The 57,671-nt window shown below is 36.5% G+C and carries 36 protein-coding genes and 1 tRNA gene (2 of these 37 running past the window's edge); 15 read left to right on the forward strand and 22 right to left on the reverse strand.

All coding sequences use genetic code 11. The features are described from left to right. The 3 genes from J0383_RS23410 to J0383_RS23420 form a co-directional block, all read right to left on the reverse strand. Positions 1-582, reverse strand: the 5' portion of a protein-coding gene (locus J0383_RS23410) for a PAS domain-containing protein (protein ID WP_207296365.1). It extends 21 nt beyond the left edge of the window; only the first 582 of its 603 coding nucleotides appear in the window; its start codon is at positions 580-582; the stop codon falls past the left edge of the window. A gap of 77 nt (positions 583-659) precedes the next feature. Beyond that, positions 660-1,514 (reverse strand): hypothetical protein, encoded by an 855-nt coding sequence (locus J0383_RS23415; protein WP_207296366.1) that lies wholly within the window; start codon positions 1,512-1,514, stop codon positions 660-662. Positions 1,515-1,543: 29 nt separating this feature from the next. Beyond that, positions 1,544-2,143, reverse strand: coding sequence for a peroxiredoxin family protein (locus tag J0383_RS23420; RefSeq protein ID WP_207296367.1), 600 nt, complete (start codon positions 2,141-2,143; stop codon positions 1,544-1,546). 551 nt (positions 2,144-2,694) lie between these two features. Between J0383_RS23420 and J0383_RS23425 the strand changes: the two genes are divergently transcribed. The 5 genes from J0383_RS23425 to J0383_RS23445 all read left to right on the forward strand — a co-directional run bounded on the left by J0383_RS23425 (position 2,695) and on the right by J0383_RS23445 (position 10,229). Continuing rightward, complete coding sequence (locus J0383_RS23425; RefSeq protein ID WP_207296368.1) at positions 2,695-3,762, forward strand: efflux RND transporter periplasmic adaptor subunit; 1,068 nt, start codon at positions 2,695-2,697, stop codon at positions 3,760-3,762. A gap of 85 nt (positions 3,763-3,847) precedes the next feature. Further along, positions 3,848-6,946, forward strand: coding sequence for an efflux RND transporter permease subunit (locus J0383_RS23430; protein WP_207296369.1), 3,099 nt, complete (start codon positions 3,848-3,850; stop codon positions 6,944-6,946). Positions 6,947-7,011: 65 nt separating this feature from the next. After that, a complete protein-coding gene (locus tag J0383_RS23435) occupies positions 7,012-8,322 on the forward strand; it encodes a TolC family protein (protein ID WP_207296370.1) in 1,311 nt (436 codons plus the stop codon). A 26-nt stretch (positions 8,323-8,348) separates the two neighbouring features. Beyond that, on the forward strand, positions 8,349-9,212 hold the full coding sequence (locus tag J0383_RS23440; protein WP_207296371.1) for a bestrophin family protein: 864 nt from the start codon (positions 8,349-8,351) through the stop codon (positions 9,210-9,212). Positions 9,213-9,284: 72 nt separating this feature from the next. Further along, positions 9,285-10,229, forward strand: a complete 945-nt coding sequence (locus J0383_RS23445; RefSeq protein WP_207296372.1) for an AraC family transcriptional regulator — start codon at positions 9,285-9,287, stop codon at positions 10,227-10,229. A gap of 50 nt (positions 10,230-10,279) precedes the next feature. On the opposite strand, the gene J0383_RS23450 is transcribed toward J0383_RS23445, so the two are convergent. Together J0383_RS23450 and J0383_RS23455 are read right to left on the reverse strand one after the other, a co-directional pair. Beyond that, the gene (locus J0383_RS23450) at positions 10,280-10,654 is read right to left on the reverse strand and encodes a DUF779 domain-containing protein (RefSeq protein WP_207296373.1); all 375 of its coding nucleotides are present in this window, start codon (positions 10,652-10,654) and stop codon (positions 10,280-10,282) included. A gap of 70 nt (positions 10,655-10,724) precedes the next feature. Continuing rightward, positions 10,725-12,230 (reverse strand): aldehyde dehydrogenase family protein, encoded by a 1,506-nt coding sequence (locus J0383_RS23455; RefSeq protein ID WP_207296374.1) that lies wholly within the window; start codon positions 12,228-12,230, stop codon positions 10,725-10,727. Positions 12,231-12,509: 279 nt separating this feature from the next. On the opposite strand from J0383_RS23455, the gene pheT reads away from it, so the two are divergent. Further along, entirely contained in the window at positions 12,510-14,930 is a 2,421-nt protein-coding gene (pheT, locus tag J0383_RS23460) for a phenylalanine--tRNA ligase subunit beta (RefSeq protein WP_207296375.1), read from the forward strand. A 160-nt stretch (positions 14,931-15,090) separates the two neighbouring features. Here pheT and J0383_RS23465 read toward each other — a convergent pair whose 3' ends face one another. The 4 genes from J0383_RS23465 to J0383_RS23480 all read right to left on the reverse strand — a co-directional run bounded on the left by J0383_RS23465 (position 15,091) and on the right by J0383_RS23480 (position 20,574). Beyond that, positions 15,091-15,465, reverse strand: coding sequence for a hypothetical protein (locus J0383_RS23465; protein ID WP_207296376.1), 375 nt, complete (start codon positions 15,463-15,465; stop codon positions 15,091-15,093). A 43-nt stretch (positions 15,466-15,508) separates the two neighbouring features. Further along, entirely contained in the window at positions 15,509-16,330 is an 822-nt protein-coding gene (locus J0383_RS23470; protein ID WP_207296377.1) for an N-acetylmuramidase domain-containing protein, read from the reverse strand. After that, positions 16,330-18,477, reverse strand: coding sequence for a hypothetical protein (locus J0383_RS23475; protein ID WP_207296378.1), 2,148 nt, complete (start codon positions 18,475-18,477; stop codon positions 16,330-16,332). The genes J0383_RS23470 and J0383_RS23475 overlap by 1 nt, the downstream gene beginning before the upstream one ends. 81 nt (positions 18,478-18,558) lie before the next feature. Further along, positions 18,559-20,574 (reverse strand): hypothetical protein, encoded by a 2,016-nt coding sequence (locus J0383_RS23480; RefSeq protein WP_207296379.1) that lies wholly within the window; start codon positions 20,572-20,574, stop codon positions 18,559-18,561. Between the two features lie 261 nt (positions 20,575-20,835). On the opposite strand from J0383_RS23480, the gene J0383_RS23485 reads away from it, so the two are divergent. From J0383_RS23485 to J0383_RS23500, 4 genes are all read left to right on the forward strand, one after another. Continuing rightward, the gene (locus J0383_RS23485; protein WP_207296380.1) at positions 20,836-21,270 is read left to right on the forward strand and encodes a hypothetical protein; all 435 of its coding nucleotides are present in this window, start codon (positions 20,836-20,838) and stop codon (positions 21,268-21,270) included. Positions 21,271-21,600: 330 nt separating this feature from the next. Continuing rightward, positions 21,601-21,927, forward strand: coding sequence for a hypothetical protein (locus tag J0383_RS23760; protein WP_239023191.1), 327 nt, complete (start codon positions 21,601-21,603; stop codon positions 21,925-21,927). A gap of 86 nt (positions 21,928-22,013) precedes the next feature. Then, positions 22,014-22,682 carry a sensor histidine kinase gene (locus tag J0383_RS23495; protein ID WP_239023192.1) on the forward strand — a complete coding sequence of 223 codons (669 nt, stop codon included), beginning with the start codon at positions 22,014-22,016 and terminating at the stop codon, positions 22,680-22,682. Next, positions 22,672-23,322, forward strand: coding sequence for a response regulator transcription factor (locus J0383_RS23500; RefSeq protein WP_207296383.1), 651 nt, complete (start codon positions 22,672-22,674; stop codon positions 23,320-23,322). Before J0383_RS23495 ends, J0383_RS23500 begins: the two co-directional genes overlap by 11 nt. Here J0383_RS23500 and J0383_RS23505 read toward each other — a convergent pair. Then, on the reverse strand, positions 23,319-23,831 hold the full coding sequence (locus tag J0383_RS23505; RefSeq protein WP_207296384.1) for an adenine phosphoribosyltransferase: 513 nt from the start codon (positions 23,829-23,831) through the stop codon (positions 23,319-23,321). The genes J0383_RS23500 and J0383_RS23505 overlap by 4 nt on opposite strands. Before the next feature lie 112 nt (positions 23,832-23,943). On the opposite strand from J0383_RS23505, the gene J0383_RS23510 reads away from it, so the two are divergent. Next, positions 23,944-24,017 (forward strand) — tRNA-Arg (locus tag J0383_RS23510). Positions 24,018-24,255: 238 nt separating this feature from the next. On the opposite strand, the gene J0383_RS23515 is transcribed toward J0383_RS23510, so the two are convergent. The 5 genes from J0383_RS23515 to J0383_RS23535 all read right to left on the reverse strand — a co-directional run bounded on the left by J0383_RS23515 (position 24,256) and on the right by J0383_RS23535 (position 32,273). Next, the gene (locus tag J0383_RS23515; RefSeq protein ID WP_207296385.1) at positions 24,256-25,845 is read right to left on the reverse strand and encodes a beta-L-arabinofuranosidase domain-containing protein; all 1,590 of its coding nucleotides are present in this window, start codon (positions 25,843-25,845) and stop codon (positions 24,256-24,258) included. Positions 25,846-26,071: 226 nt separating this feature from the next. Beyond that, positions 26,072-27,583, reverse strand: coding sequence for a family 43 glycosylhydrolase (locus J0383_RS23520; RefSeq protein WP_207296386.1), 1,512 nt, complete (start codon positions 27,581-27,583; stop codon positions 26,072-26,074). Between the two features lie 44 nt (positions 27,584-27,627). Further along, a complete protein-coding gene (locus J0383_RS23525; RefSeq protein ID WP_207296387.1) occupies positions 27,628-27,825 on the reverse strand; it encodes an L-rhamnose mutarotase in 198 nt (65 codons plus the stop codon). Between the two features lie 10 nt (positions 27,826-27,835). Further along, positions 27,836-30,232, reverse strand: coding sequence for a glycoside hydrolase family 31 protein (locus J0383_RS23530; protein WP_207296388.1), 2,397 nt, complete (start codon positions 30,230-30,232; stop codon positions 27,836-27,838). Between the two features lie 100 nt (positions 30,233-30,332). Further along, positions 30,333-32,273, reverse strand: a complete 1,941-nt coding sequence (locus J0383_RS23535) for a glycoside hydrolase family 97 protein (RefSeq protein ID WP_207296389.1) — start codon at positions 32,271-32,273, stop codon at positions 30,333-30,335. A gap of 593 nt (positions 32,274-32,866) precedes the next feature. Here J0383_RS23535 and J0383_RS23540 point away from each other — a divergent pair. The 4 genes from J0383_RS23540 to J0383_RS23555 all read left to right on the forward strand — a co-directional run bounded on the left by J0383_RS23540 (position 32,867) and on the right by J0383_RS23555 (position 44,293). Next, on the forward strand, positions 32,867-35,728 hold the full coding sequence (locus J0383_RS23540; protein ID WP_207296390.1) for a TIM-barrel domain-containing protein: 2,862 nt from the start codon (positions 32,867-32,869) through the stop codon (positions 35,726-35,728). Positions 35,729-36,008: 280 nt separating this feature from the next. Beyond that, entirely contained in the window at positions 36,009-38,096 is a 2,088-nt protein-coding gene (locus tag J0383_RS23545; protein WP_207296391.1) for a beta-galactosidase, read from the forward strand. A 98-nt stretch (positions 38,097-38,194) separates the two neighbouring features. Then, positions 38,195-40,144, forward strand: coding sequence for a sialate O-acetylesterase (locus J0383_RS23550; protein WP_207296392.1), 1,950 nt, complete (start codon positions 38,195-38,197; stop codon positions 40,142-40,144). 141 nt (positions 40,145-40,285) lie between these two features. After that, entirely contained in the window at positions 40,286-44,293 is a 4,008-nt protein-coding gene (locus J0383_RS23555) for a hybrid sensor histidine kinase/response regulator (RefSeq protein ID WP_207296393.1), read from the forward strand. A gap of 125 nt (positions 44,294-44,418) precedes the next feature. On the opposite strand, the gene J0383_RS23560 is transcribed toward J0383_RS23555, so the two are convergent. From J0383_RS23560 to J0383_RS23590, 7 genes are all read right to left on the reverse strand, one after another. Beyond that, positions 44,419-45,345, reverse strand: coding sequence for an alpha/beta hydrolase (locus tag J0383_RS23560; protein WP_207296394.1), 927 nt, complete (start codon positions 45,343-45,345; stop codon positions 44,419-44,421). A 15-nt stretch (positions 45,346-45,360) separates the two neighbouring features. Continuing rightward, the gene (locus J0383_RS23565) at positions 45,361-46,935 is read right to left on the reverse strand and encodes a glycoside hydrolase family 43 protein (RefSeq protein WP_207296395.1); all 1,575 of its coding nucleotides are present in this window, start codon (positions 46,933-46,935) and stop codon (positions 45,361-45,363) included. Between the two features lie 21 nt (positions 46,936-46,956). Further along, complete coding sequence (locus tag J0383_RS23570) at positions 46,957-49,161, reverse strand: glycoside hydrolase family 3 C-terminal domain-containing protein (protein WP_207296396.1); 2,205 nt, start codon at positions 49,159-49,161, stop codon at positions 46,957-46,959. Between the two features lie 82 nt (positions 49,162-49,243). Beyond that, a complete protein-coding gene (locus J0383_RS23575) occupies positions 49,244-51,259 on the reverse strand; it encodes a glycoside hydrolase family 97 protein (protein ID WP_239023193.1) in 2,016 nt (671 codons plus the stop codon). 503 nt (positions 51,260-51,762) lie between these two features. Continuing rightward, on the reverse strand, positions 51,763-52,695 hold the full coding sequence (locus J0383_RS23580) for an alpha/beta hydrolase (protein WP_239023194.1): 933 nt from the start codon (positions 52,693-52,695) through the stop codon (positions 51,763-51,765). Between the two features lie 100 nt (positions 52,696-52,795). After that, positions 52,796-55,228, reverse strand: coding sequence for a sugar-binding domain-containing protein (locus tag J0383_RS23585; RefSeq protein WP_207296397.1), 2,433 nt, complete (start codon positions 55,226-55,228; stop codon positions 52,796-52,798). A gap of 47 nt (positions 55,229-55,275) precedes the next feature. Further along, positions 55,276-57,671, reverse strand: the 3' portion of a protein-coding gene (locus J0383_RS23590) for a glycoside hydrolase family 2 TIM barrel-domain containing protein (RefSeq protein ID WP_207296398.1). The gene runs 742 nt beyond the window's last position; the window shows 2,396 of its 3,138 coding nt (coding positions 743-3,138); its start codon lies off the right edge, out of view; its stop codon occupies positions 55,276-55,278.

A 57,671-nucleotide genomic window follows, 5' to 3' on the forward strand; every position in this document is an offset into this window, starting at 1 on the left:
TTTGTCGAATAAACTACTGAACAAACCTTTACTTACTTTGTTTTTATCGTCTTTACCAGTTGTGATTAAATGATCGATATATTCCATGTAAGTTTTCTTGCGCTCTTCTAAAAATCCAACCAGATATTCTTCCGAAGCACTTATTCCACTTGCTTCTTCAATCTGCAAAAGCTTTTTATACAACGGTTCGATAAACTTTGTGATGATAGGTTCAGGAACTGATTTTCGAGTGCAAAAGAAACCTACAATATCACCATCAGTATCGGCAATGATTTTAAAATCGGTGACAATCCAATAATAACGGCCTGTTTTTGCCATATTTTTAATGATGACATGTATATTTTCACTTGATTTTATGCTGTCCCATAAGAATTTAAAAATTACTTTGGGCATATCTGGATGTCTGATAATATTATGAGGCTGACCTATTAATTCAAATTCATCATATCCTGAAACATCTATAAAGTCTTCATTAGCATACAAAATAGTCCCATTTTTATCTGTTTTGCTAAGTAAGACTTTGTTTTTATTCCAATCAACTTCTCGATCAGAAGGCGTTGGACGGGAAAATCTGGCATCCATATTTTTCTACATTAATGTTAGTATGAGGATTAACTGCGTGTAAATGATTTTTTTTTGGAAGTTGGTTTTCTACTTAATCAGGGTCTGCTGTTAGTAGATTTTATATGAATATCATTTACCAGATCGTCAATTTTTTTAGCACTTTCACGCATCATATCCAGATAGGTATGCAGTTTATCATTATCTGTATGTCCTCTTGTAACATCAATTAGTTTTAAAACCGAATTAACTGGAAGTTTTAAATCCAATGTCGTTTTGTGGATATAATCATTATACTCTTTTGTAGCCGACATGGAGCTGAATTTGGCCGATGCCAGTTTCATGTTTTCCAATTCGTATTCATCTGAGATTTTAGAAATATGATTCTGACTGTGTTCTTTAAAATAATATGCCCAATACCCGTTCATAAAAAATACGACTGCTGCCAGCACAGTATGAATAATCAAAGTTTCGAGATCAAAATTTACCTGAGAAAAATAAACCTGAAGTCCGTTAGCATCATTATAAATGAAGTTTTGAAGATATGCCAAACCTGCATGGTGCAATACAACCAAGAACGTCAGCGGAATTTGAAGTTTCCAATTTTGATAAATAATTAGGATGGTGCTGGCTATAAAAACCGTAAAATGCATCTCAAATAATCCGTGCATTTGATAAATATACTGAGCCATAAAAATCGCCAGTACTACAGACAAAACATATTGATAAAATTTAGAATTTTTAATAAAGAATTTAGCCGAATAATAGGCTAAAAGATTGAGCGTTCCTACTCCTACTCCAATTTCAAACGTATCGTATTTAAACGACAATCCGATTCCGAGGAGAAAATAAACAATTAAAACATAATTAATAATCGTGTCTGATTTTTGCGTCATAGTCGACATAAAATTGTGTAGGTAGTCTTGCTCATTTAAGCTGGCTTTTGTTTTCATGGGGTTTTTAATTTAAGTTAGTGATAGATTTATTTAGTGCATTTGGGCAGCGAACATCCATAAGCTCTAAGAGCTAAAGCATTAAAAGTGGGCGATTTTTGTTTGTTCAAAAGCAACTCTACGGCCTGCTGGGCATAGTTACTTTCTGGATTCGTACAATATCTTGTTTTATTGTAATTTCCTCGATAATATAAATTGTGCAAAGGATCAAGAATAACAGCCTGCGGAGTCGAGATAACACCGCATTTCTTTGCAATACCTTCATCAAAATAAACCGGAATTTCTGCTCCAAATTTTCCTTGGATTTCCTTAATCGTAAAAATTCTATTCTTATTCAGAACTACAATTTTAAAATTGACTTGGTCTCCGTATTTTTTTATAAGTTCACTAACATGAGGTACATTGAAACGTGAGCATGGACAATCAGGATTGAAGAAGTGAAAAAAAACTGGTTTTGCATCAAAAGGACAACACTGAGATAAATCAACAGTTCTTCCTAAAGCGATCTTGTGATAGTTTTCAGGAATTGGTGTTGGCAGACTATATTTAAACTCATTCTGCCAGAAAAGATATCCAATTGCGGTAAGTAATAATGAAAACCATAAGATAAGCAGTATTTTTTTCTTCATAAAGTTATTTTTAGTAATTAAAAAAGAAATTATAAACACTTGTTAATAAATTTATCAGCTAAATTCCTTAAAACTTCAAAAAAACACCACCAATTTCAATATTTTAACATCAAAATGAATAAAAACAATCGTTTTTCATGAAAAAAACTTCATTTTGTTTAACATATCAATGTTACAAATAAAATCGTTTAAATGCAAAAAAAATCAGACAAAAAAAACTTTATTTTTATTCTTCATAAAAAAGTTGAGAAAAATATCTTTTTAATTTTCAACTGTAAAAAGAAAATAACAGCATAATTATCAAGTACATAGATTTCATTAACATAAAAAGAGTTAAAGCAAAATAAAAATATCAAGTATATTAATTAAACCTTTGATCAAAAACAGTGTCTAAGTGCAAAATTTTTAATGCAATACCTATAAAAACCGATTTGAAATTATGATTACGCAAGTGTTAAATAAAAGCTAACACCTCGCGATTTCACTTCAAAAAGTTAAATTTGTCAGTTGCAAAAAACATACACCCAAAACACCTATTTCACCAAAACTTTATGAAACTAAAACACCTAATCTACGCCTTAATAATCATAGTCTTAGGAGGATTTATCACTTACAGGATAATTTCGAATAAGAGTAAAAATGAGGACTCTAAAAAATTTGGCGACAAAGACAAACCAATATCGGTAACGGGACTTGTCGTAAAAACCTCTACCTTCGATAATAATTTGTCGTTATCAGGTTCTATTGAAGCCAATGAACAAGTCGAAATCCACAGCGAAGTTTCGGGAATTGTAGAAGGAATTTATTTTAATGAAGGTACTTACGTTAATAAAGGACAGGTACTTTTTAAAGTAAATGATATCGAATTAAAAGCGCAGTTAAGACAAGCTGTAACCAAAGAAGGTTTAGCAGCAGAAAACGAAAGAAGAGCTAAACTTTTACTTCAAAAAGAAGCTATCAGCCAGGAGGAAGCAGATGTAGCAAGAGCAGATCACGCTTCGGCGCAGGCACAAAGCCAGTTAATCAGAGCACAAATTGCAAAAACATCTGTAAAAGCTCCTTTCTCAGGAAAAATTGGTTTACGTTCTATTTCACCTGGAACATACATCACTCCAACCGTTTTAGTCGCAAAACTGGTCAATACTGGAAAACTAAAAATCACTTTTTCTATTCCAGAAAAATATGCCTCACAAGTAAAAAACGGATCAACAATCGATTTTAACGTTTCTGGTTCAGATAAAACTTATACCGCAAAAATATACGCTATCGAGCCCGAAGTTGCCGTTGCCACTCGTACACTGCAGATTCGCGCTATTGCTGACAATACCGACGGAAAACTTTTCCCTGGAACATTTGCTGATATTAAATTACCATTGAACATTATTAAAGATGCCATTGTAGTTCCATCTCAAGCAATTGTACCCGTACAAAGCGGTAAAAAAGTCTATATCGCCAATAATGGTCAAGCCAAAGAAGTAATGGTTGATGCCACCACACGAACAGATGCTTCTATTTTGATTTTATCAGGGTTAAAAGCCGGAGATACTTTAATTACAAGCGGTGTAATGTCTTTAAAAAACGAAGCACCAATCAAAGTTAAAGTACAAGCGCAAAAATAATTTATGATTTCAGATTTTAGGTTCTGGATTTCAGCATACACGAAATCTAAAACCAAAATCAACAATCTAAAATCCAAAATCTCAAATGAGTTTATCAACTACCAGTATTAGAAGGCCTGTTTTAACCATAGTACTGAACTTATTAATTATATTGTTCGGTTTTATTGGTTACACATTTTTAGGGGTGCGCGAATTCCCGTCGATCGATCCGGCGCAGGTTTCCATTCGTACCAACTATACAGGAGCCAACGCCGATATTATCGAATCACAAATTACGGAACCTCTTGAAAAAGCAGTAAATGCCATTGACGGAATCCGAAACATCACTTCTTCCAGTAATCAAGGAAGCAGTAATATTACCATCGAGTTTAACCTTGACAAAGATTTAGAAGAAGCCGCGAACGACGTTCGTGATAAAGTATCACAAGCCATCAGAAGTTTACCGCAGGATATTGATGCTCCGCCGGTAGTTTCAAAAGCCGATGCCGATAGTGATGCTATCATTTCGATGACCGTTCAGAGTGATACACGAAATTCTTTAGAATTAAGTGATTATGCTGAAAATGTCATTTCACAACGATTAGAAACCATTCCGGGAGTCAGCGGTGTCCAAATCTGGGGACAAAAACGCTACGCTATGCGTTTATGGATTGATCCTGCAAAATTAACCGCTTATGGCTGTACAGTTGCCGACGTTCGTAATGCATTAAATGCGCAAAACGTAGAACTTCCGTCAGGAAAATTAACAGGAAACAATACCGAATTGACCGTAAAAACGGTTGGTAACCTTTCTAAACCAGAAGAATTCAACAATATTATTGTTCGTACCGACGGAGACAAAATTGTACGTTTAAGTGATGTTGGCGGTGCCGAATTAGGACCCGAAAATTTAGAAACCAAACTAAGCCAATCAGGACTTCCTCTAATTGGTTTAGCAATTGTACCCATGCCGGGAGCCAATTATTTAGATATTTCAAAAGAATTCTATAAAAAATACGAAGCGCTTAAAAAAGACCTTCCAAAAGATATCAAATTAAACATTGCACTTGACAATACTATTTTCGTAAAGAAATCAGTACTTGAAGTGGCCGAGACTTTAGGAATTTCGATCATTCTGGTAATCATTATTATTTATTTATTCTTTAGAGACTGGGCAATTGCGTTCAGACCTTTAATTGATATTCCCGTTTCGTTAATTGCCACTTTCTTCATTATGTGGCTTTTCGGATTCTCAATCAACGTATTAACCTTATTAGCTATCGTTTTGGCTACAGGTTTAGTAGTAGATGATGGTATTGTTGTAACCGAAAATATTTTCAAGAAAGTTGAAGAAGGAATGTCACCAATTGAAGCAGCAATCAAAGGTTCTAATGAAATTTTCTATGCTGTAATTTCCATTTCGGTAACATTAGCCGCGGTGTTTTTACCTGTAATTTTCTTAGAAGGTTTCGTTGGCCGACTCTTTAGGGAATTTGGAGTTGTAATTGGTGCAGCCGTATTAATTTCTGCCTTCGTATCGCTGACATTAACGCCAATGCTGAATGCTTATTTAATGAAAGGCGGCGAACAGAAAAAATCTAAATTCTATATTAAAACCGAGCCATTTTTTGAAAAAATGAACAGCAGTTATGCTGAAGCCTTAAACAAATTCATGGGCAGAAAATGGATTAGTTTTCCTATTTTAATAGCGTGTTTTGGATTGATTTATTTGTTCTTTACCATTCTTCCAAAAGAAACGGCTCCTTACGATGACAGAAGTTCTGTAACCATGCGTATGACGACTCCAGAAGGATCTTCATACGAATACACAGACCGTTTCATGCAGGAAATCTCTCAATTGATTGATGATTCTATTCCAGAGAAAAAAGTGAGTTTAGTAATTACTTCACCTGGATTTAGTTCAAATTCGGTTAACAGCGGATTAGTAAGGCTTACATTAAAAGACGTCGACGAAAGAGAAAAATCACAAAAAGATATTGCAGACGAATTAACAAAATGGACCAAAAAATATCCAAATGCTAAAACTTCTGTCACACAACAACCTACAATTGCAGTTAACAGACGTGGAGGTTTACCAATTCAGTACATTATTCAGGCGCCGAATTTTGAAAAATTAAAAGAAAAAATTCCTGTTTTCATGGATGAAGTGAGCAAAAGCGATGTTTTCTCGACTACAGATGTAAATTTGAAATTCAACAAACCTGAAATCAACGTAAGTATCGACCGTGAAAAAGCAGAAAGTTTAGGAATTTCAATTATCGATATTGCGCAGACTTTACAGCTTTCTTTAAGCGGACAACGTTTTGGATATTTCATCAAAAACGGTAAACAATATCAAGTAATTGGGCAATTTGACCAAAAAGACAGATCTAAACCATTGGATTTGACTTCGATGTTTGTAAAAAACAAAAACGGTCAATTAATCCAAATGGACAACGTGGTAAATATTGACGAACAGAGTAATCCGCCGCAATTGTATCATAATAACCGTTATATGTCGGCTACAGTTGCTGCTGGACTAGCGCCTGGAAAAAGTATCAGCGATGGAATTCAGGAAATGGATAGAATTAAATCCAAAGTTTTAAACGAAAGTTTTACAACTGATTTAGCTGGAGAATCACGAGATTTCGTAGAAAGCAGTTCCAATACTTCTTTCGCCTTTGGATTGGCTTTATTATTAATCTTCTTGATTCTTGCGGCGCAATTTGAAAGTTTCATCGATCCGTTTATCATCATTTTAACGGTTCCAATGGCAGTTGCCGGAGCATTATTTTCATTATGGTTATTCAATCAAACGTGGAATATTTTCAGCCAGATTGGTACTGTAATGCTTATTGGACTGGTAACTAAAAACGGTATTTTGATCGTTGAATTTGCGAATCAATTACGCGAGCAAGGAAAATCAAAAATGGATGCCATTCTCGAAGCTTCAGAAGCACGTTTACGTCCCATTTTAATGACCAGTTTAGGAATTGCATTAGGAGCACTTCCAATTGCAATGTCACTTGGAGCCGCTTCTACCAGTAGAATTGGTATGGGAGTTGTCATTGTGGGAGGAACTATTTTCTCTTTAGCATTAACTCTTTTTGTTATTCCAGCGATTTATTTCATGTGGTCTAAAGCCAGAAAACATTATCCTGAATTTGACCGTATAGACGAATACGAAAAAGAAAGTTTAAAATAAGAAGTCGAAAAAATCACGAATTTTACTTTTTGAAATTCGTGATTTTTCGGCAAAAGAAAATAAATATGAACATTAAGAATTTATACAGCACTTTAATAATCATAATCTTCTGCGTGGTTCAAACGAATGCACAGGAAGTTTTGACTATTGAAGAGGCTATGAAAATCGCATTGGAGAACAATTTTGAAATCAAAATTGCCAAGAATAACTCGGTTATAAATGAGACGAATGTTACTGTGGGAAATGCAGGAATGCTGCCTACAGCAACTGCTTCTGTAACTGACAATAACAGTATTACCAATTCATCACAAACACGTCAGGACGGAACCACCACTTCTTTAAACAATGCTAAAAACAACAGTTTAACCTATGGTGTAAGTTTAGGATGGACGGTTTTTGACGGAATGAGAATGTTTGCGAGATTAGACCAGCTGAAAGAACTTCAAAAATTAGGAGACGCACAGCTAAAACAAACCATTCTGGCAAAAATCGGACAGGTAAATACCGCTTATTATGATTTGGTACAGCAACAGCAGCAATTGGCCGCTTTAGATACAACTATTGTAATTTCTAAACAACGATTAGAATTAGCACAAAATCGTTTTACCATTGGTAAAGCTTCCAAGTTAGAAGTTTTGAATGCGCAAGTAGACTTAAACTCAGATCAGGTCGCTTTGTTGCGACAAAAAGAATCGTATGCTAATGCTAAAATTCTTTTGAACCAATATTTAGCGCGTGATCCAAAAATTGATTTTAAAGTTACGGATGAAGTTAAAGTTGATGACAAACTCGCGTTGGCTGATTTAACAGAATTAGCCCAAAAACAAAATCCGGCTTTAGAAGCACAAATTATCAATAAACGAATTGCCGAGTTACAACTAAAACAAGTAAAAGCAGATCGTTATCCAACTTTACGATTAACAACTGGATATAATTTCGCTGAAAGTCAATCGAGTTTAGGATTTACCAGCCAGACATCTTCACGAGGTCTAAATTACGGTTTTAATGCTTCTATGAATATTTTTGATGGTTTTAATCAGCATCGAAATGAAAAAGTGGCGAAACTTCAAATTGAGAATTCTAAAATTGCGATCGAACAGCAAAATACGGTTTTAAACACGCAATTAAATACAGCGTATCAAACCTATTTAACCAATTTGGAATTAATAGATTTAGAAGAAAATAACGAAGCAATTGCGAAGCAAAACCTTGAAATTACTTTGGACAAATTCAGAATTGGAACCATTACTACAATCGATTTTAGAACAGCACAATTGAATTATGTAAACGCTAAAGTTCGTTACAGCAATGCACAATATGAAGCAAAATTATCTGAAATTGCTTTAAAAGAATTAGCAGGAACAATTAATTTTTAAATAAATTTGTTTCAAACAAATTTTAGATGATTTCATATAACACCAAAGACTGGTTTACTTTTATATTCCATTTTCATAAATCAGATACAGTTCGAAAACTGCTTCCGATAATGCTTGCAATAGGCATTTATGCCGCAGTAGTAGGGTATCTTGAAATTCATCATTTCAAAGTCACAAAAAATGATTACATCCACAACATTCCCATCATGCACGGAATGTTGGGATTTGTAATTTCCTTATTACTCGTTTTCAGAACCAATACAGCTTATGACCGCTGGTGGGAAGGCCGCAAACTTTGGGGCGGTTTGGTAAACAACAGCCGTAATCTTGCCATAAAACTTTCGGCTATTTTAAAGGATGAAAACGACAGAAAGTTTTTCCGAAAATTTATTCCGATGTATGCTGATGTGCTTCACAAACATTTAAAAGATGAAGAAACCAGCAAACAACTTTTTGAAGATGTTGATTTAGAAATAGATCTGCACAAACACAAACCTAATCAGGTAAAAAGAATCATGTATCACAAGATCACTGATTTGTACGATGCAGGAAAAATTACCGGAGAACAACTTATTATTTTAAACGAAGAGTTTCAGGAATTCACCAATATCTGCGGAGCCTGCGAACGTATAAAAAACACGCCTATTCCCTACTCTTACAGTGCTTTCATTAAGAAATTCATTTTCTTCTATATCATGACACTGCCTTTTGGATATTCTGTTAGTTTAGGATATTTTGTAGCGCCTGTTGTGGTTTTTATTTTTTACGTTTTAGCCAGTTTAGAGTTGATTGCCGAAGAAATCGAAGATCCGTTTGGCGATGATGAAAATGATCTTCCAACCAAAAAGATTTCCGAAAATATCAAAAAACATATTGAAGAGCTAATTTAATTAAACGTTAAATTCAAATTTGCTAAACATATTTTTATTAAATTTAGAAACACTTCCTAAAATTTAATAACGATGCAGAATCAACGTGTTTTAATTAATCCCCCTCATTTATCAAATGAAAAATCATTAAAAACACTTGTTGAAAACAGAAGTGTATATACTTTGAATAACTGCGAATTAAATCTTTTTGAAACGTATGAATCTTCTAGTCTTGTTCCTTTAAAATTCAATGATTTTGTGGTAACAAGTATGCTTCGCGGCAAAAAAATAATGCACATGTTCGACGAGCCAGGTTTTGATTACTTACCTGGAGAAACAGTTGTTGTTCCCTCGAATGTTGAAATGAAAATTGATTTTCCAGAAGCTTCCAAAAAGAATCCCACACAATGCCTTGCTCTCGCAATTGATAACAGCAAAATCAATGAAACTTTAAATTTTCTAAACGAACGTTATCCAAAAGAAGGAAGTGACACCTACTGGCAGTTAAACTATCAGAATTATTTCTTTTACAATAATGTAGATCTTGCTGCAACAATCAATAAACTCATCAAAGAATGCATGGGCACTTCGATAACCAAAGATGCTCTTGCCGATTTGACTTTACAGGAATTGTTAATTAGAATTATTCAGACACAGACCGTGAAATCAATTGATGAAGGTGCTGTTATTCAATCCAATAATCCTATTTTTGAAGTCACAGAATTCATCAAATTAAATCTCAAGGAAAATATAAGTCTGAAAATATTAAGCGATAAAGCTTGTATGAGTACGGCTTCATTCTATCGTTTTTTCAAACGTGAATTAGGCATGAGCCCAATTGAATATGTTTTAAACGAAAAAATAAAACACGCCAAAAAACTCCTTAAAAACCCAGGAATCCAGATTAATGAGGTTTGTTATTTATCTGGTTTTGAAGATGCCAATTACTTCATACGATTATTCAAAAAACATGAAGGAATAACACCCAAGCAGTATCAGATGCTTTTTTTTGAGGTTCAAAGCAACAAAGGTCCATAGGAACAAAGTTTAAAACCTTTGCAACTTTATCTCTCTGAACCTTTGTACTTTCATTCAAACACTTTCACCGGTTCTAAATTCTTTTCTTCTTCCTCAGTAAAAATTCGATATTCGATTTGGAAAGTCTTTTTTAGAGGCGTTTCAAGAGAAAAACCACCTACGCCGAATGCATCAATTACTTTTAATGTAAAATGAGCGTGTTTCCAATATTCGAATAAATCTTTGTCCACCCAAAATTCAGTGTCTTCGATACTTCCAATACAAACATCACCCATTCTTTGGTAATAACCGCCTTTTTCAAAACATTGTGGCTGCGTTCCTTCGCAGCATCCTCCCGCCTGATAAAACATTAAATCGCCATGTTTTTCTTTAAGGATTTTTATTAATTCTATTGCTTCATCTGTTGCATCTAATCTCTTTACCATGACATTTTTGATTAAATTAAAAAAAAGGTAAGTCTGGAAACTTACCTTTTAAAACCAATATAATAACTACTTAAAAGAAACCTAATTTCTTTTTATCATAAGAAATCAGCATGTTTTTAGTCTGGCGATATTGACTCAGCATCATTTTATGATTTTCACGTCCAATACCAGATTGTTTGTAACCTCCAAACGGTGCACCTGCAGGATACGAATGATATTGATTTATCCAGACTCTACCTGATTGAATCGCTCTTGGAACTTGATAAATCTCATGTGCATCGCGCGTCCAAACTCCCGCCCCTAATCCGTACATTGTATCGTTTGCTATTTCGATGGCTTCTTCAGTTGTTTTAAAAGTTGTTACTGCTAAAACAGGCCCGAAGATTTCTTCTTGAAAAATTCGCATTTTGTTATGCCCTTTAAACAAAGTCGGTTTAATGTAGTAACCACCTTCCAGATCACCACCTAAATGATTCACATCGCCTCCAGTTAATAATTCAGCTCCTTCTTCTTTACCTAATTTGATATAAGACATAATTTTTTCTTTTTGAACCAAAGAAGTCTGAGCTCCAATCATAGTGTTTTTATCCAAAGGATTTCCGGCAACAATAGCTTCGGTTCTTTCAATAACTTTAGCAATAAATTTGTCGTAAATAGCTTCGTGAACCAGTAATCTAGATGGACACGTGCAGATTTCTCCTTGGTTTAATGCAAATAAAACCGCCCCCTCAATGGCTTTATCAAAGAAATCATCGTCATGATCTGCTACCGATGGAAAGAAAATATTAGGTGACTTTCCTCCTAGTTCTAATGTTACCGGAATAATATTTTCTGTTGCATACTGCATTACCAAACGTCCCGTTGTAGTTGAACCTGTAAAAGCGGCTTTTGCTACTTTTTTATTAGTTACCAGCGGACGGCCTAATTCGGCACCAAAACCATTTACAATATTTAAAACTCCATTAGGAAGAATATCTCCAATCAATTCCATTAAAACCATAATCGAAATCGGTGTGCTTTCAGCTGGTTTCAATACAATTGTATTTCCTGCTGCCAGTGCTGGAGCAATTTTCCAAACGGCCATCAGAATTGGAAAATTCCATGGAATAATCTGTGCCACTACCCCAATTGGTTCACTTAAGGCAATTGAAACTGTCTGCGAATCAAGTTCGGAAATCGAACTTTCTTCAGCACGAATTACACCAGCAAAATATCTAAAATGGTCAATGGCCAGCGGAATATCAGCCGCAAGTGTTTCGCGGATTGGTTTTCCGTTATCGATTGTTTCAACTGTAGCAATATATTCTAAATTGTCTTCGATCTTTTGAGCAATCTTATTCAATAAAATACTTCTTTCTGTCGCAGATGTTTTTCCCCATGTCTTAAAAGCTTCATGAGCAGCGTCAACTGCTTTCTCTAGATCTTCTTTTCCGGAATGTGCCGCTTTTGTAAACACTTTTCCATCAATTGGAGAAATAACATCAAAATATTCTCCTGTTATTGGTGCTGTAAACTTTCCATTAATATAATTGTCATATTGTGCCTTAAATTCAGGTCTTTTTGCGGTTGTGCTCATAATTAGTAAATTTTGATTTAACCCAAAATTAGATTCATAATTTGAAAGAGAATAGCACTTTTCATTCATCTAATAGCACAAAAATTACATATTCGTTTTTATAAGTTTATTTTAATGCTATTTTATCAAAATTTTAATATTAAAAATTCCAATCTTATATTTTAAATTCTTTTTTCTTCAAGTAAAATCAGTCTAAAAAAACCAAATAATTTCTTTCTTACTACAGTCTGCAATTCCTTATATTTGTATCCTTGTACAAAAAAGAATAATAAAACTAACATGAAAATATCTTACAACTGGTTAAAACAATTTATTAAAACAGACTGGACATCTGAGCAGACATCGGAATTACTTACTGATCTGGGTCTTGAAGTAGAAGTTGTTGAAAAATACCAATCGATTAAAGGCGGTTTAGAAGGGGTTGTTGTAGGACACGTACTTACTTGCGAAAAACACCCTGATGCCGACAGATTAAAAGTTACAACTGTAAATATTGGTTTAGAAGCGCCTGTGCAAATTGTATGCGGTGCTGCAAATGTAGCTGCTGGACAAAAAGTTCCCGTTGCAACCATTGGAACTATTCTATACGATAAAGAAGGCGCAGAATTTACTATTAAAAAAGGAAAAATCCGCGGACAGGAAAGCCACGGAATGATTTGTGCCGAAGATGAATTAGGACTTGGTACTGGTCATGACGGAATTATGGTTCTAGACGAAAATTTAGTGCCTGGAACTCCTGCTGCCGAAGTTTTCAAAATTGCCAATGACGAAGTTTTCGAAATTGGACTGACTCCAAACCGTGCAGATGCCATGAGCCATTTTGGTACTGCTCGTGATTTAAGAGCCGGAATGTTACAGCGTGGTGTAAACGTAGAATTGATTACACCTTCTGTAAGCAACTTTAGAGTAGATATGCGTACACTAAAAATTGATGTGAATGTTGAAGAACCAACATTGGCGCCAAGATATTGTGGTGTTACTATTTCTGGAATTACGGTTCAAGAATCTCCTGCTTGGTTACAAGATCGTTTGAAAGCTATTGGATTAACTCCAAAAAATAATATTGTTGACGTTACTAATTATGTTTTACACGAATTAGGACAACCGCTTCATGCTTTTGATGCTGCCAAAATCACTGGAAAAATTATTGTAAAAACATTACCTGCAGGAACAAAATTTGTTACGCTTGATGATGTTGAACGAACATTGCATGCAGAAGATTTAATGATCTGCGACGAAAAAGGTCCGCTTTGTATTGCAGGTGTTTTTGGAGGGAAAAAATCTGGTGTTTCTGATGGAACCACTTCTATTTTCTTAGAAAGTGCCTATTTTGATGCTGTAAGCGTTCGTAAAACAGCAAAAAGACACCAATTAAACACAGATGCTTCTTTTAGATTTGAAAGAGGAATTGACCCAACAATTACAGAATATGCTTTAAAACGTGCCGCTCTTTTGATTCAAGAAGTCGCAGGCGGAAAAGTAACTTCTGATGTGGTAGAAGTATATCCTAAAAAAGTGGAAGATTTCTCTGTTTTATTGAACTTCAGTCATGTTTCTAAAATCATTGGACAGGAAATCCCAAAAGATACTATTAAGAAAATATTAGTTTCTTTAGATATTAAAGTCAACAGCGTTTCAGACACTGGTTTAGGATTAACAATTCCAGCATATCGTGTTGATGTTCAGCGTGAAATTGACGTTATCGAAGAAATTCTAAGAGTGTATGGTTACAACAATATTGAGTTTTCTAAAAAATTCAATGCGACTGTGGCTAATTCTCCTAGAACAGAAGATTATAAAGTACAAAATGTAATCGCTTCTCAATTGAACTCGCAAGGATTTCATGAGATGATGGCGAATTCTTTAACGACAGCTGCTTACGCTAAATTATCATCTGTTTTAAAAGAAGAACATAATGTTACGATGCTGAATCCGTTGAGTAACGATTTAGCAACGATGCGTCAGTCTTTATTGTTCTCGGCTTTAGAAGCTATTTCATATAATGTTAACAGAAAAAATTCGGATTTAAAATTATTTGAATTCGGAAAATCATATCATAAATACCTGAACGGTTACGAAGAACACAAACACTTAACATTATCTATTTCAGGAAACAGAAATAAAGAAAGCTGGACAACTCCTCAGAAAGGAACTGATTTCTTTTTATTGAAAGGATATGTAAGAGCAGTTTTAAATCGTTTAGGAATTGAAAAAGTATCGAATGCTCCTGTACAGTCAGATGTTTTCTCTGAAGGAACTTCTATCTGCTACAACAATGATACTTTAGTAGAAATGGGTGTGGTTAAAAAATCCATTTTAAAACACTTCGGAATCAAACAAGACGTGTATTATGCTGATTTTAACTGGGATTTGGTTTTAAAAATCATTACCGGAAAAATTAAATACACTGAAATTCCGAAATATCCTGAAGTACGCCGAGATTTAGCTTTATTGATTGATAAAAACACTACTTACGAAAGTATTTACAATCTGGCTAAACAAAGCGAGAAAACGCTTTTAAAAGATGTTAATTTATTTGATGTTTATGAAGGAAACAAACTTCCGGAAGGTAAAAAATCGTATGCTTTAAGCTTTACAATTCAAGATAATACCAAAACTCTTACTGATGCTCAGATTGACAAAATCATGTCTAAACTACAACAGACTTTTGAAACTGAACTTGGTGCGAGTTTAAGATAAGTATATCTCATCATAATTTAAAAACCCGATAGATTTTAGGATTTATCGGGTTTTGTTTTTTGGTTTAAGTTTTTTTTTGTTTCAGGTTTCAAGTTTCATGTTAGTCAAAACCTGAAACTTGAAACCTGAAACCTGAAACTCGAAACCTGAAACAAAAAACTCAACTAATTAAATATCTGTTCCAGATTTGATCTCCTAATTTCTGGATTCCGGTTCCTAAATTTTGTGTTTCTAATTTTTGTCTGGAATTATCATCAAAAATCATTTCGAGATAGACTTTTCCGTTTTCTTCTAAAACGTTCCAATTTCCATATTCTTTGTCAGAAGACTGGTTTGGAAGATACAATCCGCCTCCAGAAACACTGCTGAAAGATTCTTTGATGTATACCGCAGTAAAATCGGCATACAAATAAATCTCATATTTTACTTCCTGATACCATCCTCCGCCAGAATAATCACGATCACTGTTTGCTTTTTCAAGACGCAGTACTTTATTCGATAAAGATTGTATCATCTGATTGACTAAATAACTCATATTCTTTAGTTTTTTGTTGTTAGCAGTTAGATAAATTCCCAGTTTATCTAGAATATTTTTGATAGGCTTTTAGCAACTTTTCATCGTACTTATTGGTTTTATAAGCCGAACCATTGTATCTCAATGCAAATCCTGCCCAGTTTTTACTTCTTAAAGTTTCTATAAGATTATTTTCTTCTAAAAACAAACCAAAAGCTTTAAGATGTTCTCCTTCATTTTCATACATTTTATCAACAAATTCATCAATGCTTGAATATCCAATTGGTACTGCATTAAATCCCATAACCTGAAAAAGTCCCCACGATGCCGAACAGTTCGCTGCATCTTCAAAATCTTTTCCGCCTAAATTGGACGCTTTTTCTAAACGATTGTATTCTTCTGCGCCTCCTACATAATATTTTCGGGTATAATTTTCAAAAAGAATGTTTTCAGTTGAAGCATTCACATAGGCTGCTGGATTTATATTCCTTTTTTCGAGTTCACGCCAAAAAATATGACCTTCAAATAAAATTTTAGGTCTTCCATCTACCAGAAAACCTTTTCCATTACTTTCAACTTCGTTAACTGCCTTAACGGCCGCTAATTCCAAACTATAGTGATCAGAGAAATCGATTAAATTTTGTTCCGAGAGCAGTTTGCTATTCGAAGTAAACAATCCTTGTGTTTTCTGCAATATTGCCGACCATGTTTTTAAACCCATTATTCCATCGACCACAAGATTGTTTGTCAACTGAAAATCTCTAACAGCAGAATCTGTTGCAGATCCAAAATTGTTGGAAACTACAACGCTGTAACCCAAATTCGCAAGAAGTTCATTTAAATAATATACTTCACTAGATTTGGCTCCTGATTGTATTGTTTTCATTACTTTTTATTTATCGTTAATATTGAAGTCTTTGAAAAATCAAAAACATCATTTTTAGTACCGGTCAAATTATCATTCTTATCATAATAATTGACTTTGTATGAAATCAGTGTCGAATTGCTCAAAGTATTTTTTACAATAAAATTGAACAATATTGGAGTAGAAAATTCGGTTTTTAAACGTTCAATTGTAAATTTACTTCCCGTTTCCAGAACTGTTAATTCAATCGTAATTCTGGCTGTAGCAGCTGCCTGGCTTTTGATTTGAACCTGAATGTATCGATTGTAAGCTGTGGACTGAGAAACAACTTGACTAAACTCAGAACTAATGTTTTCAATATTTTCAAAATCGAAAAATACGCTTTTTAAATCTCCAGAAGCAGTTGGATTGATTGCTGTAAAATCCAGCTGTTTGGTATCATTGCTAACCAGCTGTGGATAATTTTTAAAGAAAGTGCTGTTTAAATAAGTTACATTCTGATTATAAACCAGCAGAATGGAATTAAGTTTACAATTAGAAATAGACTGATTGTTGATCTGAATTTTCTTCGTGGCATTGTCAATCAAAGCTTCTACGATTTCGCCTATTGTCTGCTCAATATTCAATTCAATGATACTGGAATCTTTGATTTCTTTATGTTTGAAATTGATATTGGCATATTGTGTAATCGTATTGTTTAAAGCATTAATCATAATACTGGCTTCTGATAAATTTTCAGTCGAAAGATTGAATAAAAAATGTTTGCCGTCTGTCGTAATATCCGATTGCTGTAAAAAGTAATTACCGCTTACCTCGTATTCTGAAGCAATATCATTAGGAAACAAAAACTGAACTTTATCAAAATAGTCTGCGGTATCTCCATCGATAAAATTATTATTTAGAAGCGCAATTTTAAGTTTAGCCAGATCAAAATCAGAAAGGTTTGGACCAATTGCAAATTGAAAACTGATTTTTGAGATTTCTTCGGTTGTTCCAGCACCTTCTTCATAAGCATGAAAAATGGTCGAGATACAAGGTTTCATGGTATTTAAATCTTTCGAAAGGCTGTATACTTTTGAAATTAGTAAAAACGTATTTGGCTGTACCATCGATTTGTAAATCGAAAGTTTGTCAAAATTAAATCCCGAAACAAAGATTTGCTTGAACTGGGAAAAATCATCATTTAAATTGAACGGAATATTGGTAAACCCGCCGCCAATTGTTTTATACAGACTTGTCGCTGGATTTGTACCAATGGGATAACTTAATATTTTGTTGATTTTCAGCAGAAAAGTACTTTTTACATATTCTTCTTGTACATCTGCCCTAATGCTGTTTTCACGCTGAATTTCAGAAATAGCCATTTTGGGTGCCATTCTATTCACTGCCGATTTTACCATCAACGGACTGCTAATAAGAGTTGCTTTAGGTGTTATAGTAGTTGGCGCTGTCGTTAGGTCTTTCTTTATAACATTCTGTTTGATAAAGGCGATATCTTTTGCAAACAAAAAATTGCGTTTCAATTTGGTATATCCTTTAAAATCGAAAAACAAATCCAGGTTACATTTTAAATCGTTTAGGTTTGAAACTAAATTTAGAAAGGCAATTTTTACAGCTTCATCTATTAAATCAAATTGGATTTCTTGTGTTGTTGTATTGACAATTCCGTTTACTTTTACAAAATCACGATTTACTTTTAAGTTTAAAATCGCTTCTCTCAGATTTAAAGTAATACTTTTTTGACTAGCTTGTAACTCCTTGTTTTTGATGCTGTATTTCAAAGTTACTTTTCCAATCAAACCCGCTCGGTTTCCTGATTTGTCTGGAACATTTTCATAGTAAAAAAGAGTTCCATTATTAGGTTCAATTTCTACCTGAGGAAAAAATAAAGTAATGTCATTTTTAAAATAATCCTTAAAGGAAGCATTTTCTGTAATGGCACTATCATCTTCAATTAAAGGAAAATAGCTTTCAAATATTGGAAATCCAATTATTACAGGCTTTATTTCTATCGAATGAATTATGGGATGTTCTATAACCTTAAATTCATTTTCTTTTTTAAGTGTTGCTGCTGTAAAGGAAGTGCTGGGCTTTGCAGGTTCAAGATTGAATCTGTTTATGGGAACTAATTTAGTTCCTTCGAGCTTAAATGTGTTTAAATCCGGCATAACGTTTTGGTTTAATGATTAGTGACTTTTAAGAAAACAAAAGGGACTTCTGAGTCCCTTTTGCAAAATGTCTCAAAAAAATTATTCCATAAATGGAGCTCTGATTTTCTCGATATCAGCATTTTGAGCGTCAGTTCCTGTTGGACGTTCAAATAATATATCTCCTTCTTGATAATCAATTTTGATATAATCTGTAGAAATAGACACTTTTTTAGATTTTTTTCCAATTTTACCACTGCAAGTATATTTCACTTTATACTCGGTTGGCTTAATAGTATAATCCAATTCATACCAAGCTCTGTACGGAATTGCATCTTCAAAATTATCGGCAGTAAACTTGAATTTTTTAGTAGACATTTTATCTACTTTTAGAGTAACTTCAAGTGTATCGCATTCAAACAATTGTTCAGTCGATAATGTATAGTTGATCATGTTCATAACCGGAAGCGGCACGAAGATTTTAGTTCCTTCAAATTCAAATTCTTTTACACTGTCTTTTAATTTGATTCTTTTATCTTTTTCATACATCACTTCTTGTCTTACTTTAACTTTAGAAGACCCATTGTTTTTTACGAAATCAAATACAAAAGCATTTTTCTCTTTTGATTTATCGTTCCATGTTGCTGGAAAAATGGCATCGATTTCTTTTCCTGATTTGCTCGTATTTTTTACGTATGGCGTTCCTTCTGGAGCAATCATTCTTCCTTGTCCTTTCCAGATAATTTGTCCTTTAGAATCAGGATATCCAACTTCTATAGAAACTTGGCTTACCGGACTATCGTTAACAATATCACTGTCTTTGTCCAGTTTAATTAAACCTCCATTTAAAGAAGCAACTACCTGCACTTTTGAGAAGTCTTCGTCAAGCTGAATTTCTGTAATGTACTTTTTAACGTCTGCTTTTGCTTCAGTTCCTGTTTTTAAAGTCAAAGGAGTTAAGTTTCCGCTGATTTTTGAATCCAAAACCTGAATTGCAGAGAATTTAATTTCATCTGTAAATTTAACTGCACGAATCTGTGTTCCTGATTTAAGGTTTACTCCCACGCTGCCAAGCCCCATAAACAATCTGAAGAAACCGTTTGGTTTTTCTGGATTTGCAGCTGGTGTGAATTGTTTTTCCGGAACGTCAAAAATTTGTTTTTTCAACATTTCAAAAGCAAAATCTCTTTGTTTTTGGAGTAATGATTCTTCTACTTTTTTTCTTTCTTCGTTTGAAAACTGTTCATCAGTAATGATCTCGCTTACGATTCCTCCTTCTGTACTGATTTTTTCGTATTCATGTTCCCAGTTCAGATCTACAAATGACCAGCTTACATTGGTTTTTGCAGAGAAATAAGAGTGTACTTTTTTAACATCAATTGTAGTTTTGATAACTGTAGTTGGCATATAAGCCTTGTACTTAATGTTATTTTCGACTACTAGGTTGTTGCTTCCTATTTCAAGTGCATTTTTCACTAATGAAGCACTATTTCTTCCCATTAAAATTGAAAGCGCATTATCGCCTAATCCGAAAGTGGTTCCTGCTCCTTCTCCCTGAATGTTAAAAGTCCACGGATTAGCACCTCCAAATGGATTATTAGGTGATTTTTCGCCCACCACATGCATTGCGATGTTGTTTTCTGTGAGCTGAATAGGTCTTACATTAGTCGAATTAAAATCTTTATCTACTCCAATTAAGAAAGAAAACAATCCAAAAAGAGTTGAATTTCTGTGGTTTTTGTAGTCAGAATTAAGTCTAGCTTTCAATTTGTCGATTGCTTTTTTTAATAAAGCTTCAGGAAGATCAATGGTACTGGTAAGTGTGGTATAAGCTCCTGCTTCTTCTTCTAGTCCTTCTGCTCCAATTACGGTTGATGAATCTCCAGCTGATTTAAACACCTGCATTGCAAATTTAAATCTTCCGTCAGGGTGTTTTGAAAGTCTTGGATACTTTGGATAATAATAAAACTGCATTGGCAGACCAGCGTCTCTCAATAATATATTATTAGGATCTGGTGAAAAAAGGACTGCAAAATCTGCTCCATCTTCTTTTTCTAAAAGGATTTCTACTGTTCCGGCTCCTGCGTGAGGATAACCTAGAGGTGTTGGTTGTGACATAATTAAAAAAATTTAGTTATTACTTATTATTGGTTACTCATTTTGACCGTCAGATTTTTACATAAATTTGACGATGTAAAATTGTTTCATTATAAAATATTATGAAACAGCACTTTAACCCATTTTTTTAAATAATTTCACCTGCACAAAAAAGGGTATTTTTCCCCTTGTTCACGTTTTGGGTTTCCAATAATTTTGTCACTTCAACAAATAAAAAAAACTGTAAACTAAACCTTTAACCAATTAATTTTAAAAAAAATCATGAAAAATCCACCCGCAAAACCTAGTCAGTTAATAACTAAAGAATTTGCAAAACAGTTAAATGTGAACTACAATAACAAAAGAGCATCCTCATTGACTGCAAAAGCAGCTAAAAAAGAAGATGCAAATGCTATTTGGTATTCACTAGAAGCGCTTGAAAGTTATATTCATTATATCAAAACTAGTGGCGCAAAAGAGGGCTATAACGTAGACGGTATACGTTTTTATTTTGGTGTATACCCAGACGATGAAAAACATGGTGAAAAAGCCGGATTAACCACATTATTCCTAGTTCCTACAGGAAAAAAAGTAGAAAACAACACGGCTAAAATTCAAAGTTTCGCTTTAGTTCAAGAATCAGCTCCGGCTGACATTCAGAGTCTTGAACCAATGAATTACGGAAACATAGGAAGACCGCCAAGCTTAGTATATTAATAGAATTGTATGTTTGAATTTTTAAGATCCTATATCATTTATTTAGCTTTATTATCAGGAAGCATCGGATTAATTTCGATGCATAAATTACCTGGTAAGAAAGCTAAATTTTTAGTAATTTTAATTTGGTTTTCGATTCTCACAGAAATAATCGGATACTATTTTACGTATTGGACCGGTTTATTAAACTATTATGTTTATAATGCTTATATGCTGGTCAGTTTGTCCGCCTATATCTTACTCATAAGAAGCCTTTTACAAAAGATTAATTACAGAATAACTTCAGTGTTGTTTTTGTTACTGTTTATTGTTTCTTTCTTTTTAAACATTATGTATTTTAAGGAAGATCCTAATCGTTCCTTTACCTACAGTTTCGCAATTGGAGTTGTATTGATTTTGATTTTATCTTGCTTGTATCTGGTGGAAATTTTTAATTCAGACAAAATATTAAACTTCAAACGATCTGTTTTTTTCTGGTATTTATTAGGAATTTTGGTATTTCATGTGCCTTTTACTCCTTTTATGCTTGCCATTAACTGGTTCTTAATCAAGCAGGACGATTCTATTTTTAGTCTTGTATTGTTCATTTTAAATTTTCTGGCACACACATGCTATAGTATTGGTTTTTTATGGAGCGAAAAGAAATACAATTATTAGTCATTTCATTAGGTATTGTCTTTTTTACCTTACTCATCGTTTTGCTTTTTCTTTTCTTTTATTTTATAAAGAAGAAAAACAACTATATGGTTGAAAAAATGGAGGCTGAAATGTATTTCCAATCCGAACTTGTAAAAACCAGAATTGAGATAAAAGACCAAACGCTTTCTGAAATCAGCAAAGAGCTTCATGATAATATTGGACAGATTATTTCGGTTGCAATTATGCAGCTTAACATCGGAATCAGCAATAAAGGCATTCAAGTATCAGAATTAAAAGATCTTAAAAGTGTTTTAGCCAAATCACTGGATGAACTCAGAATTTTATCCCGAATTATCAATAAAGATAATCTACTGCAGCACAATTTTGCAGAAGCCATTCAGCTAGATTTAGAACGCGTAAAAAAACTCAAAAAAATCAAATATAATTTCAACCTAATTGGTGAAATTCCCGAGATCAACGAAGAACATGATTTGATTATTTACCGAATATTTCAAGAGGCACTGCACAACAGCTTAAAGCATTCGCATAGTGATTTATTTGATGTTCATCTTGAAACCACTCCAAATGTATTCAGACTTAAACTGAAAGATTTTGGAATTGGATATAATCTAGAAGATTCTAATGCAGGATTAGGACTTACTAATATGAAACTTAGAGCCAAATTGATTGGTGCCAAATTGGCTATTGCCTCAGATCAATCTGGAACAATTGTAACTCTGGAATACCCCTTAACCCAATGTGATGAAAACTAACCCAAAAAGCAAAATAATAATTGTAGACGATCATCTTCTTTTTTCACAGTCTTTGGAACTGCTTATTAAAAGTTTTGGTGATTACGACGTCATAAATCGTTTTGAAAACGGCAAAGTGTTTATTTCTTATCTACAGGAAAATTTAGACAATGATATAGATTTAATTCTTTTAGATGTAAACATGCCTGTTCTAGACGGTATAAACACCATGAAATGGATAAAAGAAAACCGTCCAGATTTAAAAGTAATTGCACTTTCTGTTAATGACGATGAAGAAATTATCATTAAAATGATTACCAATGGCGCAAAAGGTTATTTATTAAAAGATACTTCTCCCGAAGTTTTCCGTGAAGCAATTGAGTGTGTCATCGAAAAAGGTTTTTACTTTACCGAATTAGTTTCAGGCATGCTGATCAATAAAGTTAACAGCGACAATAAAAAAATCAGTCTTAAGGAAAAAGAAATTGTTTTCATTAAACATGCCTGCACCGAAATGACATATAAAGAAATTGCTTCGGAAATGTGTTTAAGTCCAAAAACGATTGATGGTTACCGAGAATCGTTATTTGATAAACTTGAAATCAAAACTCGAATCGGCTTGGTTTTATATGCCATTAAACATAAAATAGTTTTTGTTTAATACGTTAAAGCCGCAAAAACTGGAAAATCTTTAATTTTTTCTCTTCCGTTTAAAAAAGTCAGTTCCATTAAAAAGTTGCATTGTATGATTTCGCCGCCGAGTTTCTGCACAAGATCGCATACTGCTTTTGCAGTACCGCCTGTTGCCAGAACATCGTCGTGAATCAAAACGCGGTCGCCTTTTTGAATAGCATCGGTATGCATTTCAAGACTATCGGTTCCATATTCCAATTCATAAGAAGCCGAAATAGTTTTGAATGGAAGTTTTTTAGGTTTTCGAACAGGAATAAACCCAGCATTGAGTTTCTGTGCCAGTAACATCCCGAAGAAAAAACCACGGCTTTCTGCTCCTACCACTTTGTCGATTTTTTGTCCTTCTAAAGAATCGACCAAAATTTTAAGACAATTTGTTCGTGCTTCAGGGTTAATCAGCAAAGGTGTAATATCTTTAAATAAAATTCCTTCTTTTGGAAATCCTTGAATATCACGTATATACTTTTCAATGTTCATTTTTTTTTATTTTTCTGTAAAATTTCGCTTGTTTATCTAGTATTTATGTCTATCTTTGCACCCGCAAACAGCAATTATCAAAGCTACTAAAAAATAGTGAGATAACAAATACGGCCTCGTGGCGCAACTGAATAGCGCATCTGATTACGGCTCAGAAGGTTACAGGTTTGAATCCTGTCGAGGTCACTTAAGGAGACAACTAGACAATAGTTGTCTCTTTTTTTATGCCCTAATATGTAGATTTTTAAACTACTTTGCATTTAGGAATGCAAAATAATCTCTAATACTCATTTCGGATAGTTGCATACACGCCATATGACTCATTAGTTACCTTATAAAAAGGCATAAGCGCATATTCTTTCCTATTATTTTTTAAGATGAATGACATAGAATTCTCTTGTTTAGAGATGTTTTTCAAAATATCTCACTCATTTCCTTTTAATATTGTTTCTTCATTTACTTGAAATGCTAATAAAACCGGTCCATAAAACAATGCAACTACATTCGGATTATCGGGCATTTTTTTTAAATTAAAATGATAATTAAAACGTATTTCTATGTTATCGCCATTTTTCCACTTTCTATCAATAATATAATAAGACATCGGAATTACACTAGCTGTAATGGGCTTTCCGTTTACCAAAATTTGTGTTTGTTCGTCAGCCCAGGATGGCATAAATAATTTCAATGCAAATGGGGTCGTTTTATTAGCCGTTATGTTAAATTTTACAACAGGATTATCTGGAAAATTGGACGATTGTGATAAAGTAATTCCTTTAGATTTCCATTTGACGGTCGAAGGAATATAAAGATTGACCCAAAGGTTATTTTTGTTATGGAAATAAATAGCCTCATTTAAGTTTGTAAAAGCTTCAATAGTTGTTCCGTTGCAGCAAAAAAACTCATTAGGGCTGGCAAAACTCTTCTTATTAGGAGAACCCAGCGGTAAAGAATAAACATTACATCCCGTTTCGGGATTTTGTAGCGCAAAAACAGAATTATATAGCGTATTCATGTACACATCTGCATACTCGGGTTGGGCAGTCCAGCGAAATAAAGCATTTGTGATTTTTTGAGTATTATGTGAAACGCATGATTCAGATGTTTTATCAGTAAGAGTAGTACTTAAACAATCAGGTTTTCCCCAATGTTCAGATGTCTGGGCAGTTGGAGTTGTAGCAATAGGTCTGGGACCGCTGCTAGAGCCATTCACATAAGAATGATGATGTTCCAGCATATCCCAAAAATGGGAAACAACATCGCGATAATACCTGTCCCCTGTATTTTCATACCTTTTGGCAAATCCGATTATCAAAGGCAAATGAGTATTAGAATGCAAACCCGATAGAATATCTGTCCCTTCATACAATGGCTGGCTGAACCATTTGCGGTCGAAGAGACAAGCCAGTTTGTAATGGGTGGAGTCTTTGGAAATTTCAAATAAATTCTGCAATACATCATTCATCCCACCTGCCTCATTTGCCGGATTTGCCTGAGGAGTGTATAGCATTTTTTCAATAGTTTCAGGCGAAAGTTTATCCATCCTCTCTTTTACATAAGCGGCCATATTAACAGCTATTTCATAGGCCTTTTTATTTCCTGTATGCTGATAAACATCAAGCATTCCCTGCATTATTTTATGATAAGTATAGTATGGTGCCCAAACTCCGCTAAATTGTGTTTCCAATTGCGTGAAATCTTTTTCGGGGAATGCGCTCAGATAGCTGCCGCCAAGTTTTTGCTGACACTCTTCAAGCGCATCAACCATATATTCCACACGTTTTTGAAGCAGAGTATCACCTGTCTTTTCAATCAAAATAGCGCAAGCCGACAGATAATGGCCTACAAAATGTCCGCGTAATCCCACAGTAGGCGACTCCCAGCCTTCAAGTGGTTTTGCTTTCGATTCAATTCCGGCATTTATTCTAAAATTGTGCAGCAACCTATCGGCATCGAACTGATAAATATACTTTGCATTAACGGTCTCTCGCTGTTTTATCCAGGATTCAGACATAACAACATCCCTATTCAAAAATGGAATGGGTTGTTGGGGCTTATCAAGAAATGCTTGTCCAAAAACGGTCTGACAAACAAGTAAAAATAAGCTAATATATTTTATTTCATATTTCATATTAAATTTGAATATTAGAAATCAAAATATTGGGCCTGTCAATATAAAATTTACAGTTCTTAAATTGTTTTCAAATGTTGGTAAAAACTCATTTAACATCGTCTTATTTTTAATCTATAGGATGATATTTAAAATTCTTAAACGTTACCTTACCTTCTCCCATAGCCGTAAGGCCAATTCTTAAACTTAAAAATCCGCTCAGCACATTATGATGCATACCGGAAACTTCCAGTGAGTTCTCAATTTTATTCCATTTATCACCATCTGTGCTGTAATACATATCTACAGTATTGTTCACGTTTTTAAGCCTAAGAAATACATGTTTTTCGATAACATTTTTCTCTGTTTCAAATTGCCATCCATGTAAATTCGCCAGTATGTTCCCGTTATTGGCAAGAATGCCGGAAAAAGCGCCGCTGTTGTAAAAAAGGACTAATCCTCCAGTTGCTTTTCCTTCTATTAATAACTCCACTTCGGCGTTATAGGAGTGGTCCAGCGGAATGCATAGCAATGGGGAAGAGCTGCCCACATAATCCCCTTTTCCATTAATGGAAAGACTATTATTACCTAATTCAAATCTATTGCTGTCTGCTCCTCCAAAGAATTCCCATTGCGGTTTTAAACTTTTTCCTTCAAAACTATCGTTTAGCGTAAAGCTGCTTTTAGATGCTGGTAAGTTTGGTTTTTTGATGGGTTCGTCTTCCGTTATTCCGTCTGGTATTTTGTACCAGCCATCTTTTGTCCATTCCACAGGCAAAAGCAGGGTCTGGCGGCCTTTATTGTAAAAATCCTTTTCATAAGCATGGAATATCATCCACCAGTTTCCTTTACTATCCTCGAATAAAGTGCCATGACCTTTCGATTTCCATCTTTCAGATTCTTTAGTGGTTCTGATAATCGGGTTATAAGGAGAATTTTCCCATGGCCCGAAAAGCGATTTTGAACGTGCGGAAATTACCATATGACCTGTTGCCGGACCTCCCGTTCCGCCTTCAGCAACGGTAAGATAGTAGTAATCTCCCCTCTTTACCAATTTTGGCCCTTCCATACAAAAACACTCGATCGACCATTGGCGAGGTATTTTCCAACCATCGTAGGTATGCTTGGACTCACCTCTGACAGAAAGTCCATCATCTGCTAAAGGAATAAAACTCCCACTGCTAAAAAACAAATACCTTTTCCCGTTTTCGTCTGTAATGTGCCCGGGATCAATGCCACCAGTTTTTAGGTCGATTGGTTCGCTCCATTTACCGTTAATAGAATCTGCGGAGACCACATAATTGGTACCATTTGCCGGAAAATAGATATAAAATTTATCCTTATATTTCACCAGATCGGGAGCCCAGACATTCCCTATATTCTTGTGCAGCGCATGGGTAACAGGCTCCCAGTTAATCAGATCCTTCGACTGCCAGATCAAGAGTCCCGGATAATATTCGAAAGAGGAATGGACCATGTAATACGTATCGCCATCACGCAAAATGCTCGGATCAGCGTAGTCCCCCGCAAAAATGGGATTTATATAGTAGTCTTTTCCTTTTTCATTAGGTTTTGTCTGATATTGAGCATTTGCAAAAACGCTCACGTGGATAAGGAAAATTGTTATTATAATTTTATTCATATTGTTTGATAATTAATACTTAGTTATACTGTTTTAATAGTTTTTTATTTCTTGCGAAAGCAGTGTAAATAATGCGTTGAGATCATCTGTGTTGAAAAAGCAAATCTCCTTAATCCAACATTTTTAATACTTTTAGTGATTTCAGGGCGTACATTTTCTGCAAGATGATACTTTTTATATTCAGTTATAAGTTCTGGATCATCAATCAGATCGCAGGAATAACATATCCTTTTTAGTTGCATATCTTCCTGTTTAAAGTTTAGATTCTATTTTTTTTCCTTTGTAAGTCAACACTTTTTTAGTTCCATCAGGCATAACAATTGTAAAGATCCTTTCCGTTAACATGCCTTTGTACCCGCCTCTTCTATTAGAAAGGGTTATTTTTTTCTGCTTGTCGTTATAGCTGAAATCAATTTCTGTGTAAGCACCTTTTTCATAATTATAATTATCAAATTCATCTTCATAAAAGGTAAAAAAGCCATCCTTTCCAGGATATACTTTTATTTCGAGATTGTCCCATTTTTTTTCCTCAGCAAACTGCACTTGAGGCCCGATTGGAAGTATAGTGCCTTCCTTAACATACAGCGGTATCATGTCAAGCGTTGTTTTTCTGGTAATTTCCTGACCGCCCTGCAGTTTTTCGTTTGTCCAGAAATCGTACCAGCCATTTCCAGCAGGAAGATAAACGATTCTTGATTTTTCTGCTCTAAAATCTATATTCTGCTTTTGATTCTGACCTTCTTTTATTTTTTCGTTTGTATATTGAGCCTCAACTACTGGCGCAACCAAAATAGATTTTCCAAACATAAATTCATCTTTAATGTCCCAACTCTTAGTATCTGCAGCAAAATCCATAAATAATGCTCTCATAAAACTAGAATCTTTATGGGTTACTTCCCACGATGTCGAGTAAATGTATGGCAGCAACGAATAGCGCAGATTTATAAATTTCTCAATCGCATCATATACCGGCTCTCCTTTCTGACCAAAATTATAGATCTCGCGAGGTATATCTGTACCATGAGAGCGCATCATTGGATTAAAAGCACCAAATTGCAGCCAACGAACATAAAGTTCTTGAAACATTGGATTATCCGCTCCTATAGCTTCTGCATTTCGATTGTAAACTCCAGCGAAAAATCCTCCAATATCTGAATTCCAGTGCGGCATACCGGTAAGGGTAAAATTAAGTCCCGCCGGAATCTGAGCACGCAGGTTTTCCCAGCTAGACTCTACGTCTCCTGTCCATGTATTGGCACCATAGCGCTGCTGGCCAGCAAAAGCAGATCTTGTCAATATGAAAACTCGCTTATCTGAAGTTTCTTTTCGCTGATGATCGTAAACTCCGCCTACAGTCATCAAAGGATAAGCATTTCGCACCTTTCTAAAAGTTCCCAAATATGTTTTGGTATCATAATCCTCAGGCTTTACCCAAAGATGATCGGGCTCCGTCGAATCCATCCACCAGCCGTCAATTCCTTTTGCTAAAAGGCCTTCACTTGCATATTTCCAGTAAATGTCTCTTGCCTTTGGGTTATAGGCGTCATAAACACGCACTCCAGAAGGATAATCTTTTTTCGGAGGGAAAATTTCGCTGCCAGATTCTGGCCAAGTCAGAAAATCAAACAGCATTCCGTTACTATTCAACTCATTATAAGGCTTGGTTTTTGGTCCAAACGAAGACCAGATCGAAATAATCAGATGAGCATTCAGGCCATGAATTTCATCCACCATTTTTTGAGGCTCAGAAAATTCAGGATTAAGAAACTCCATCGCATTCCATAAATAATTATTTCCCCAATACTGCCAGTCTTGAATTATTCCGTCCAGAGGCACTCCCAGCTCTCGGTATTTTTTTACTACGCCAACTATTTCATTTTGGCTTTTATAACGTTCTTTACTCTGCCAGAAACCATACGTCCAAAGCGGAAACATTGGAGCACTGCCTGTGAGCTTTCTCATTTGTGAGATCACTCCATCAGCATTTTTACCGTACATAAAATAGTAATCCACCCCGTCGCCTACATTAGATTCAAATGAAGTTTCGTTAGCATTGTCTTTAAATTCTGTCGGCGCATAATTATCCCAAAAAAGTCCATATCCTTTTACCGACTGAAAAAAAGTCACCGCATCTTCTGTATTTCCCTGTTCCAAACGATAATTTTGATTTCTTTGGTTTAAATCTCCCCTTTGGTGCTGTCCTAAACCATATATAGGTTCTTCTTTCTCCAAATCAAATGCCTGATATACGCTATAAGAATCGGTATCGGTATCTTTTACGGTTTTAAATTTTGTTCCCTGTTTTTTCTCACGAAGCAAGATCCGGTCTGAACTTGCAAATGAGATTTCTCCAGTTGGAAACTGTACCGTAACATTTAGACTTTCAGATTTTAAAACCAATTGGCTGTTTTGGCTTTTTACTGTAAAAGGAGTTGCCGACGGTTTCATATTTACCGAAAGGCTTTCTTTGGAATAAACTCCCGCTGCGGGATATTTTATAACTCTTACAATCGAAGGACTGTAAAACTGAATTTCTATTGTATTTCCATCTGCTTGCATCTTAATTCCCAGATTGTTTTTCTCGTACTTCTGGCCATAACTGGTCGCACAGAAAAACAGCGGGAAAATTAATAGATAAATAAATTTCATTTGGTTTAAGTTATTTTAATTAGTAAGATTAATGGTCAAAACTACATTTGCTTTTTATTGCTTCAATTCTGGATAAATCCACAATGAGTTCTATAAATTTTTAGTTGGTTAGCAGGACACCTCCATTACAAGGAATTTTAATATGTGCTCCACTCTTTGATCTGTACCTGATGTCCGTTATTTTTCCATTTAATAATTCATCATCCTGATAATATCTAAGAGTGGTACCCTCCGAGATCATTGGCAGTTTTAATTTTAATTCTAATGGTTCTTTTTGCGCATTAATCCCACCGATATACCACTTTGCTCCTTTTCTTCTGGCCAGCACAACATATTTGCCTGGATATCCTTCTAAAAAACGAACTTCATCCCAAACTGTAGGCACTTCTTTCATAAATTTTATAGCCCAGTCTGCAGCATCATTTAAATTATTAGGCGCCAAAGCAAAATGCTGCACGCCGCTCTGAAAAAGCACAGAGGTCGCTAAAGCAAATACATCGGAAGTCATTCTTTTTGAGCCTTTATTGGGAATGTTATCGCTATTGTAGAATTTGTTTAAAGCGCTTCCGCCAAAATCCATGCTTCCCACCGCATTTCTTATAAACGTATGCGTTGCCGCATTTATAGCTTCATTATCACAGCTCTGCTGTCCGAAATGCAGATTCTCACTTGCCAGAACCGCTTCGCTGGAAGCGTAATTCGGATACATGCGCTCCCAGCCTCGAGGCAATGTGCAGCCGTGAAAAATAACCATTATTCCAAATTCATTGGCATCCGTCAGAATATCTTCATACAGTTTCATCGTCACCTGCTTGTCACCTCCAAAAAAATCAACTTTAATGCCTTTAATTCCAATGCTTTTCATCCAAGCCATTTCTTTTCTTCTGATGGCCGCATTATCCATCAATCCTCTCGGACCTTGCGGAGCATCATTCCAATACCCGTTTGAATTGTACCATAAATAAAGCCCAACGCCTTTCTTAGCGCCGTATGCCGCTAAATCTACTATTTTATCGCGTCCAATCTGCGTATCCCAAAGCGCATCAACTAGAATGGTTTCATATCCCATCGCGGCGCTGAAATCAATGTACTCCTTCTGCACAGGAAAAGTGGTGTTATCATCCATTTTGATAATCCAGCTCCAAGTCCCTTTTGTGTACTGGTATTCTTTAGAAGCTTTATACTTTGGTTTAACCAAATCGAATGGAATAGTAGTTTCGACAATAGGCGCCAATGTTTCTCCAATGGTAATAGTTCGCCATGGCGTTTCTCCCGGAAGCGGGATTCCTGGCGAAGCTGTTCCGTTTCCGTTATTTTCTCCTGGCATCGGAAATCCAATGGAATACAATCCATTCTCATGCCCTATTAATCGGCTGGCACAATAACCGCTGTCTACACCAGTTTCAGAAATCAAAACCCATCCGCCGTTTACTTTAAACAGACATGGAAAGGTGTATCCATTTCCCAAGCCATTTTTTCCGACGGCATCATCAAGCGAATACGAGGTTTCATAACTTGGAGCTGTTTTCGCAAACCCTGTCATCGGATTGCTTTGCGGACATAGGAATGTCGTAGTTCCTTTTGGCATCAAAAATCCCGAAACTTCCTGCTGAACCACACAGGAAAGTGTTTCTTTCTGCGGATATGCTTTGTACTTAAATGCCAAATTATTATTGCTCACCCTAAAAATCACATCAACAGCAGGCCTTCCATCTTTTGTGAACGAAAAAATAGCTTCATTGGCCGTATAATGAACGCTGCTTTTTTTGATGTTACGCAGCTCATAGGATTCGTCAATTTTATTTTGGATACTATTTGCGTCCAAAGTTAATCCAGTGCTGAAATCTCCCGCATTTGTCTTTAACCCTAATGGAGATTTTTCTATAACCGTTTTTTCATTGTATGTTACACTATACTGAGGCATTCCGTTGTTTACAGAAACTGACACCTCAAGTTTTCCGTCCGGACTTTTTACCGCTGATTGGGCGTTTAGTTTAAAGAAACTTACAAGCAATAAACATATGCTAAATTTTACATTCATAATTATAGAAGTTGGTTGGTTAGTTAGTATACTTTTGATTTCAAGATAATTCTGAACACCTGCTTCTTCCGCCTATCAAAATTCCATAATCTTTCATATGCCGTTTTTAATGGATAATAAATTACAGCTCTTATTATTAGCGTAAAAAAAAAGCAACTTGTAAAAAGCTTCCTAATCCTCAATTAGGCCGTTCAGTGCTCCAGCTTTGAAACTTCACAGATGCTAATGTACTCTTTACTTTGAATGCTCAAAAACAATAATACATTTCCGCCAGCCATAAAATACATTTTGCCCCCTTTTACAACAGCCAAAAACATGATGATACATAAGTGCCTGTCAAATAACACATTTGCACCCCATGTTCTTTTACATTAAAAGATATTTTTACACCCCAGTATAATCAGCTGACAATACAACCTTAATAAGCCTCATGCAGTCGCCAAAAATTGCAGATTGCTATTTTACTTTTACAGCTTGCAATCGTTTGAAACCCTTTTAAAATTTAGTTCGACTGGATATAGTAACTTCTAGATCGGGAAAACATAAATCACAAAACTGCTAATTATCATATAAACCATTCGTAACCAAAAAACATGAAAAAAAATACAATAGCCTTAGGTCTTTCGGCTGGATTACTCTTGGCATCATGTGCTGTTAAAAATTACACCAAAACAGACGACGGTGTTTTAATAGGCCTAAAACCAACCACAGAAAACCAATTGCGCACACTGCGTCTTCAAGTTTTAGGCAATGATCTGATACATGTTGCTGCAACAGCCCAAGAATTTCAAAAAGATTCCAGTCTAATTATTGTTCCCAATCAGCAAACTGTTCCATTTCGCATTAAGCAATCAAAAGATTCCATTAAACTTTCAACCAAAACGCTGAATGTTATGGTTTCGGCAAAAGACGGCGGAATCAAATTTAAAGATAAAAACGGAAAAATTCTGTTGGCTGAAAAAGCAGGCGGCGGCAGAACTTTTCTTCCTATACAAGCCGATCAGACAAAAGGCTATACCGTACGCCAAATATTTGAGTCACCTCAAGACGAAGCTTTTTACGGACTAGGACAGCATCAGTCGGATGAATTTAATTATAAAGATAAAAGCGAAGAACTTTTCCAATACAATACCAAAGTATCTGTACCATTTGTCGTATCAAATAAAAATTACGGGCTTTTGTGGGACAGCTATTCTTTAAGCCGATTTGGAGACAGCCGTCCTTATGAGCAATTAAATCAGGTTTTCAAATTATTTGGAAAAAATGGCGAACCAGGTTTCTTAACGGGAACTTACAGCACACCAGAGAAGAAAAATGCACCACTGATTCGCGAAGAAAAATCCATTTTTTTTGAGGATGTAAAAAGCATCAAAAACCTGCCAACAGAACTTCCTTTAAAAAATGCCAATGTTACTTATGAAGGCGAAATTGAAGCTCCACAGGACGGAGAATATAAATTTATACTGTATTATTCTGGTTATGTAAAAGTCTATTTAGACAATCAATTAGTGGTTGCAGAGCGATGGAGAACCGCTTGGAATCCGAATAGCTACAAATTCTCTATGAATCTGAAAGCGAACAAACACACTGCTTTAAGGATAGAATGGAGACCAGACGGCTCAACCTCTTATTGCGGATTAAGAGTGCGAACGCCACAACTGGCTGAGGAAAAAAACAGCCAAGTCTGGTGGAGCGAAATGAACAAAAAAATTGATTATTATTTTGTTCATGGCAATTCTATGGATAGCATAATTAAAGGATACCGAACCTTGACAGGAAAATCTCAAATTATGCCCCGCTGGGCAATGGGTTATTGGCAGAGCCGCGAACGATACAAAACCCAAGATGAAATACTAAGCAATTTAAAAGAATTTAGAACACGCCAGATTCCAATTGATAATATCGTATTGGACTGGAATTATTGGGAAGATGATAAATGGGGAAGCCACAAGTTTGATCCTGCACGCTTTCCTAATCCAAAGGCTATGACCGACTCGATTCATTCGATGAATGCCAAAATGATGATTTCGGTATGGCCTAAATTTTACAAAACTACAGAGCACTTTAAAGAATTCGACCAAAAAGGATGGATGTATCAGCAAGCCATTAAAGACAATGTTCGTGACTGGGTTGGCCCTGGTTATGTAGGATCATTCTATGATGCCTATGCAAGCGGTGCCCGTAAACTATTTTGGAAACAGATCTACGAAAATCTATATCCTATAGGTGTCGATGCCTGGTGGATGGATGCCAGCGAACCTAATGTATTAGACTGTACAGATATGGAGTATCGTAAAAAATTGCAAGGACCAACCGCTTTAGGACCTTCAACCGAATATTTCAACACTTATGCTTTAATGAATGCAGAAGCAATCTACGATGGACAAAGAGCCGTAGATTCTAATAAACGTGTGTTTCTTTTAACAAGATCAGGCTTTGCAGGATTGCAGCGTTATTCAACAGCAACATGGAGTGGCGATATTGCGACAAGATGGGAAGATTTGAAAGCGCAGATTTCGGCAGGTCTTAACTTTGCCGCAAGCGGTATTCCGTACTGGACGATGGATATTGGAGGATTTTGTGTTGAAGACCGTTATGTGAGCGCACAGCAGCAATACGACAAAAATGGAAATGAAAACTCTGACAGCAAAGAATGGCGTGAATTAAATACACGTTGGCATCAGTTTGGGGCTTTTGCTCCGCTATACCGATCTCACGGACAATTTCCTTATCGCGAACCTTGGAACATTGCTCCCGAAGGCCATCCAGCGTACGAATCTATTGTATATTACGACCGTCTCCGCTACAGATTAATGCCATATATCTACACGATGGCTGGGATGACGCATTTTAATGACTACACCATTATGCGTCCGTTGATAATGGACTTTCAAAACGATAAAAATGTCGTTAACATCAGCAACCAATTCATGTTCGGATCTGCTTTTATGGTGTGCCCTGTTTACCAATATGAAGCGCGAAAAAGAGAAGTGTTCCTTCCTGCTGGCACAAACTGGTATGATTTTTATACAGGAAAGCAGCTCTTAGGCGGACAGACTTTACAGGCAGATGCACCTTATGGACGTATTCCGCTCTTTATTCCTGAAGGCGCTATAGTTCCTGTTGGTCCAGAAATCCAATACACCGATCAGAAACCTGCTGATAATGTAGTGCTATATGTTTATAAAGGCCGAGATGGCAGTTTTACTTTGTATGAAGATGAAGGTGTTAACTACAACTATGAAAAAGGCCATTACAGTGCAATAAGCTTCCATTACAATCAAAAAAATCAGACCTTAACCATTGGCGAGCGCAAAGGAGATTTTAAAGGCATGCTAAAAGACCGAAAATTTAAAATCGTTGTTGTTGATCCTTCCAATCCGAAAGCATTTCTTTCTGATGCTTCTGGAAAAGAAATCGATTATAACGGAGCGCTTCAATTCATAAAAATTTAATCATCTTACCCATTGGGTGAAATAGAACAAAATTTAATTTTAACACATAGAAGCATAGATTTTTATTGCTTCTGCTTAAGAGTATAGAAAAAGCAAGCTTTAACACATAGTGCTAATGTGTACTATTCTAAGTGAAACACCTTAAATGAATCACCTAAAGGCTATGTTTCTATGTGTTAAAATAATTTCACCCAACGGTTTCATCTTAAAACAATCGTATCCAGCACCTGTTAAAACAGCTTTAATGCAGGGCTTAATTGATTTAGAAAAATATAGATCCATGAAACTAAAAAAATATATCATTTGTTTATTACTGCTGGCTTCAGCAGGCGTAATGGCTCAGAAATCTCCTGTTTTCTTTCCTAAAGAAAATCTGATGGCAATGGGGATTTATTACTATCCAGAACACTGGAATAAAAAAGATTGGGAAAGAGACATCAGCAATATTTCTAAGACTGGTTTTGAGTTTATTCACATAGCAGAATTTGCATGGATAGACATGGAACCCGAAGAAGGACTTTACAAATTTGAATGGCTTGATGAAGTGATCGATTTGGCTGGAAAATACAAATTGAAAGTTATTTTAGGCACACCTACAGCAATTTCACCCGTTTGGATGGGCATTAAATATCCTGAAATCTATCTGATGGACAGCCATTATCAAAGGGCTGAACACGGAACAAGAGCACAGCAGTCTTTGAGCAATCCCGTATGGAGAAATTTTTCTAAAAACATCATTAGCAAATTGGCAGCGCGCTACGGCCATAATCCAAATGTAATTGGATGGCAGCTCGACAACGAGCCAGAAGCCAAAGAAGATTACAGCCCTTCTTCACAAGACGCTTTCCGCAAATGGCTAGAGAATAAATACCGCACCATAAGCGCTTTAAATACGGCATGGGGAGCCTCTTTCTGGAGTCAGACCTACAGCAGTTTTGACCAAGTTAAAATTCCAAATGCAGATCATGTTGGGTGGTGGGGAATCAATCCGCATGCCTTGCTGGACTTCAAACGATATACTGCCGATACGCAGGCCGATTTTTTAGATTTTCAGGCAGACATTATCAGACCTTTAATTGCTAAAAATCAGTTTGTAACAACAAATTATACCGCTACTACTCCATCAGCAGATCCTAGAAGAACAAAAAAACTCGATTTTAACTCTTTTACCAGCTATCCTAACAAAGGAGTTGCTAATATTGGAGACAAAGGATTTCGCCTTGGCGATCCTCAAGAACTTTCTTTTGCCTTGAGCTTCTTTAAAACCAGAGATAATATTTCAGGAATTATGGAACTTCAGCCTGGTTTTGTCAATTGGGGAAATGTTAATCCTTTGCTGCAGCCTGGCGTAGTGCGTATTTGGCTTTATCATTGTATGGCCGAAGGCATGTCTTTTGCCTGTTCTTATCGTTACCGTCAAATCAATTACGGTGCAGAGCAGTACCACAGCGGCATTACAAAACTTGATGGAACTACCTTATCTCAAGGAGGAAAAGATTACCAGCAGACGATGCAGGAAATGAAATTATTAAGAAAAGCTTATAATCCGAAGGTAGAAATGCCTAAAGAAATTAAGGCTCGAAGAACTGCTTTATTATGGAATTATGACAATTCCTGGAGCATGGGCCGTCAAGCGCAAACAAGCCAATGGAATACGCTATCTTTTTTTCAAAAATATCTTGAAATCGTAAAATCATACGGAGCTCCCGCAGAAATAATTTATGAAAACGAACCATTAGATTCTTATGCGGTTGTGGTTGCTCCTGCTTACGAAATAGCCGATGAGAAACTTATTGCCAAATGGGCAGAATATGTAAAACAAGGCGGGCATTTAATTCTAACCGTGCGTACGGCTGTTAAAGACAAAAACGGCCATTTATTCCAAGCAGGATGGGGTGCTCCTATTTATCCTTTAATCGATGCCAAAATTGAAGACTTTGACCATCTTTTGCCTTATGCAAAAGGAACTATCCAAGGTTTCGGAAAAGAGTATTACTGGAACAACTGGGCAGATTTAGTAAAAGCCAATAAACCTGAAAATGTCCTTGCTAAGTACACCAACCAATTTTATGCAGGCACGGCAGCTGTGGTGACCAACAAAATAGGAAAAGGAACCGTTACTTATATTGGCACCGATACATACGATGGCCAACTTGAAAAAGAAGTCCTGCAGCAGGTGTATAATCAGGCTGGGATCACTGTTGAGCATTATCCTAAAGGAGTTTACGTTAGCTGGCGCGACGGATTCTGGATCGCAGTCAATTATTCTTCAGAAGATTACCAGATCGAAAAAATATCCAACACTGCAAATATTTTAATTGGCGGTAAAACTGTACCGCCAGGAGGCGTAACCGTTTGGCAGCAATAAAAATGACTTTTTTCTAAACAGCCATAATTATTAAAGATTCCTGCAGCTCCTGTTGCAGGTTTCAACACTGACTAACTATAAATTTAAACCAACCAAAAATGAAAAAAAATCTAATCGCTTTGCTTTTTGCCTTGAGTTTGTGTGCAAATGCAAATGTAAAAATGCCATTGCTTTTTAGCGACGGAATGGTCTTACAGCGCAACAAACCCATTTCTGTTTGGGGCTGGGCCAATTCTGGAGAAAAAATTGAAGTCACTTTTAATAAACAAACCCAGAAAACTAAAGCAGACAAAAACGGAAAATGGCTTTTGTACCTGAAACCTGAAAAAGCTGGCGGTCCTTTTAAAATGACCATTAAAGGAAACAACAGCATTACCATTGAAAATGTGCTAGTGGGAGAAGTCTGGGTATGCAGCGGACAGTCAAATATGGAATGGCCAGTTGCTCAGGCACGAAATGCTGATTATGAAATCAATCAGGCAGATAATCCTTGGATACGTCAATTTTTAGTAGACAAAGATTTAAACTCGGCACCTAAAGAAGAGCTCAAAGCAGGAATTTGGAAAGAAAGCAGCAAAAAAAATACAGGAGCTTTTACAGCCGTGGGCTATTTTTTTGCCAAAAAAATATACAATGAATTAAAAATCCCAATCGGAATAATAAACTCCTCTTGGGGAGGCACCTGCGTGGAAACATGGACCAGCAGAGATGCTTTTGAAAAAAGTCCAGAATTCAGCAGTATGATTGCCGAACTACCGAAAATCCCAATGGATTCATTGCTGAAAAATAAACTGGCTACACTAAAAGTACAGATTGAAAACCTTCAAGGATCTAAAATCACTTCAAACTCAGAAAGTCAATACAAAACAACAAACTTTGACGATAGTTCGTGGCCAGAAATGCACGTGCCACAATTGTGGAACCAGCAATTGGGCAGTTTAGACGGCACAGTCTGGATGCGCAAATCTTTTATGATTTCAAAAGAAGATGCTGGTAAAGAGGCTTTATTGGAGCTGGGCAAAATAGACGATGAAGATCTTTCTTATGTAAATGGAATTGAAGTGGGAAAGAATACCCAATGGGACAAAAAAAGAATATATAAAGTACCTGCAGGAACGCTTAAAGAAGGTCTTAACACTATTGCCGTACGAGTAACGGATTACAGCGGAGGAGGCGGAATTTTTGGTGATGAGGCTGACTTAAAATTAACTGCAGGCAGTACCATTGTACCACTTGCAGGAAAATGGAAGTTTCAGGTTACAGAAATCAGAACAGACTTGTCTCCAAACAGCTATCCTTCCCTTCTTTACAATGCCATGATCAATCCTTTGATTCCGTATGCTATTCAAGGAGTTTTATGGTATCAGGGAGAGGCAAATGCTACACGCGCCGAACAATATAAAAAAGCTTTTCCGTCATTGATTAACGATTGGAGAAACAAATGGCATCAAGGAGATTTTCCTTTCTTTTTTGTCCAATTGTCTTCTTTTAATGAGTTTGGAGGAAACAGCAAAACTGGCAGCTATTGGGCAGAGTTAAGAGAGGCTCAGAATTTCACCCTTCAAACTGTTGCCAATACTGGTATGTGTGTTACAGCCGATATTGGAGATCCGAAGGATATTCATCCAAAAAACAAACAAGACGTAGGATACAGACTGGCTGCCATTGCCTTGAATAAAGTATATGAAAAAGGAAATGTTTTCAGCGGACCAGCATACAAATCTATGGAAACAAAAGGCAATCAGATTCTCTTAACATTTGACAATGCCGAAAGCGGTTTACTGGTTCATGATAGATACCAATACGTAAAAGGATTTGAAATTGCAGGATCAGATCATGTTTTTCATTATGCCAAAGCTCAAATAAAAGGCAGTCAGCTTTTGGTATGGAACGATCAGGTTCAAAATCCAGAAGCAGTTCGCTACGGTTGGGCCGACGATGCCAGCGACTGTAATCTGCACAATGCTGAAAATTTCCCTGCTGTTCCTTTTCGAACAGACGACTGGAATAGCATCACAAAAGGCATTAAATACAACTTTGAAAAATAATTAAACATACTACACATTTCAAATGTCCGTATCGATTCTAAAAGAAATAGAATCGATACGGATTGGAATGCTGACTGCGATTTTAGATAAAAACAGCCCTTCTGATACTGCAGCTGCAGATAAATCATTAATTTAGACCGAATGAAAAAGCATAAAGTCCTCTTATTGTTTCTTATTTTTTTTGGAATATTTTTTTTCCAAAGCCTTCCTGCGCAGCCCAATTATATTTTTCACCAGTTAAAAACCAGCGAAGGGTTTTCGAGCACCAATGTCAAGACATTTCTAAGGGACAGTTACGGTTTTTTATGGATTGGCACTGAAACTGGACTTAATCGATATGATGGTTACGAATTCAAGGTTTACACGACCAACTCTAAAAAGCCCAATAGCTTAATTTCCAACGATATTTTAGGTCTTCAAGAAGACGACATGGGCAATATATGGGTCAATTTTGGACATGATAATGCGATATATAACAGAGATAAGGACTGCTTTATTACGGACATCACTTCTCTTTTAAATAAGTTGCACATTCGCGCAGATGCCAACTGTAAAATTTATGTAGACAAGAAAAAGAATTTATGGGTTTTTAATAAAAAAAACATATTTTTCTATGATGTAAAAAATAGGCATACTTCCATCTTTACAGGCGTAAACATTGAAGACCCTTTTGCTGTAAGCGTAACAGATGATGGCGAGTCTGTATATTGCGTTGAAAATTCTCAAAAGTGCTGGCAGCTAAATAGCACTAAAGGTCATATTAAAACCATTAAACTCCCAACTCACAACAGAAAAAACGGAACTGACGATTGGCATATCATTTTTCTGGACAGCGACAACGGATTATGGGCCTATTTCAGCAATAATCCTAATGAAGTTTTCTATCGCGATGATCAGAGGAAAAAATGGAGCTCTATAACCTTAAAATCTAGTGTAGACAGCGACATTAATTTCGTTAGCAGCATTATCGAAAATAAGCCAGGCGAAATATGGATTGGAACAGATCATAAAGGGCTTTTTATTTTTGACAAATCAAAAAACAGCATAACAAACTGTGTTCAAACCCCAAACAAAGACAATTCTCTGCCATCCAACAATATCACTTGCCTATATCGCGACAACGATAGGACTATCTGGATTGGACACAGCAAAAAAGGGCTTTCTTTTTTTAATGAAAGCTTTAAAAACTTTATCAATTTCAAACATCCTGAATGCTCTGATATTAGCGCTATAATGGAGGATCACAATGAAGATCTCTGGATTGCAACAGATGGAAAGGGACTTTTTAAAAAAGATAAAAAAACAGGAAATACTTCTCGAATTCCATTTCCCAAAGCTGCAATTACCTCTTTATTGGAAGATCGCAAAAACCGCATTTGGATCGGCACTTATCAAAACGGACTGTTTTGCTGGCAAAATGGCGTTATAAGCCAATATACCACGAAAAACAGCAAATTAAGCAACAACAATGTCTGGAACTTAAAACAGGACCGCTATGGCAATATCTGGATAGGGTCTATGGGAGGAAAAATACAGCAGCTTCCGTCCGATGCCACTAGTTTTGATTCTGTGATTTCTGTATTTGAAGATCAAGTTTTTGCACTCGACATGTTTTACGATTCAGGCGATGAGCTTTTGCTGGGCACGGGTTACGGACTTTTCAATATTGATATCACCAACAATAAAAATGTCATCTCGTATGGCAATAAAAAAGGAACGCAAAAATTCAAACACTTTCAGATTTCTACGGTCTACAAAGACAAACACAATATTTTGTGGATTGCCCACAATGATGGCCTTAATGTTTGGGATCCCAAAAAAGATACCATTTATTACTTCAACAAGTCAAATGGCCTTTGCGACAATTCTGTCAGCGCGATACTGGAAGACAATCGCAATAACATCTGGGTTACAACACCCAATGGGCTTTCTATTTTAACTGTCAGTTATGATGCAAATGATAACTTATCCATAAGCAGTAAAAACTATTCGGTTAAGGATGGACTGATGGATAATTATTTCAACAAACACTCTATACTGCAATTAAGAAACGGTGATATTTTGCTTGGCAATCTGGACGGATATACCATAATCAATCCTAACAAACTGCTAAAAGAAAACAAGCCGGTTTCAAAAATTATTTTTACAGGACTAACTCTTGGAAATCAGACTATAGAAGTAGATTCTATCTATAATGGGCATAAATTGTTGCAGCATTCGACAGAACTGCTTTCCAAGCTTACTTTAAGGCACGATGACAGGCTTATTACCCTTAAGTTTACGAGTACAGATTTATTAAATGCCGATAAGGTCAAGTATTTTTACAAGATCGAAGGTTTTAATTCGGAATGGATTCCTATTCAGGACAATAAAATTGTAATTTCTGCTTTGCCAGCTGGCAATTACAAGCTTTTGGTAAAAGCGTATGATAATGCTTCTGGATGGAACGATAATATCAAAGTATTGGCGTTGAATGTATTGCCTCCTTTTTATCTAACCGTATGGGCGTATCTTTTTTATGGACTCACGATCGCGGGTATTATATGGTATACCGTACGCAGATCAAAAATTCGCCATCATTTAAAATTAGAAGAACAGCGCGAGAAAATGAATCGCGAGAAAGAATGGCAGATTAACGAAATGAAGCTGAACTTTTTCACCAACATAAGCCATGATCTAAGAACTCCTCTCACCCTTATCATAACACCTCTGCAAGTGCTGTTAAACGATGCTATGGATGAGACCATGAAAAAGAAAATAAATGTTATCCATAAAAATGCACAGCAGCTTCTATCTTTAATCAATTCGCTGCTAGATTTTCGCAAATTAGATGCAGGAATCGTTAGCTTAAACTTAAAGGCATCAGAGTTTGTAAGTTTCGCCGAGGACATTTGCAGTTCGTTTAATGTTTATGCTACGGAACGCCATATCCAATTGTCTTTTGAAAGCGAAATAGAGAGTCTGCTTATGGAATTTGATAAAGATAAGATTCAAAAAACACTTACCAATCTGCTTTCAAATGCTTTTAAATATACTCCTGATGGAGGAAAAATTCAGGTAGAAATTAGCCGCGATGCTACTCAAGTCTGCGTCAAAGTTCGCGACACCGGTTCGGGAATCAGCGATAAAGATAAACCGCTTGTATTTGAGAGATTTTATCAAGGAGAACAAAGCCAGAATGAAACAGGCAGCGGTCTTGGATTGCATATTGCAAATGAATACATACATCTTCATGGAGGCACCATAACCATTGAAGATAATATTCCGCATGGGTGTGTATTTACCTTTAAGATCCCAATTAGAGAAAGCTCTGAAAAGAATTTGATGCTTAGTCCTGCTACTATTGATATCCCAAACATTGAAGAGGAAAAAACAGAAAGTCTTACTGAACAAGTGGTTCTTTTTGTAGATGACAATAAAGACCTGTGCGAATTTATAGAAGACAATCTAAAAGACAACTTTACAGTGCTTACAGCTCATAATGGCCAAGAGGCTATCGAACTGTTGCAAAAACACAATATTACGGTTATTGTAAGTGATGTAATGATGCCTGTAATGGATGGAATTGAGCTTTGTAAATTGGTCAAAACCAATATTTACTGGTCTCATATTCCTGTAATTCTGCTCACAGCGCGCACTGCTGAAGAATATCATATTGACGGATTAAAATACGGAGCAGATGATTATATCACCAAACCTTTTAACATCCATATTCTCAAACTTCGAATTAATAAATTTATCGAATGGACGAAAAAAAGCCATGCTGCGTTTAAACAAAAAATAGACGTTAATCCGCAGGAGATTACCATTACCTCCTTAGATGAAATTTTTATCGAAAAAGCAATAAAAGCCGTAGAGCAGCATATCAGCGATACTGAATTTTCTGTAGAAAATCTAGGCGATATTTTAGGCTTAAGCCGAGGACATCTGTACAAAAAACTGATGTTCATAACGGGTAAAGGACCTGCAGAATTCATTCGAACCATACGTTTGAAAAGAGGACGCCAGCTTCTGGATAAAAGTCAGCTGCAGGTTTCGCAAATAGCCTACGAAGTTGGATTTAATTCGCCCAAAAGATTTTCAAAATATTTCCGTGAAGAGTTTGGTTTATCTCCTTCCGAGTATTTAAAACTTCACAAAAAACTATAAAAACAACGCAATAAAAAAGCAGCCTTTAATCATCATTAAGGCTGCTTTTTTTTATTTTCTCAGACTATATTCGTTTTATTTAAAAGTGTTTCAAAAAACGGCTATAAACTGCTTAAAAGAATTTTTTATTTGAAAATATGCTGCGAGAAAAGATACAGGTTGTTGGCCCATTCTACATCATCGTGCGCATTGCTATCTACATGCCACACATGAGGCACTTGATTGGTCTTTAAGCAACTATGAATGCGCTGGCTCACATTAAAAAGCCAGTCTTTATTGCCACAAGAAACCCACAATACTTTAAGATCTTTTCTTGCTGCTTTTACGTCAGGCACAAGTTTAAGAGTAGAAAGTCCTCCCACTTCATTTGTATTAGGTGCTGAAGAAAAGCCTCCAACAAAAGCAAAAGTATCAATATGAGAAAGGCCAATATTCAGAGATTGCCCTCCTCCCATAGATAAACCTGCTAAAGCTCGCTGCTCTCGATTGCGGTATACTGCATAATTTGCTTCAATATACGGAATGATATCCTTCAGAAGATCTTTCTCAAAAGATACTCCATAACTTTTATATCCAATTTCTTTCTCTTTCTCTTGGTCTGGAGTTGGATTTTCAACAGTGATGCTTGAGTTGCAGTTGGGAAAAACCACCAGCATTGGTTTGATTTTTCCGTCACGGATTAAATTATCTATAACATCCTGCGCACGAATCCAGTCAGTCCATTGTCCTTTATCTGAATTAAGTCCATGGAGCAGATAAAGCACTGGGTATTTTTTATCAGATGCATAACCTGCAGGGGTGTAGACTGTCATTTCGCGACGTGTGCCCAATGTTTTAGAATTGTACTGAACCACTGTCAGTTTTCCCGAAGCCAATTCTGCATGCTTGTCCCTAAATCCTTGTGGCGGATCTGGAAATGCTGGTTTGTCGTCGGTATTAAATACTATGGGCTGTAGGTTTAATTTTTTATCCGTAGTATTCTCTGTTTGGGAGTGTACTATAGACCAACAGACCAAAGCTAACATCGTAATTAATCTCGTTTTATTTTTCATAATCCATCCATTTATTTATTCTGCTTTACCAGGCTGATAGGTAAAACTATCAAAATCAGCAAATGCTTTGGTATTTTTGTTTTGCGATGTAGCATATAGTCCAACATACACGCCTGTAAAACCTCCATTGGTCTCAGAACTTAGGTACCAAATATTGATTTTATCTAAAAACTTAAATTCTTTTCCATCCAAAGAATAGTAGAAGCTATAAAAATCCTTATTGCCTTCCACTTTCAAATAAATCTTATCTGCAGGAATTTCCACTTCAGATGCGGTATGGTTCAGTATGCCCATTTTATAACGCAACACTAATTTGTTTTTGCCTTTTTCTGTTTTTTTCAAAAAAAGGTCGTAATGCGCCTGACTGGAGTAGTAGATAGTCATACCCGCTTCATCTCCATCTTTTGCATTATTTAATGACATCACGGTGGAAGCTGAAAAATCAATATGTTCCTGTCTGCGTCCTACAAAGGTTGGCGAATCGTTGTCGTCTAAAGATACTGAAGTGGCTTTTAATCGCAATGAACCTTTCTTTTCGCTAAGTGAATATTGCTGTAGGAAAGGATTTCTGAGATAATTCCAATCGGTTCCGAGCTTTATTTCATCAAAATTAGTAGAATAATCATGAGGTTTTACTGCTTGTACCGGTAAAGTAGGCACATTCATATCTATATTAACCGTGCCATTGCCATTTATTACGGGCCAAGCATTTGCATCCCATCTTACAGGAGCTAAAAATGTTTCTCGACCTAACACATGGTGCAACAAACTCTGCGGACGGAAGCCTAGAAAGACAATCCACCAAGAACCATCATGTGCCTGAATAAAATCGCCATGTCCTGTGCCTTGAATCGGATTGCTCTGAGCAATTTCGTTAATATGCGTCAAAATCGGATTGGCAGGATTGGATTCGTAAGGTCCGTAAATGTTCCTGCTTCGCGCTATGGTTATTTTATGGCCATATTCTGTTCCTCCTTCTGAAATAAGCAGATAATACAAACCGTCTTTTTTATAAATGTGCGGCGCTTCAGGATAGCGTCCTCCTGTTCCATTCCACACCGTTTGTCCTTTGGTGAGTTTTTTTCCTGTTTTAATATCAATTTCGCAGATCGTAATGCCATTCTGATTCGATACAAAATATGATTTGCCATCCTCAAAATATAAAGAAGGATCTATACCGCCTTGATCGACAAAAACGGGTTCTGACCATTCTCCTGCAGGATTATCGGTATGCACATAAAAATTTCCTCCGCCCGATACATTGGTCGTAACCATATAAAAACGCCCTTCATGATAACGGATTGTTGGAGCATAAATTCCAGCCGAAGGAGCACATTTGTCTAATTTGAGCTGAGAAGCACGCGTAAGACAATGCCCAATTTTAGTCCAATTGATTAAATCTTTACTGTGAAAAACGGGAACTCCCGGAAAGTACTCAAAGCTAGAAGTCACCAAATAATAGTCATCTCCAACCCTGCAAACACTCGGATCGGGATGAAATCCTGAAATAACCGGATTTTTGTATCCTTGCGCATTCAAGAAATGGCAGCACCCAACTATACTGATTAAAAGGATAATTATTCTTTTCATAATGCAAATTATTGCAATGCTTTATTTTAAATTAAAATCTGCCACTCCTCTAATATCAGCAGCCGAAGCTCCAATCATTATTCTGAATTTGCCTGGTTCTGCAATCCATTCTTTTTTAGTGTCATCGTAATAAGAAAGATCTTCTTTTGTTAAAGTAAAACGCACTATTTTTCCTTCTCCCGGCTCAAGCGAAATTTTTTCAAATCCTTTTAATTCTTTAGTTGGACGAGGCAGGCTTGACGTTTCGTCATTAATATAAAGCTGTACAACTTCTTTTCCTGCCACTTTTCCTGTGTTTTTTACGGAAACTGTTACCTCTAAAGAGTCAGCAGCTGTAATCGTTTTTGAAGAAACAGCTGGCTTTCCGTACTGGAATGTAGTGTAGCTCAATCCATATCCGAAAGGAAAAAGCACAGGAATTTTTTTAGTATCATACCAACGGTATCCTACTAAGATGTCTTCTTTATAATAGACATTTTTTCCATCACCTGGATAACAAAGTTGATCAAAAGCATGTGCTCCAACATCTTCCAATTTTTTAGGAAATGAAATCGGAAGTTTTCCTGACGGGTTTGCTTCGCCAGAAATAATATCAGCCAAAGCATTTCCTGCTTCCGAGCCCAAATACCATCCTTGTACAACGGCTTTTGCTTTGTTAAGCCAAGGCATTAAAATCGCATTTCCGCTTAATAGAACAACCGCAACATTATTGTTTACTTTCTGTATTTCTTCAATCAGCTTGTCTTGACCAAACGGCAGACTCAACGATTTACGGTCTCCGCTTTCACAATCTTGAAAATAATTTTTATTCAACCCTCCAACAAAGAGCACTATATCTGCATGGCGGGCAGTTTCAATTGCTGCGTTTTGCAAAGAATCAACGTTTAATTTAGAGGGTTCTTCGGCGCCATAAAGCGGTCTTCCCGAAGCATATCCCATACTGTAAACAATATTATTTTCGCCGTATTTATTCTTTAATCCCTGTAAAGGAGAAATTTCGTAAGCTGCTTTCAATGACGTAGAACCGCCACCAACAATCAGACTTTTCACGGCATTTTCACCTATAATCGCAATTTTTTTATATCTGCCTTCTGGAATAGGTAAAAATTGTTTCTCATTTTTAAGCAATACGATTCCTTCTTGTGCTATTTTTCGAGCTGCATCGCTATGTTCTGGCGAAACAAAACGGCCATAAGGACGATTCGCACTCATCGTAGTGCGGAAAATCATTCGTAGAATTCGGCTTGCTTTATCGTCAAGTTTCGACATTTCGTATTTACCCGATTTAATTACTTTCAGAAAAGGATCGGCTAAATAATAACTCGAAAAAGGAAAATGCCCTTGCGTAGTCAATCCGTTTGTATAAGTGCCCATTTCAATATCAAGTCCGCCATTGACCGCTTCATCAGTATTGTGCACACCTCCCCAATCACTAACTACCACACCATCAAATTTCCAGTCAGTTTTTAAGATTTGGTTGAGTAAAATATCGTTATGGCAGCAGTGCACGCCCCATATTTTGTTATAAGCTCCCATGATAGACCATACGTTTCCTTCCTGAACTGCAGCTTTGAAAGCCGGAAGATAAATCTCGTGCAAGGCGCGATCGCTTACGTTGACATTAATTTCACCACGGGCAATTTCCTGATTGTTCAGGGCGAAATGTTTTACGCACGCCGCGACACCATTAGACTGCACGCCTTGCACATACGGAACTACCAATCGCGAAGCCAAAAAAGGATCTTCGCCCATGTATTCGAAATTTCGCCCATTAAGTGGCGTACGGTAAATATTAACGCCAGGCCCTAACAGCATGGTTTTGTTTCGGTATCGGGCTTCTTCGCCAATAGATGTGCCGTAAAGCTTTGCTATCTTTGGGTTGAATGTTGCCGCAAGACACGTTAAAGCAGGAAAAGCAGTGCAGGAGTCATTTGTCCATTGTGCCGAGTTCCATTCATCCCACAATTTTTCATCGCTCACTCCGTGCGATCCGTCTGATGACCATACATCTGGTATGCCTAAACGCGGAACTCCTTTAGAACTGAACTTTGACTGTGCATGGCAAAGTGCCACTTTTTCTTCTACTGTCATTCGCGATAAGGCATCCTTTACACGAACTTCTATTGACTGGCTTTCATCTAAATAAAGAGCAGATTGCGCCCATCCAAAAAATGGCGAGAGGAAAAAATATAGTAATAGTAAAACAGTGATATATCTTTTTTTCATTATAGTATACTTTCTAATTCATTATTAGGTTACGGAACAATATTTGCCCCAATGGCAAAAGAACAATTCCGAGAAATTTTAACTACTTTTCAGGATTAATTATAATTGCAAAACCGCCTCCAGGTGCCATTTGCACTTTCAATTTGCTGGCATTGGTCACTTCAATTATTTCGCGTTTGTAATCTGTTGGGTCTTTTTCAGCATTCAATCCGTCTTTAAAAATTTCTGCTGTAAAGGTTCCTTTTTCAAGGAAAGATAAATCGAATTCTATTTCTCTAGCCGACCAATTGGTTAGTCCCCCTACAAACCACGTATTACCTTTTTTTCTAGCAATGGCAGCGTATTCGCTCACTTTTCCATCCAGCGCCACAGTTTCATCAAAAGTGGTTGGAATTTGAGATATAAATGTGGTGCTTTCCTGCTCTTTCATGTAAGCTGTTGGGCTATCTGCCATCATTTGCAGCGGTGCTTCATAAAGAACATACATTCCCAGCTGATGACATCTTGTACCTTGGCTCATAGGAAGTGAATTGCTTGGGCGAAAATCTGCTTTTGTCGCATTACGCATAGCTCCAGGCGTATAGTCCATAGGGCCAGCCAGCATTCTTATAAAAGGTATACTCGCTTCATAATGCGGCATGTCATCATGTGGTGTCCATTTGGCATTTTCCAATCCTTTAACGCCTTCAAAATTCACAATATTAGGATACGTTCTTTGAATACCCGTTGGCTTATACATTCCATGATAGTCAATAAGAAGTTTATAAGAAGTTGCTTTTTTGGCAATATTATAAAGAGAATTTACCATTTTCTGATCGTCGCGGTCTATGAAATCTATTTTAAAGCCTTTTACTCCCATATTCGAATACTTGGTAAACGCATCATCTAAAACCTGATTTATAGCATACCATGAAGCCCAAAGAATGATTCCAACATTTTTTTGTTTCCCGTATTCGATAAGTTCTTTAATGTCCATAGCTGGCGAAATCTTCAAGATATCGGTTTCTTCGCTCCATCCCTCGTCTATGACCACATATTCAATATTATTTTTAGAAGCAAAATCGATATAATATTTATAAGTCTGCGTATTGATTCCTGCCTTAAAATCTACTTTCGATATATTCCAGTCATTCCACCAGTCCCAAGCCACTTTACCGGGTTTGATCCAGCTCATATCGGAAATTTGTGAAGGCGAAGAAAGTTTTTGAACCATATCATTATTCAAAAGTTCGCTGTCTTTCTCACTTATAATGATTGCCCTCCAAGGAAAACTTCTGCTGCCGTTTGTTTCTGCAATGTAGTTTTCTCTCTCAGACACCATGTAGTTCATTTTATTATAGCCTCCTAAGCGCTCCTTTTTTGGATAATGGGCAAATATTCCCTTTAGCCCATATTGTGCCTCATTATTGCGAGTTAAAAACATACCCGGATAATCTTGGAGTTCAGCCTCAACAATAGCTGCTTTTTTTCCATTTCCTAAATCAACAAGAAGCGGAGAAATAGCCAAGGTATCTTTGACAAATTTAGAAAGCGGAATTTCATCATAAAGCGCTTCAAAAGCAGAAGTGTACATGTCTTTTTCTCTTAAATCGCGAACATAGGGCACAAAAGCTTTATGATCTTGGCTAAAGTTAAAACTGGCTTCTTCAGATACAATGGTAATTTTTTTATTCTTATTTGTGAAAAAACGATATGCTACACCATCATTATAGGCTCTTAGTATCAAACCAAAATTCCCTTTAAAATTCACAATCAGCTGATTGTACTGGTCCACAACCGTTTTCTTTTTATAAACAGGCGTTTCGAAAGTAGTGTTTGAAGCCGAATTTTTAGTGCTTGCAATTTTAGCATTGTTTCCTAAAACCTCTCCGTTGCTCAATGTTAATGAAATAGCAGAAGGAGCAATGACTTCTGTATCTTTATGTTTTACAGACCATCTGATTTTTGCGCCGTTTTCTAAATTCAACTCAATATTTCCGTTGGGAGATTTGAGGTGAAGCACTTGCGACCATCCGCTTACTGATAAAAATATAAAAATCATTGCCTGTAATAAATTCCTGTTCATTTGATGTGTGGTTATTCTAGTTAGTAAATACATGTTTTTTGGTACGCTTTGAAAAAACTTAAAAACGTTCGCGTAAGCGTTATCTCTTTTGAAAAACTGTTTTTGACATCTCGCTGCACTACTTCATATTGGTGCTTTTGAATTATAGTTTCAAAGTTTTTTCAACGGGCAAATTTGACAAGAAAAAATAGCTAACTACGGTACGCTTTGTATTAAAAAGGGGCAATAATTGTTGTAATCATCAATATTTTAGACAATATAAAGATGAATTGATATGGTTTTCCAAAAAGATCTGCTTCCAAAAAACAGATAGTGGCTGAAAAATTAAATATAGGTTCTTGTCCGTTGGGTGTAATTGCTCCAAATTTAATTTTAACACATAGAAACATAGATTCAGAAAGCTTAAAAAAGGTGTTTCACTAGTTGCACATAGTAGCAATGTGAAAGAAATAAAATTCTCTTTTGGAGATTTTAAAAAATATACAATCTATGTTTCTATGGGTTTAGAACAATTACACCAAACGGGTTACGTTCTTTTAATTGATCAAGCCTTTTGCTTTAAGCCATCTGCCGCATGCCAGACTCCAATCCGACTCTGTGCTGCCAGATTTGCCAAGTCCGTAGCCGTGACCTCCTTTTTCGTAGATATGAAGTTCGCAAGGAATTTTATTTTTCTTTAGCGCTAAAGCATATTCTATACTGTTTTCTACTGGTACAGCATCATCATTCATGGAATGCACTAAAAATGCTGTCGGAGTTTCACTATTGACTTGCAGTTCATTTGAAAAATTATTAACCTGCTCGGTTGATGGTTTTTCGCCCAAAAGGTTAATTCTCGATCCCATATGTGTTATCTCTTCGCGCATGGATATTACTGGGTATATTAACAGTGAGAAATCTGGACGCGCACTAGTTGCATCTGCACTCTCATATACTTTTGCATTAAAATGCGTAGAAAGAGTAGATGCCAAATGTCCACCCGCAGAAAAACCCATAATGCCAATCTTTTTAGGATCTATTCCCCACTCTTTGGCTCTGCTTCTAACCAAACGAATGGCACGCTGTCCGTCTTGCATAGGACCAACCGATTTATCAGTCATTATAGCAGCATCTGGTAATCGGTATTTTAATACAAATGCCGTAATACCAAGACTATTAAGCCATTGTGCAACCTGTTTTCCCTCGTGCCCGATAGCCATTCCAGAATAACCTCCACCAGGACAAATAATAACGGCTGTACCTGTTGCTTTTTCTGCAGGAGCAGGATACACATCTAATCTCGGATTTGTTACACGCTGCATCCAGCTATCATCTGAATTGGTTTCTTTATAATCGGCATTAGCGATGGCTCCTGGCACTTTCTTATCCCACAGATTAATGGTTTTACTTTGTCCAAATGTTTTACCTGCTACCATAAACATAATAAGCAATGCGGTTCTAATTCCTTTTGTTTTCAAAATATCTTTCATTTTAATTATTCCAATACTTTTTACTAACTCGTTGGGTGAAATTACTTTAAATAGATAGAAATATAGCTTTGTAAACTTAAAAAAGTTTCACCCAACGGGTTTAATTTGATGTAATAGTAATGGCCTGCGGTTGTAATCCATCTCCAGAAACGGTTACTTTGATTTCTCCTTTCTGATGAGCACTTCTCACAATGACCAAAGCCCTTCCGTGCCAAGCTTTTCTTGTAAGAGATTGATAGGGTTCAAAATCCTTTAGATTCGCGTTATCGACTGCTTGGATAGTTCCAGGTCCTTCAATTTTAAAAGTAAGGCGTCCGTCTGCATTAGGATTCAAAACTCCTTCTCGATCCCTTAGTTCGACTGCAATATAAGTTAAATCTTGTCCGTCGGCTTTCATCTCTTTTCGGTCGGCTGCCAATTTAATCTGCACCGCCTCACCTGCTGTTTTCAGCGTAACGGATTCTTGTTCTTTTTCATTTGCTACACCAACCGCTCTTAAGATGCCTGATGCATAAGGCACGGTAAAAACCGCTTTAAATTCTTGCTGCTCGGCCGTCTGCTTTTCTCCTAAAAGCTGGTCATTAAGATACAGTCTAACCTTTGGATATTTGGAATACACTTCGACCTCAACATTTTTTCCAGTATATTCAGGCCATGTCCAACTTTCCCATGTAGGATATACCGACCACCATGTCTGCTTGATTTCCAGAGGTTCTGGTGCAGGTTCTCTAACTGCCATATAGAGTTTTTCTTTTTCGTTATAAAGCATGCCTCTATAATGTGCAATAGGTTTTCTCCATCCGATAAGGTCTATATCTCCGCAGTAAGCGCCATGCCATGGAAAAAAATCATTTTCCCAATGTTCTCCAGGCACTTCTCCTGAATAATAGCTGCGTCCTATTCCAGATTCTCCCAGATAATCCATGGCTGTCCATACAAAATCTCCAATGATGTAATTGTTTTTCTGTACTAATTCCCAGTTTTTAAAAGCATCTTTAGGATACGATTCTGTTTGGACTATAATTCGAGAAGGTACTCTTATATGGTCTTGCGGTGCTTTGTCTAAGTTGTAGTTGTATCCCGCAACATCATGCTGAGCCATCAAAGGATCGAATATATCCCAATTTTTACCGCCATTAACAATAGCCGATGTTATCGGACGACTTGTATCGATTTTCTTTATTTCTTCAGAAAGCATTTTGGCCGTATTCACTGCATCGGGATCTTCTCTTTCAGGTATTTCATTTCCAATGCTCCACATAAAAATACTGGGATGATTGCGGTCGCGCAGCACCATCGCCTGTAAATCTCGTTTCCACCAGACATTAAAATAATTTGAATAATCATATTTATTTTTCCCAACTTTCCAGCAGTCAAAAGATTCATCCATAACCAGCAAACCTAATCGGTCGCAAGCATCTAAAAAGGCTTCTGAAGGTGGATTATGAGAGGTTCTTACAGCGTTGAATCCGCTGGCTTTTAAAAGCTCTACTTTACGCTGTTCTGCCCGGTCAAAAGCAACGGCACCCAAAGAGCCATTGTCGTGATGCACGCATCCTCCGTTGAGCTTAATTGTTTTTCCGTTGAGCTGAAATCCGTTTTCTGCCGTAAATGCGAGGGAGCGAATGCCAAAATTGGTCGTGTTCTCGTCTAACCTTTCCTTTTGTTTCGAAACCTGTACTAAAGCTTTATATAAGGAAGGCTGTTGCGGACTCCAAAGTGCTGGATTGCTTACTTTAATAAGCTGGGTCACTATTTTTTCGCTCTTTGGAGAAAGCGTTACTTTTGTTTCACGATGCCCTGCAGTATTGGAATTCGGATTTTGGATTAATGCTGTAACGGTAATTTCCTGTAACGATTCGGTTTCATTTATCAGTTTTGTTTCCACACGAACTGTTGCTTTTTTGGAAGAAATCTCGAAAGTGCTGATTCCTGTTCCCCATTGCGCTATATGAACTGGGTTGGTCTGAATTAGCCAGACATGTCGGTAGATTCCTGATCCGCTATACCAACGGCTGTTCATCTGCTGTGAATTGTCTACACGCACAGCAATCACATTCTGTTCTCCATATTTGAGATACGGAGAAAGATCGTAGCTGAAAGAAGAATATCCGTAAGGATAAACCCCAAGCGATTTACCATTAATAAACACTTCGGAATTCATATAAACCCCTTCAAAATAAATCGCTGTTTTTTTGGTCTTCCAATTATCTGGCACTGTAAAAGTCTTTCGGTACCAAGCCACTCCAGCTGGAAAATATCCTCCTCCTGCGCCAGTAGTGTTTTTTGGATGAACTTTACCTTCGATACTCCAATCATGAGGCAGATCTAGCTTTCGCCAATCTTTATCATTAAAATTATCAGATGAGGCTTGAGCTGCTTCCCCCAAGAAAAATCTCCAATCATCGTCAAAAAGCTGTTTTCTCTTTACGTTTTCCTGTGCATAAAGAGATAAAAAATTTAGAAGCAGCAGGCATAAAAACAGCATGCTTTTCTTTAAATAGTGTATATGATGCAGAATTGAATTATTCATTTTTGTTATTTGATTTTATGCTGTTCTAAAATAATACAGACAGGATGTTACTGCTTTTGAAGGTATTCTAAAGTAAATCCAAACTCATAGGGCTTACTGCCAGAATTGGTATATTTTTCCATAGTTTTTGCTCCCCAAGAATCATCACCTCCAACACCATGAATATTTAGATCAATATTAAGGTTGATAAAATCGCGTCTGGCTAGCTGATAATCGTGTCTGGCATTTTCCAAATCATCTTCTGTATAAGGCCAAGCGCGGAAATTCAACGGCTGTAATCCCGTTACTTTGATACTGTTTCCGTTTGGAGATTCAAGCAAAAACCAACGTACATCGCTGCGGTTTGCATTATCTTGCGGAGCTGGATAAGGAACAATAAAATGTTCTAGCTCTTTGTGATATGCCCCTAACAAAGAAGCCGTTTTTCGGTCTGGATAATTCTCGTAAGGACCTCGGCCATACCAGTCTACAGCATTATAATTTTTAGGAATGCGAAGTCTCATTCCAAATTTAGGAATTTGTCCGATAGTATCGTTTAATGGCGTATAAAAAGCTTTTGTGCCTAATTTTCCATTTCCGTTTAGCTGATATTCTAATGTATAATTGGCTCCAATGCGAGGAAAGTTAATATCAAACTTTATCGTAGCAATGGTGTCTTGTCTGGTTACAGAAACTTTTTTAACCACTCTATCGGCTGTCGCGTTTTTCCATTTTGAAAATTCTTTTGCATAACCGCTCTGCTTCTGGTTATCGTTTGGCGTTTTCCAGAAATAAGGCTCTAGAGGTCCTACTAAAATCTCCTGATCTTTAATCTTCCAACTTGTTAAGTCACCATTGGTTTTATTGAAAACAAAATTCATGTCATCCGTTTTTAGCTCAATAATAGCAGGTGTTTCCTTTACTTTTACAGTCTTTGCTCCAGAAATGTCTTTTTTCCACCCATAAGGTTTTACTATAAACTGCTCGCGGGCGATGCAATAGCCTGTTTCTGCCCAAAGTGCAGCTTCTTTAAGCCTTACATAAATATTGAGGCAGATTTCAGAATAAGCTTTCTGTTCGTTCTGAAGATATGGGAGATCAATAACAGCAGAAGCGCCTGGCATAACAGAACCTATGTTCAGAATACTTCTCTGCAAAGATTTTCCTTCGCAAACATATTCATATTCAATATCAAAATTTTGAAGCGGCAGAAAATCAAAACGATTCGTGACTTTAATGCTTGTTTTCTTTTCATCCTGCATTTGGAAAACAACAGGCTGATAGACTTTCTGCACCTCATAATAATGGGGATATGGTTTTCGATCAGAAGAAACCAGTCCTCTCATGACAAAATTGCCATCGTTGGGCTTGTCGCCAAAATCTCCACCATACGCCCAAAATTCGCTATCTTTTAAAGTATAATCATCAGGGTGCTGGGTAAGTTTAAACGGAGAGCCATCTTTCGCTTTTGGCAGTCCGTGTTCGTCCCATTCCCAGATTGCGGCACCGCATAGGCTTGGATCTGCATAAATTACATCCCAGTATTCCTGCAAATTACCGCCTGAATTTCCCATAACATGCGCATACTCGCGCATAATTACAGGTTTGTCTTTTATCTTTTCGCCCAATTTCTTAAAATCCTCAGGATGCAAATAACTATCATCATAGAGATCTGATATTTCCCTGTGGGTATCCGAAAAAACGAGACGTGTCTTATCTAGTTTGCGAATGGTATCTGCCATTGCTTTCATATTTTCTCCTTTACCGCCTTCATTGCCAAGAGACCAAATGATCACGCACGCATGATTTTTGTCTCTTCCAACAAGCGAAACGGCACGTTCTATATGAGTGTTTTTCCAGAGCGGATCTTCGCCCAGCTCTTTATTGCCAAGACCGTAAGCATGAGATTCCTGATTTGCCTCGTCCATTACATAAAAACCGTATTTGTCGCAAAGTTCATAAAACAGTGGATCATCAGGATAATGGCTGGTGCGTATCATATTGATATTAGCTTGTTTCATCAGCTCCATATCACGTACCATAAATTGGCGGCTGATATATTTTCCGGTACGCGGATGCATTTCATGGCGGTTAATACCTTTCAATTTCACTGCTTTGCCATTGATGTAAAATACGTCTGCACGCACTTCGATGCTTCGAACGCCAAAATAGCATTCGGCTCTGTCTACAATCTCATTTTTTTTATTTTTAAGCTGCAGAACAAGCTTGTACAAATCAGGTGTTTCTGCTGACCAAAGTTTCGGATTATCTAATGTGGTGCTCAACGTAAAAATTCCTTTATCGGATAATGAAACCGGTACTTTTGCCTGAAACTGCTTCTCTATATAATCTCCTGATTTTGAATATCCGATTATAGCAACCTCAACTTTCAAGCCCGAAGTATTCTCTGTGTGTCTGTTATCCAAACGAACATCGATGGCAACTTCTGCTTTTGAATATGATT

Source organism: Flavobacterium endoglycinae (genome assembly GCF_017352115.1).
Classification (GTDB): domain Bacteria; phylum Bacteroidota; class Bacteroidia; order Flavobacteriales; family Flavobacteriaceae; genus Flavobacterium; species Flavobacterium endoglycinae.

Bases quoted from the DNA above. Each gene is read 5' to 3' on its own strand.
- J0383_RS23415 (WP_207296366.1), bottom strand. From the start codon at position 1,514: ATGAAAACAAAAGCCAGCTTAAATGAGCAAGACTACCTACACAATTTT.
- J0383_RS23420 (WP_207296367.1), bottom strand. From the start codon at position 2,143: ATGAAGAAAAAAATACTGCTTATCTTATGGTTTTCATTATTACTTACC.
- J0383_RS23425 (WP_207296368.1), top strand. From the start codon at position 2,695: ATGAAACTAAAACACCTAATCTACGCCTTAATAATCATAGTCTTAGGA.
- J0383_RS23430 (WP_207296369.1), top strand. From the start codon at position 3,848: ATGAGTTTATCAACTACCAGTATTAGAAGGCCTGTTTTAACCATAGTA.
- J0383_RS23435 (WP_207296370.1), top strand. From the start codon at position 7,012: ATGAACATTAAGAATTTATACAGCACTTTAATAATCATAATCTTCTGC.
- J0383_RS23440 (WP_207296371.1), top strand. From the start codon at position 8,349: ATGATTTCATATAACACCAAAGACTGGTTTACTTTTATATTCCATTTT.
- J0383_RS23445 (WP_207296372.1), top strand. From the start codon at position 9,285: ATGCAGAATCAACGTGTTTTAATTAATCCCCCTCATTTATCAAATGAA.
- J0383_RS23450 (WP_207296373.1), bottom strand. From the start codon at position 10,654: ATGGTAAAGAGATTAGATGCAACAGATGAAGCAATAGAATTAATAAAA.
- J0383_RS23455 (WP_207296374.1), bottom strand. From the start codon at position 12,230: ATGAGCACAACCGCAAAAAGACCTGAATTTAAGGCACAATATGACAAT.
- pheT (WP_207296375.1), top strand. From the start codon at position 12,510: ATGAAAATATCTTACAACTGGTTAAAACAATTTATTAAAACAGACTGG.
- J0383_RS23465 (WP_207296376.1), bottom strand. From the start codon at position 15,465: ATGAGTTATTTAGTCAATCAGATGATACAATCTTTATCGAATAAAGTA.
- J0383_RS23470 (WP_207296377.1), bottom strand. From the start codon at position 16,330: ATGAAAACAATACAATCAGGAGCCAAATCTAGTGAAGTATATTATTTA.
- J0383_RS23475 (WP_207296378.1), bottom strand. From the start codon at position 18,477: ATGCCGGATTTAAACACATTTAAGCTCGAAGGAACTAAATTAGTTCCC.
- J0383_RS23480 (WP_207296379.1), bottom strand. From the start codon at position 20,574: ATGTCACAACCAACACCTCTAGGTTATCCTCACGCAGGAGCCGGAACA.
- J0383_RS23485 (WP_207296380.1), top strand. From the start codon at position 20,836: ATGAAAAATCCACCCGCAAAACCTAGTCAGTTAATAACTAAAGAATTT.
- J0383_RS23760 (WP_239023191.1), top strand. From the start codon at position 21,601: ATGTATTTTAAGGAAGATCCTAATCGTTCCTTTACCTACAGTTTCGCA.
- J0383_RS23495 (WP_239023192.1), top strand. From the start codon at position 22,014: ATGGTTGAAAAAATGGAGGCTGAAATGTATTTCCAATCCGAACTTGTA.
- J0383_RS23500 (WP_207296383.1), top strand. From the start codon at position 22,672: ATGAAAACTAACCCAAAAAGCAAAATAATAATTGTAGACGATCATCTT.
- J0383_RS23505 (WP_207296384.1), bottom strand. From the start codon at position 23,831: ATGAACATTGAAAAGTATATACGTGATATTCAAGGATTTCCAAAAGAA.
- J0383_RS23515 (WP_207296385.1), bottom strand. From the start codon at position 25,845: ATGTCTGAATCCTGGATAAAACAGCGAGAGACCGTTAATGCAAAGTAT.
- J0383_RS23520 (WP_207296386.1), bottom strand. From the start codon at position 27,583: ATGAATAAAATTATAATAACAATTTTCCTTATCCACGTGAGCGTTTTT.
- J0383_RS23525 (WP_207296387.1), bottom strand. From the start codon at position 27,825: ATGCAACTAAAAAGGATATGTTATTCCTGCGATCTGATTGATGATCCA.
- J0383_RS23530 (WP_207296388.1), bottom strand. From the start codon at position 30,232: ATGAAATTTATTTATCTATTAATTTTCCCGCTGTTTTTCTGTGCGACC.
- J0383_RS23535 (WP_207296389.1), bottom strand. From the start codon at position 32,273: ATGAATGTAAAATTTAGCATATGTTTATTGCTTGTAAGTTTCTTTAAA.
- J0383_RS23540 (WP_207296390.1), top strand. From the start codon at position 32,867: ATGAAAAAAAATACAATAGCCTTAGGTCTTTCGGCTGGATTACTCTTG.
- J0383_RS23545 (WP_207296391.1), top strand. From the start codon at position 36,009: ATGAAACTAAAAAAATATATCATTTGTTTATTACTGCTGGCTTCAGCA.
- J0383_RS23550 (WP_207296392.1), top strand. From the start codon at position 38,195: ATGAAAAAAAATCTAATCGCTTTGCTTTTTGCCTTGAGTTTGTGTGCA.
- J0383_RS23555 (WP_207296393.1), top strand. From the start codon at position 40,286: ATGAAAAAGCATAAAGTCCTCTTATTGTTTCTTATTTTTTTTGGAATA.
- J0383_RS23560 (WP_207296394.1), bottom strand. From the start codon at position 45,345: ATGAAAAATAAAACGAGATTAATTACGATGTTAGCTTTGGTCTGTTGG.
- J0383_RS23565 (WP_207296395.1), bottom strand. From the start codon at position 46,935: ATGAAAAGAATAATTATCCTTTTAATCAGTATAGTTGGGTGCTGCCAT.
- J0383_RS23570 (WP_207296396.1), bottom strand. From the start codon at position 49,161: ATGAAAAAAAGATATATCACTGTTTTACTATTACTATATTTTTTCCTC.
- J0383_RS23575 (WP_239023193.1), bottom strand. From the start codon at position 51,259: ATGTATTTACTAACTAGAATAACCACACATCAAATGAACAGGAATTTA.
- J0383_RS23580 (WP_239023194.1), bottom strand. From the start codon at position 52,695: ATGAAAGATATTTTGAAAACAAAAGGAATTAGAACCGCATTGCTTATT.
- J0383_RS23585 (WP_207296397.1), bottom strand. From the start codon at position 55,228: ATGAATAATTCAATTCTGCATCATATACACTATTTAAAGAAAAGCATG.